The 55,459-nt window shown below is 50.4% G+C and carries 58 protein-coding genes, 3 tRNA genes and 1 CRISPR repeat array (2 of these 62 cut by a window edge); of the genes, 29 read left to right on the forward strand and 32 right to left on the reverse strand.

The window, feature by feature from the left end; all coding sequences use genetic code 11:
- The 6 genes from E3E33_RS09310 to E3E33_RS09335 form a co-directional block, all read left to right on the forward strand.
- Positions 1 to 625: the 3' end of a hypothetical protein gene (locus tag E3E33_RS09310; RefSeq protein ID WP_167710787.1), read on the forward strand. The gene continues 902 nt to the left of window position 1, outside the view; the window shows 625 of its 1,527 coding nt (coding positions 903-1,527); the start codon falls outside the window, past its left edge; the stop codon is at positions 623 to 625.
- A 75-nt stretch (positions 626 to 700) separates the two neighbouring features.
- The gene (locus E3E33_RS09315; protein ID WP_167710788.1) at positions 701 to 1,738 is read left to right on the forward strand and encodes a lysyl aminopeptidase; all 1,038 of its coding nucleotides are present in this window, start codon (positions 701 to 703) and stop codon (positions 1,736 to 1,738) included.
- 139 nt (positions 1,739 to 1,877) lie between these two features.
- Positions 1,878 to 2,267 carry a HepT-like ribonuclease domain-containing protein gene (locus E3E33_RS09320; RefSeq protein WP_167710789.1) on the forward strand — a complete coding sequence of 130 codons (390 nt, stop codon included), beginning with the start codon at positions 1,878 to 1,880 and terminating at the stop codon, positions 2,265 to 2,267.
- Positions 2,264 to 2,818, forward strand: a complete 555-nt coding sequence (locus tag E3E33_RS09325; RefSeq protein WP_012571324.1) for an archaemetzincin family Zn-dependent metalloprotease — start codon at positions 2,264 to 2,266, stop codon at positions 2,816 to 2,818. Before E3E33_RS09320 ends, E3E33_RS09325 begins: the two co-directional genes overlap by 4 nt.
- A complete protein-coding gene (gene cyaB / locus E3E33_RS09330) occupies positions 2,815 to 3,369 on the forward strand; it encodes a class IV adenylate cyclase (RefSeq protein ID WP_167710790.1) in 555 nt (184 codons plus the stop codon). Before E3E33_RS09325 ends, cyaB begins: the two co-directional genes overlap by 4 nt.
- A complete protein-coding gene (locus E3E33_RS09335) occupies positions 3,353 to 4,183 on the forward strand; it encodes a hypothetical protein (protein ID WP_167710791.1) in 831 nt (276 codons plus the stop codon). Before cyaB ends, E3E33_RS09335 begins: the two co-directional genes overlap by 17 nt.
- On the opposite strand, the gene E3E33_RS09340 is transcribed toward E3E33_RS09335, so the two are convergent.
- Together E3E33_RS09340 and E3E33_RS09345 are read right to left on the reverse strand one after the other, a co-directional pair.
- On the reverse strand, positions 4,143 to 4,997 hold the full coding sequence (locus tag E3E33_RS09340; RefSeq protein WP_167710792.1) for an ATP-binding cassette domain-containing protein: 855 nt from the start codon (positions 4,995 to 4,997) through the stop codon (positions 4,143 to 4,145). The genes E3E33_RS09335 and E3E33_RS09340 overlap by 41 nt on opposite strands.
- Complete coding sequence (locus E3E33_RS09345) at positions 4,994 to 6,475, reverse strand: TrkH family potassium uptake protein (protein ID WP_012571320.1); 1,482 nt, start codon at positions 6,473 to 6,475, stop codon at positions 4,994 to 4,996. Before E3E33_RS09345 ends, E3E33_RS09340 begins: the two co-directional genes overlap by 4 nt.
- Before the next feature lie 98 nt (positions 6,476 to 6,573).
- Between E3E33_RS09345 and map the strand changes: the two genes are divergently transcribed.
- Entirely contained in the window at positions 6,574 to 7,461 is an 888-nt protein-coding gene (gene map / locus E3E33_RS09350) for a type II methionyl aminopeptidase (RefSeq protein WP_012571319.1), read from the forward strand.
- A 91-nt stretch (positions 7,462 to 7,552) separates the two neighbouring features.
- Here the strand turns inward: map and E3E33_RS09355 are convergent.
- Positions 7,553 to 7,640, reverse strand: a tRNA-Ser gene (locus E3E33_RS09355).
- A 142-nt stretch (positions 7,641 to 7,782) separates the two neighbouring features.
- On the opposite strand from E3E33_RS09355, the gene E3E33_RS09360 reads away from it, so the two are divergent.
- A complete protein-coding gene (locus tag E3E33_RS09360; RefSeq protein WP_012571318.1) occupies positions 7,783 to 8,958 on the forward strand; it encodes a CBS domain-containing protein in 1,176 nt (391 codons plus the stop codon).
- A gap of 8 nt (positions 8,959 to 8,966) precedes the next feature.
- Here E3E33_RS09360 and E3E33_RS09365 read toward each other — a convergent pair whose 3' ends face one another.
- From E3E33_RS09365 to E3E33_RS09375, 3 genes are read right to left on the reverse strand one after another with little or no spacing between them, the layout of a single operon-like run.
- A complete protein-coding gene (locus tag E3E33_RS09365; RefSeq protein ID WP_342764286.1) occupies positions 8,967 to 10,013 on the reverse strand; it encodes a DUF835 domain-containing protein in 1,047 nt (348 codons plus the stop codon).
- Positions 10,014 to 10,072: 59 nt separating this feature from the next.
- Positions 10,073 to 11,332, reverse strand: coding sequence for a bifunctional sugar-1-phosphate nucleotidylyltransferase/acetyltransferase (glmU, locus tag E3E33_RS09370; protein WP_167710794.1), 1,260 nt, complete (start codon positions 11,330 to 11,332; stop codon positions 10,073 to 10,075).
- The gene (locus tag E3E33_RS09375; protein WP_167710833.1) at positions 11,329 to 12,144 is read right to left on the reverse strand and encodes an undecaprenyl-diphosphate phosphatase; all 816 of its coding nucleotides are present in this window, start codon (positions 12,142 to 12,144) and stop codon (positions 11,329 to 11,331) included. Before E3E33_RS09375 ends, glmU begins: the two co-directional genes overlap by 4 nt.
- A 57-nt stretch (positions 12,145 to 12,201) precedes the next feature.
- Between E3E33_RS09375 and E3E33_RS09380 the strand changes: the two genes are divergently transcribed.
- Positions 12,202 to 13,008 (forward strand): MBL fold metallo-hydrolase, encoded by an 807-nt coding sequence (locus tag E3E33_RS09380; protein WP_167710795.1) that lies wholly within the window; start codon positions 12,202 to 12,204, stop codon positions 13,006 to 13,008.
- Between the two features lie 62 nt (positions 13,009 to 13,070).
- A complete protein-coding gene (locus tag E3E33_RS09385; protein ID WP_167710796.1) occupies positions 13,071 to 14,147 on the forward strand; it encodes an NOG1 family protein in 1,077 nt (358 codons plus the stop codon).
- On the opposite strand, the gene E3E33_RS09390 is transcribed toward E3E33_RS09385, so the two are convergent.
- Together E3E33_RS09390 and E3E33_RS09395 are read right to left on the reverse strand one after the other, a co-directional pair.
- Positions 14,144 to 15,070: a zinc ribbon domain-containing protein gene (locus tag E3E33_RS09390; protein ID WP_167710797.1), complete on the reverse strand. Its 927-nt coding sequence runs from the start codon at positions 15,068 to 15,070 to the stop codon at positions 14,144 to 14,146. The two genes, E3E33_RS09385 and E3E33_RS09390, sit on opposite strands and share 4 nt — an antisense overlap.
- Before the next feature lie 132 nt (positions 15,071 to 15,202).
- On the reverse strand, positions 15,203 to 15,595 hold the full coding sequence (locus tag E3E33_RS09395; RefSeq protein WP_012571311.1) for a 30S ribosomal protein S8e: 393 nt from the start codon (positions 15,593 to 15,595) through the stop codon (positions 15,203 to 15,205).
- A 115-nt stretch (positions 15,596 to 15,710) separates the two neighbouring features.
- Between E3E33_RS09395 and E3E33_RS09400 the strand changes: the two genes are divergently transcribed.
- The gene (locus E3E33_RS09400) at positions 15,711 to 16,601 is read left to right on the forward strand and encodes a membrane protein (RefSeq protein WP_012571310.1); all 891 of its coding nucleotides are present in this window, start codon (positions 15,711 to 15,713) and stop codon (positions 16,599 to 16,601) included.
- On the opposite strand, the gene pyrG is transcribed toward E3E33_RS09400, so the two are convergent.
- Positions 16,598 to 18,199, reverse strand: a complete 1,602-nt coding sequence (pyrG, locus tag E3E33_RS09405; RefSeq protein WP_012571309.1) for a glutamine hydrolyzing CTP synthase — start codon at positions 18,197 to 18,199, stop codon at positions 16,598 to 16,600. The two genes, E3E33_RS09400 and pyrG, sit on opposite strands and share 4 nt — an antisense overlap.
- Before the next feature lie 125 nt (positions 18,200 to 18,324).
- Here pyrG and E3E33_RS09410 point away from each other — a divergent pair, with 125 nt between their 5' ends.
- Positions 18,325 to 19,224: a hypothetical protein gene (locus E3E33_RS09410; RefSeq protein ID WP_167710798.1), complete on the forward strand. Its 900-nt coding sequence runs from the start codon at positions 18,325 to 18,327 to the stop codon at positions 19,222 to 19,224.
- A 6-nt stretch (positions 19,225 to 19,230) separates the two neighbouring features.
- Here the strand turns inward: E3E33_RS09410 and E3E33_RS09415 are convergent, their stop codons facing one another.
- The 4 genes from E3E33_RS09415 to E3E33_RS09430 form a co-directional block, all read right to left on the reverse strand.
- Positions 19,231 to 19,611 carry a DUF555 domain-containing protein gene (locus E3E33_RS09415; protein ID WP_012571307.1) on the reverse strand — a complete coding sequence of 127 codons (381 nt, stop codon included), beginning with the start codon at positions 19,609 to 19,611 and terminating at the stop codon, positions 19,231 to 19,233.
- A gap of 12 nt (positions 19,612 to 19,623) precedes the next feature.
- Positions 19,624 to 19,911, reverse strand: a complete 288-nt coding sequence (locus E3E33_RS09420) for a DUF357 domain-containing protein (RefSeq protein ID WP_012571306.1) — start codon at positions 19,909 to 19,911, stop codon at positions 19,624 to 19,626.
- A gap of 694 nt (positions 19,912 to 20,605) precedes the next feature.
- Positions 20,606 to 20,683, reverse strand: a tRNA-Val gene (locus E3E33_RS09425).
- Positions 20,684 to 20,693: 10 nt separating this feature from the next.
- Positions 20,694 to 20,771: transfer RNA gene (locus tag E3E33_RS09430), tRNA-Ala, on the reverse strand.
- A 115-nt stretch (positions 20,772 to 20,886) separates the two neighbouring features.
- Between E3E33_RS09430 and E3E33_RS09435 the strand changes: the two genes are divergently transcribed.
- Positions 20,887 to 22,035 (forward strand): M20 family metallopeptidase, encoded by a 1,149-nt coding sequence (locus E3E33_RS09435; protein ID WP_167710799.1) that lies wholly within the window; start codon positions 20,887 to 20,889, stop codon positions 22,033 to 22,035.
- Positions 22,036 to 22,062: 27 nt separating this feature from the next.
- On the opposite strand, the gene E3E33_RS09440 is transcribed toward E3E33_RS09435, so the two are convergent.
- The 13 genes from E3E33_RS09440 to hxlAB form a co-directional block, all read right to left on the reverse strand.
- Positions 22,063 to 22,977: a GNAT family N-acetyltransferase gene (locus E3E33_RS09440; RefSeq protein ID WP_240912070.1), complete on the reverse strand. Its 915-nt coding sequence runs from the start codon at positions 22,975 to 22,977 to the stop codon at positions 22,063 to 22,065.
- Between the two features lie 10 nt (positions 22,978 to 22,987).
- On the reverse strand, positions 22,988 to 23,698 hold the full coding sequence (locus tag E3E33_RS09445; RefSeq protein ID WP_167710835.1) for a phosphoglycolate phosphatase: 711 nt from the start codon (positions 23,696 to 23,698) through the stop codon (positions 22,988 to 22,990).
- 64 nt (positions 23,699 to 23,762) lie between these two features.
- On the reverse strand, positions 23,763 to 25,013 hold the full coding sequence (gene truD / locus E3E33_RS09450; protein WP_167710800.1) for a tRNA pseudouridine(13) synthase TruD: 1,251 nt from the start codon (positions 25,011 to 25,013) through the stop codon (positions 23,763 to 23,765).
- A 3-nt stretch (positions 25,014 to 25,016) separates the two neighbouring features.
- Complete coding sequence (gene pth2 / locus E3E33_RS09455; protein ID WP_167710801.1) at positions 25,017 to 25,373, reverse strand: peptidyl-tRNA hydrolase Pth2; 357 nt, start codon at positions 25,371 to 25,373, stop codon at positions 25,017 to 25,019.
- 59 nt (positions 25,374 to 25,432) lie between these two features.
- Positions 25,433 to 27,481: a hypothetical protein gene (locus E3E33_RS09460; RefSeq protein ID WP_167710802.1), complete on the reverse strand. Its 2,049-nt coding sequence runs from the start codon at positions 27,479 to 27,481 to the stop codon at positions 25,433 to 25,435.
- Positions 27,482 to 27,541: 60 nt separating this feature from the next.
- Positions 27,542 to 28,858 carry an aspartate--tRNA(Asn) ligase gene (gene aspS, locus E3E33_RS09465; RefSeq protein ID WP_048055023.1) on the reverse strand — a complete coding sequence of 439 codons (1,317 nt, stop codon included), beginning with the start codon at positions 28,856 to 28,858 and terminating at the stop codon, positions 27,542 to 27,544.
- Between the two features lie 29 nt (positions 28,859 to 28,887).
- A complete protein-coding gene (locus E3E33_RS09470; protein WP_012571299.1) occupies positions 28,888 to 29,400 on the reverse strand; it encodes a KH domain-containing protein in 513 nt (170 codons plus the stop codon).
- 102 nt (positions 29,401 to 29,502) lie between these two features.
- Positions 29,503 to 30,123 carry an HD domain-containing protein gene (locus E3E33_RS09475; RefSeq protein WP_012571298.1) on the reverse strand — a complete coding sequence of 207 codons (621 nt, stop codon included), beginning with the start codon at positions 30,121 to 30,123 and terminating at the stop codon, positions 29,503 to 29,505.
- 8 nt (positions 30,124 to 30,131) lie between these two features.
- Positions 30,132 to 30,938, reverse strand: a complete 807-nt coding sequence (locus E3E33_RS09480; RefSeq protein WP_012571297.1) for a DUF4392 domain-containing protein — start codon at positions 30,936 to 30,938, stop codon at positions 30,132 to 30,134.
- A gap of 3 nt (positions 30,939 to 30,941) precedes the next feature.
- A complete protein-coding gene (locus E3E33_RS09485) occupies positions 30,942 to 31,121 on the reverse strand; it encodes a hypothetical protein (protein WP_167712244.1) in 180 nt (59 codons plus the stop codon).
- Positions 31,118 to 31,762 carry a TIGR02253 family HAD-type hydrolase gene (locus E3E33_RS09490; RefSeq protein WP_167731678.1) on the reverse strand — a complete coding sequence of 215 codons (645 nt, stop codon included), beginning with the start codon at positions 31,760 to 31,762 and terminating at the stop codon, positions 31,118 to 31,120. The genes E3E33_RS09485 and E3E33_RS09490 overlap by 4 nt, the downstream gene beginning before the upstream one ends.
- A 1-nt stretch (position 31,763) precedes the next feature.
- The gene (locus E3E33_RS09495; RefSeq protein WP_167712006.1) at positions 31,764 to 32,519 is read right to left on the reverse strand and encodes a hypothetical protein; all 756 of its coding nucleotides are present in this window, start codon (positions 32,517 to 32,519) and stop codon (positions 31,764 to 31,766) included.
- A 9-nt stretch (positions 32,520 to 32,528) separates the two neighbouring features.
- A complete protein-coding gene (gene hxlAB, locus E3E33_RS09500) occupies positions 32,529 to 33,749 on the reverse strand; it encodes a bifunctional 3-hexulose-6-phosphate synthase/6-phospho-3-hexuloisomerase (protein WP_012571293.1) in 1,221 nt (406 codons plus the stop codon).
- A gap of 138 nt (positions 33,750 to 33,887) precedes the next feature.
- On the opposite strand from hxlAB, the gene E3E33_RS09505 reads away from it, so the two are divergent.
- From E3E33_RS09505 to E3E33_RS09515, 3 genes are read left to right on the forward strand one after another with little or no spacing between them, the layout of a single operon-like run.
- Complete coding sequence (locus E3E33_RS09505; protein ID WP_012571292.1) at positions 33,888 to 34,613, forward strand: arginase family protein; 726 nt, start codon at positions 33,888 to 33,890, stop codon at positions 34,611 to 34,613.
- A gap of 4 nt (positions 34,614 to 34,617) precedes the next feature.
- Positions 34,618 to 34,947, forward strand: a complete 330-nt coding sequence (locus E3E33_RS09510; RefSeq protein WP_012571291.1) for an Sjogren's syndrome/scleroderma autoantigen 1 family protein — start codon at positions 34,618 to 34,620, stop codon at positions 34,945 to 34,947.
- Complete coding sequence (locus tag E3E33_RS09515) at positions 34,944 to 35,156, forward strand: ArsR family transcriptional regulator (RefSeq protein ID WP_012571290.1); 213 nt, start codon at positions 34,944 to 34,946, stop codon at positions 35,154 to 35,156. Before E3E33_RS09510 ends, E3E33_RS09515 begins: the two co-directional genes overlap by 4 nt.
- 75 nt (positions 35,157 to 35,231) lie before the next feature.
- Here the strand turns inward: E3E33_RS09515 and trmBL2 are convergent, their stop codons facing one another.
- The 3 genes from trmBL2 to E3E33_RS09530 form a co-directional block, all read right to left on the reverse strand.
- The gene (trmBL2, locus tag E3E33_RS09520) at positions 35,232 to 36,026 is read right to left on the reverse strand and encodes an HTH-type transcriptional regulator TrmBL2 (RefSeq protein ID WP_167731679.1); all 795 of its coding nucleotides are present in this window, start codon (positions 36,024 to 36,026) and stop codon (positions 35,232 to 35,234) included.
- Between the two features lie 402 nt (positions 36,027 to 36,428).
- Positions 36,429 to 40,094 carry a reverse gyrase gene (gene rgy / locus E3E33_RS09525; protein WP_167712005.1) on the reverse strand — a complete coding sequence of 1,222 codons (3,666 nt, stop codon included), beginning with the start codon at positions 40,092 to 40,094 and terminating at the stop codon, positions 36,429 to 36,431.
- Positions 40,095 to 40,145: 51 nt separating this feature from the next.
- Positions 40,146 to 40,676: an SWIM zinc finger domain-containing protein gene (locus tag E3E33_RS09530; RefSeq protein WP_167712007.1), complete on the reverse strand. Its 531-nt coding sequence runs from the start codon at positions 40,674 to 40,676 to the stop codon at positions 40,146 to 40,148.
- A gap of 96 nt (positions 40,677 to 40,772) precedes the next feature.
- On the opposite strand from E3E33_RS09530, the gene E3E33_RS09535 reads away from it, so the two are divergent.
- Positions 40,773 to 41,006, forward strand: a complete 234-nt coding sequence (locus E3E33_RS09535) for a hypothetical protein (RefSeq protein ID WP_012571286.1) — start codon at positions 40,773 to 40,775, stop codon at positions 41,004 to 41,006.
- Here E3E33_RS09535 and E3E33_RS11155 read toward each other — a convergent pair.
- Positions 41,003 to 41,647, reverse strand: a complete 645-nt coding sequence (locus tag E3E33_RS11155; RefSeq protein ID WP_342764309.1) for a hypothetical protein — start codon at positions 41,645 to 41,647, stop codon at positions 41,003 to 41,005. The two genes, E3E33_RS09535 and E3E33_RS11155, sit on opposite strands and share 4 nt — an antisense overlap.
- A gap of 37 nt (positions 41,648 to 41,684) precedes the next feature.
- Complete coding sequence (locus E3E33_RS11160; protein WP_342764308.1) at positions 41,685 to 42,302, reverse strand: hypothetical protein; 618 nt, start codon at positions 42,300 to 42,302, stop codon at positions 41,685 to 41,687.
- Positions 42,303 to 42,448: 146 nt separating this feature from the next.
- Between E3E33_RS11160 and E3E33_RS09545 the strand changes: the two genes are divergently transcribed.
- From E3E33_RS09545 to E3E33_RS09600, 12 genes are all read left to right on the forward strand, one after another.
- Positions 42,449 to 43,147: an acetate--CoA ligase family protein gene (locus E3E33_RS09545; RefSeq protein WP_012571284.1), complete on the forward strand. Its 699-nt coding sequence runs from the start codon at positions 42,449 to 42,451 to the stop codon at positions 43,145 to 43,147.
- Positions 43,148 to 43,309: 162 nt separating this feature from the next.
- Positions 43,310 to 44,050 (forward strand): CRISPR-associated endoribonuclease Cas6, encoded by a 741-nt coding sequence (gene cas6, locus E3E33_RS09550; protein WP_167712004.1) that lies wholly within the window; start codon positions 43,310 to 43,312, stop codon positions 44,048 to 44,050.
- Positions 44,028 to 45,860, forward strand: a complete 1,833-nt coding sequence (locus E3E33_RS09555; RefSeq protein WP_167712003.1) for a hypothetical protein — start codon at positions 44,028 to 44,030, stop codon at positions 45,858 to 45,860. Before cas6 ends, E3E33_RS09555 begins: the two co-directional genes overlap by 23 nt.
- The gene (locus tag E3E33_RS09560; protein ID WP_167712002.1) at positions 45,811 to 46,170 is read left to right on the forward strand and encodes a hypothetical protein; all 360 of its coding nucleotides are present in this window, start codon (positions 45,811 to 45,813) and stop codon (positions 46,168 to 46,170) included. Before E3E33_RS09555 ends, E3E33_RS09560 begins: the two co-directional genes overlap by 50 nt.
- Positions 46,170 to 47,351, forward strand: a complete 1,182-nt coding sequence (gene cas7i, locus E3E33_RS09565; RefSeq protein ID WP_167712001.1) for a type I-B CRISPR-associated protein Cas7/Cst2/DevR — start codon at positions 46,170 to 46,172, stop codon at positions 47,349 to 47,351. The genes E3E33_RS09560 and cas7i overlap by 1 nt, the downstream gene beginning before the upstream one ends.
- Positions 47,351 to 48,184, forward strand: a complete 834-nt coding sequence (gene cas5b / locus E3E33_RS09570) for a type I-B CRISPR-associated protein Cas5b (protein WP_167712000.1) — start codon at positions 47,351 to 47,353, stop codon at positions 48,182 to 48,184. The genes cas7i and cas5b overlap by 1 nt, the downstream gene beginning before the upstream one ends.
- Entirely contained in the window at positions 48,184 to 50,814 is a 2,631-nt protein-coding gene (gene cas3 / locus E3E33_RS09575; RefSeq protein WP_167711999.1) for a CRISPR-associated helicase Cas3', read from the forward strand. Before cas5b ends, cas3 begins: the two co-directional genes overlap by 1 nt.
- A 106-nt stretch (positions 50,815 to 50,920) precedes the next feature.
- Positions 50,921 to 51,433 (forward strand): CRISPR-associated protein Cas4, encoded by a 513-nt coding sequence (gene cas4, locus E3E33_RS09580; RefSeq protein ID WP_167711998.1) that lies wholly within the window; start codon positions 50,921 to 50,923, stop codon positions 51,431 to 51,433.
- Between the two features lie 60 nt (positions 51,434 to 51,493).
- Complete coding sequence (locus tag E3E33_RS09585) at positions 51,494 to 51,721, forward strand: AbrB/MazE/SpoVT family DNA-binding domain-containing protein (RefSeq protein WP_167711997.1); 228 nt, start codon at positions 51,494 to 51,496, stop codon at positions 51,719 to 51,721.
- Positions 51,709 to 52,125: a PIN domain-containing protein gene (locus E3E33_RS09590; protein ID WP_167711996.1), complete on the forward strand. Its 417-nt coding sequence runs from the start codon at positions 51,709 to 51,711 to the stop codon at positions 52,123 to 52,125. Before E3E33_RS09585 ends, E3E33_RS09590 begins: the two co-directional genes overlap by 13 nt.
- Before the next feature lie 4 nt (positions 52,126 to 52,129).
- A complete protein-coding gene (gene cas1b, locus E3E33_RS09595) occupies positions 52,130 to 53,110 on the forward strand; it encodes a type I-B CRISPR-associated endonuclease Cas1b (RefSeq protein ID WP_167711995.1) in 981 nt (326 codons plus the stop codon).
- A gap of 10 nt (positions 53,111 to 53,120) precedes the next feature.
- Positions 53,121 to 53,789: a nuclease gene (locus tag E3E33_RS09600; protein ID WP_167711994.1), complete on the forward strand. Its 669-nt coding sequence runs from the start codon at positions 53,121 to 53,123 to the stop codon at positions 53,787 to 53,789.
- Here E3E33_RS09600 and cas2 read toward each other — a convergent pair.
- A complete protein-coding gene (gene cas2, locus E3E33_RS09605; protein WP_012571277.1) occupies positions 53,782 to 54,039 on the reverse strand; it encodes a CRISPR-associated endonuclease Cas2 in 258 nt (85 codons plus the stop codon). The genes E3E33_RS09600 and cas2 overlap by 8 nt on opposite strands.
- A 520-nt stretch (positions 54,040 to 54,559) precedes the next feature.
- A CRISPR array of direct repeats spans positions 54,560 to 55,459; the repeat unit is 30 nt; unit sequence GTTGCAATAAGACTCTAGGAGAATTGAAAG; it runs 410 nt beyond the window's last position.

The following is a 55,459-nucleotide window of genomic DNA, read 5'->3' on the forward strand; positions in this document are numbered from 1 at the left end:
AAAAAAGCTCTTCCTGAGCTATTTTCAGAAAAACGGGACACTTCTAGTGAAGGTGGTCGATTCCACTGGGGAGCCAGTTCCAAACATAACAGTTACTGCATCAGGGCCACTCGGCAAGGACTACGCTGTCACGAACTCTTCGGGAATAGCGGTTGTGGACCTTGAGAAAACGGGCTATGGAACCATTATGCTCAAGGCCGAGAGCAGCAGGTACGTGGGAGCCGAGGCCAGTGCCAAGGTCGTCCCACCGGTGACGCCCACACCAACGCCAACCACCACTACCAGCTCGCCCTCGAACACGACCACCACCCCCGTGCAGCCGCCAAAGAATTATGGTCCTCTCGCGGCAATACTCCTCATAGCCGGCGTCCTGCTCGCCGGAACGTCCTACGCAGCGTTCTTCATGCCCATTATCCAGGAGGAGAGGCTCGACCGCTATTACTTCGTTAAAGTTAAGGCCCCCAGACTGAGGAGCATTGACAACTTCCGCTTCGAGAAGGGAGTTACTGCCCTAGGTGCCAGGGCCACGAAGGGAAGCGCGAAAGTGGAGGACAACAGGGTTGTGTGGGAGATAGAGCACCTCGAGCCCGGCGAGGAGGCCTACCTTCAGGTCATCCTGGGCTGACTTCTCTTTTCTCTTCGTAAACCTTATTAAGGAGGCCGAATACCTTCAGAGGGAAATCTAAAGGAGGCGAAAGCCATGGTGAATATTGAACTTTTGAAGAAGGTCGTCGAAGCTCCAGGTGTTTCCGGTTACGAATTTCTTGGAATAAGAGATGTTGTTATTGAGGCTCTGAAGGACTACGTCGATGAAATCTACGTCGACAAGCTCGGCAACGTTATAGCCCACAAGAAGGGTAATGGACCAAAGATAATGATCGCCGCCCACATGGACAAGATAGGCATCATGGTAAACCACATCGACAAGGAAGGCTACCTCCACGTCGTCCCCGTTGGCGGTGTTGACCCGAGGACTCTGGTTGCCCAGAGGATTCGCTTCTTTACCGAGAAGGGCGAGCGCTTTGGAGTGGTCGGCCACATACCGCCGCATCTCCAGAAGCCCGAAGACAGGAAGAAGGCGGCGAACTGGGACACCATTGTTGTGGACGTCGGTGCCGACAGCAAGGAAGAGGCCGAAGAGATGGGCTTCAAGGTTGGAACCATTGGCGAGTTTGCCCCAGCTTTCACCCAGCTCAACGAGAACAGAATTGCAACGCCCTACCTTGACGACCGTGTCTGCCTTTACGCGATGATTGAGACTGCCAGAGCCATCGAGAATCATGAGGCGGACATATACTTCGTGGCCAGCGTTCAGGAAGAGGTCGGCCTCAGGGGTGCGAGGGTTGCCAGCTACGCCATCGATCCGGAGATTGGTATCGCTATGGACGTCACCTTCGCCAAGCAGGTCGGCGACAAGGGCAGGATAGTTCCCAAGCTCGGTGGCGGTCCGGTTATGGACGTTGGGCCAAACATTAACCCCAAGATAAGGACCTTTGCCGATGAGATTGCCAAGAAGTACGAGATACCACTCCAGGTCGAGGCCTCCCCAAGGCCAACCGGAACGGACGCCAACATAATGCAGATAAACCGCGAGGGCGTCGCAACTGCCGTTCTGAGCATACCGATAAGGTACATGCACAGCCAGGTCGAGACCGCTGACCTTAGGGACATCGACCTCACGGTAAAGCTCGCCAAGTACATGCTTGAGGAGCTCAGACCAATGGACCTCACTCCATGATACCACGTTCGTGGCGCAACTTCCTCCGGGATAGAACCCGGCATCCAGCCCTTTCCTTTGATTATTTCAGCTCTCTTCTCCGTCCCCCTCTGGGAAAAGTTTATTTCATTGTCTTCCCAGCCTATTATAGGTGTGGGAAGTGAACGTTGAATACATCGTTGAGAGCATCGAGCTGATAAAGGAGGCAATGCCAGATTCCCTTGAGGAGTTCAAGTTGATGGGCCTAGCAAAGGATGGAATATACAAGAGGCTCGAGTTCGCCATACAAGCCCTCCTTGAGGGCCTCTCGGAACTCGGTCGGAAAAGGGAAATAATAGCCCTTTCGTACTCTGATCTTATCAGGTCCCTTGAAGAGAAGGGAATCCTGCCAAAAGAGACTGCCGAAAAAGCGGAATTCCTCGCCCAGCTGAGGGAGGTACTCATCTACGATTACGACCTCATGAACGATGAGATAGCCTTCAGGAACATGGAGGAATACATCGAGTACGTTAAGGAGCTCCTTGAATTCCTCAGGGGTGTTGAGGGGTGATACTCATCGTGCCTATCGGCACCGTTGATGGAATGGTGACCGAGGAGATAGCGAAGTTCGTAGGCTCGTATTATCCACATTTCGGCCTCACTGTTGAGATATCCGACGCTATCCCTCCAGAACCGTTTTTGAAGGCATACAATTCCTTAAGGAGGCAGTTTCTTGGGAGAGCTTTTCTGATAACACTCTCGGAGCTTGGGAGGATGAGGAATGCAAGAGCAGTCCTCGGGATTACATCGCTCGACCTCTATGAGGAGGGATTGAACTTCATCTTCGGTCTGGCCAATTCGAGGCTCGGGGCGGCGGTTATTTCCACATTCCGTCTCAGGCCGGAGTTCTATGGGAAGCTGCCTAACAGGAGGCTCTTCGTTGAACGAGCAATCAAAGAGGCCATGCACGAGCTCGGGCACGTCTTTGGTCTTCCCCACTGCCCGAAGGGAGAATGCGTCATGCATTTCTCAAACTCGATAATTGATACAGACATTAAGGGGCCGCTCTACTGTCCCACCTGCCTGAGGAAGCTTGAGAAGAACTTGGGGGTTGGAAGATGATAGAGATAGAGGTTAAGGGCTATGCAGACGACGAAGTGTTTGAGAGGGTGAGAGAGAACTTCAAGCTGATAAGAAGGGAGTACCACGAGGACACCTACTTTCAGCATCCCTGTCGGGACTTTGCCAAGACAGACGAAGCTTTAAGGATCAGGATAAGACGTTTCAACGGGCACTTTGAGGCCATTATGACCTATAAAGGGCCGAAAATCGATCCCAATTCGAAGACGAGAAAGGAGATAGAGGTTCCCCTGAGCGATCCGGACAAGCATACAGAAATCCTTGAGAGTCTAGGATTCAAAGAGGTGCTGATCGTCGAGAAAACCAGGGAAAAGTACTACGTTGATAAGGGCATTGTCATAGCACTCGACGAGGTTGAAGGCCTCGGAAAGTTCATCGAGATAGAAGCGCTGGCTGAGAGCGAGGAGGTCGTGGAGGAGACCGTTAGAGTACTGAGTAAGATACTGGCCTCCCTCGGGGTCAAGAAGTTTGAGAGGCGTTCCTACCTCGAGCTGATGCTTGAGAAGGAGGTAGGTCATGGGGAAGCTGGATGATTTTTTCAAATCCATCATAGGCGGAAAGGAAAAGAAGTCCGAGCTCGAAATCCTAGAAGAAATTGAGGAATACCTCAAAATGAAAGAGATAGACAAGGCTCTAGAACAGATAAAGAACCTTGAGAAGGAGCACAACATCTTCCTGGCCCTGAGAATGGTAATACGCTCCATCGTGGAGCAACTGGACAAGGAGGAGCAAACCGGCACACTAAACGAGGAAGATGTCAGCAGAACGCGGGAGAGAATAAAGGAGATGATACCCGCAGTCAACGCCCTCTTCAATCCTCGGTATCGGGCACTGCTGATGGCTGATCTGGCAATCCTATTCTACCGGCTCGATGACGAACTCAACGGAGACCTAGCCCTTCGCACGGCCATTAACTTGGCAGAAAACCACGATGATATAATCAGGGAGATACTGATGAACCTGATAAGACTAGGCCTCCTGGACAAGGCAGGCTATGCCATGAAGATGGTCCGCGATCCAGAGAAGCTCGATGTTGTCCTCGTACATCTGGCGGAGATGTTCTACCGCGCAGGGGAGGTGGAGAAGGCAAAGCTGATAATTAAACACATTGCCAGCCCCTTCCACAAGGCTATGGCCCTATACTACATAGCCTCCATAGAGGGAACACAGAACAGAGAGGAAGCTCTCAGAATACTTGAAGGGGCCTTTAAACTGGCGGAGGAAGTGGAAGACCCCGACGCCAGGTTCGAGCTCATGCTCAAGCTATACGATCTGAAACACTCACTCCTTGGTGAAGCATTAAACCTCAGAGAGATCTTATCCCGGAGAGAAGTTCCTCCTCAGTGAGAGCCAGCCGGCTTATTAAACCCCTCTTTTTAAGTTCGTAAGATATCTCAAGGCTTGGGGGAAGATTTATACCGAGTCTCCTAAGAGTTTCGGCTTCCTCCGCTATCTCCTGCGGCTTCCCCTCGAGTACTATCGATCCTTTATCCATGACTATTATCCTGTCTGCGAAGCGGAGTATGTAATCCGTATGATGTTCCACCAAGACGACTGTGATTCCATGCTCCTTCCTGAGGAGCAAAACAAGTCCTAAAACCTCATTTCTCCCCAAGGGATCGAGCTGGGAGGTTGGCTCATCGAGAACCAGGACTGAAGGCTTCATTGCTAGGACAGCTGCTATCGCCAAGCGCTGCTTCTGGCCACCGCTCAGGTTGGGGGGGAACTCCTTCTCAAGACCTTTAAGACCAGAAACCTCAAGCACCCAGCGAAGACGCCTCATTATCTCGTTCCGGTCCAGGCCAAGATTTTCCAGGCCAAATGCTATCTCCTCCTCGACTGTCATGCTGAAGAGCTGGCTCTCGGGGTTCTGGAGAACTAGTCCGACAACGGTTGAAAGCTTCGCAACTGGGGTTTCTATGGTGTTATACTCCTCTCCAGTTCCAGGATCTCGGACGATGACTTCTCCAGAAAAGTCACCCCTTATCGAGTGGGGAATTATACCGTTAAGCGTCAGACAGAGCGTCGACTTCCCGCTCCCGCTCGGGCCAATTATTCCAAGTAGCTCACCTCTCCTGACTTCAAAGCTGACATCCCTCAAGGAATACTCCTTTGCCCTTCTGTACCTGAAGCTGAGGTTCTCAACGGTTATCACGTTCATCTTTTGCCCACCACCCTGGGGGCGAGGAAGAAGACGCTTATTATGAACACCAGCGTTGAGAATATCTCCAGCCTGCCTATCCACATGTGGAGGATGAGGAGAATCTTCATGTCAACGGGAAGACTTGGAGACGTGATGCCCACACTGAGACCGACGTTTCCTTGGGCAGAAGCCACCTCAAAGAAGGAATCAACGAGACTCGTCCCAAGGCGAACCATAGTGTAGACAGTTCCGATGAGAAGGAATGCAAAGTACGTCATGGTGAAGCTCATGACCTCCTGAACATCTTCGTCGCTGAATATATAGTTCCCAACCTTCCTCTTGATTATCGCACCCCTAGGCAGTATCGCACCTTGAATCGTCCACTTGAGGCTTTCGTACATCAACGTAACTCGGATGAGCTTTATACCGCCTGCAGTGCTTCCAGCACCGCCTCCTATGACCATGAGTATTCCTATCATGAACTTGGCCAGCTCGGGATACTTGCTGAGATCCGCTATCCCGAATCCGGTACAGGTTATGGCAGAAACCGCATGGAAGACCGCCTGTCTGAGGGCATCACCAATGGTATCGCCGATCTGGGCGAGACTGAAGGCCATTACCGCTATTGTCGGGAAGAGGAACACGAACATGTAGCGAACCTGAACGTCCTCAAAGAATGGCTTCAGGTGTTTGTCCCGAAATATCCTGTAGTGAACCGTGAAGTTAACGGCACCCATTATCATGAGGAAAATCGTGACTGCCTCTATTGCGGTGCTGTTGAAGTAGCCTATGCTCAGGTCGTGGCTACTCATACCACCCGTGCCAAGACCCGTCATGGAGTGTATGACGGCATCAAAAAGCGGCATGCCGTTGAGATAGTAGAGATAGACACCCACCAGAGTAAGGACGAAGTATATCTCGAAGATAACCTTCGATGTGTTGACAAGATTCGGCAGGATTCTCTCACTCCTAGCTTCAGCTCTGTAAAGCCTCGCCGCCGCGACTCCCGGACGGATGAGTATAGTAAGGGCGACAAGGACGATACCAATTCCCCCCAGCCACTGCATCCAAGAGCGCCAGAAGATGAGAATGTGGGGGTAGCTCTCGAGGTTGCTCATCATGGTGAGTCCAGTCCCAGTCCAGGCAGACATGCTCTCGAAGTAAGAATCAACGAACGACATTCCTCCAATAGCCATAAAGGGGACGACGCTTATGAAAGATGCAAAGAGCCATGTAAAAGCTGCTGAGACCATCGCCTGTCTCAAATTGACGTCCTCAATCTTCCCCATGTGTCTCGCGAGCCATGCGCCAAGGAGGATACTAAATATCCCAGGAATTGCAAAGTAGATTACGTAGTCGATTTCATCGGGATAAAACCAGGCTAGCAGTATCGGGAAGAGATAGGCAAGGCCGACGCCCTGGAGGATTGCACCTATCAGGTTTTTGACTACGAAGAGATCGTCTGATATATTGATGTACTTGCCAAGCTCGAGCATGGGCCCACCGTAGAGGTAGGGTCTGCACCAAATAAAAGGTTTTTCCTGGGTGGAAAGGTTTAAGGGCGGGGACTGCTTTCTTATCCTGGTGATAGAACGTGGATGAAAGGGAGGCCCTCATAAAAGCTGGGGAGATAGCCAGACAGGTTAAGAAAGAAGTAATTAGCCTAATAAAGCCAGGGACAAAGCTTTATGATATAGCCGAGTTCGTGGAGAGAAGAATAATCGAGCTCGGCGGAAAGCCTGCCTTTCCGTGCAACCTTTCGATAAACGAGATAGCGGCACACTACACGCCCTACAAGGGCGACGAGACCGTTCTAAAGGAGGGCGACTACCTAAAGGTTGACATTGGGGTTCACGTTGATGGTTATATAGCCGACACCGCCCTGACCTTCCGGGTCGGAATGGAAGAGGACGACCTAGTGACGGCTGCGAGAGAGGCTCTCGAGAACGCTATAAAAGTCATCCGCGCCGGAATCAAGATAAACGAGATTGGAAAGGCCATAGAAGAAACCATTAGAGGATACGGCTTCAACCCGATAGTGAACCTCAGCGGTCACAAGATAGAGAGGTATAAACTCCACGCCGGCATCTCAATCCCCAACATCTACCGTCCAGCGGACAGCTACGTGCTGAAGGAGGGTGACGTGATAGCAATAGAACCCTTCGCCACAACTGGGGCAGGACAGGTCATTGAGGTTCCGCCGGCACTGATTTTTATGTATCTCAGAGACAGGCCAGTGAGGATGGCCCAGGCAAGAAGAGTGCTTATGCACATAAAGAGGGAGTACAACGGCCTTCCCTTCGCATACCGGTGGCTCCAGGGGTTTATGCCCGAAGGCCAGCTTAAGCTAGCCCTAGCCCAGCTCGATAGAGTGGGGGCGATATACAGCTACCCGATACTGAGGGAAGTCCGCGGCGGTCTCGTTGCTCAGTTCGAGCACACTGTCATAGTCGAGAAGGAGGGGGCTTACATAACCACCTGACTGAAAGCCTCTTTTCTACCCTTTAATCTCCCCAAGAATAGCTTTGGAAGGAAGTGTAAGGAAGGAAAAGACTCCCAACGGGCTCGGCAGATGGCGCCGGGGCAGGGATTTGAACCCTGGTGGGCTCGACGCCCACGGGATCTCGAGTCCCGCGCCTTCCCAGGCTAGGCTACCCCGGCGCGGTTTGGAGTTCTCGTGCGAGTTTTATAAACCTTTCCGCGAAACATTTATTAACCTAACTTAACTAAAATCTATCGAGTCAGGATTGCAAAGGTTTAAATTATTGGGCGCCCTAATAATAAAATGAAGGAGGTGGCAGAAATGGTCGGTATTCTTGTGCAAGAGGTTATGACCGACAGGTTCCAGAAGATAGACATCAACGCCCCACTTTCTGAGGCGATTGGTATCTTTGAGAAGGAAGACCCTGACCTTATTCTGGTCTTTGACGGAGACGTATACAAGGGTGTCCTTACTCAAGACCTTATTATACACTCCCACCTCAAGTGGGATCCCACCAAGGCTAAGGTTAAGGATGTTTATAAGACCGCTCCAGTTATCAAACCGGATGAGGATCTAAGCAAAGCCGCCAAACTTATGATCGAGGTTGACCTGCGTTCCCTTCCAGTTGGGGAGAGCAAAGCTGAAATAATTGGAGTCATAAGCGATTTAATGCTCCTGGACAGGATCGCTAAGGAAGAGTTCGGAAAGAGAAAGGTAGAGGAGTTCATGACGAAGGACGTCATCACTCTCAAGCCAGACGACACGGTTGCCAAAGCCTTAGCGGCGATGCGCGATCACTCTATATCCAGGATACCCATCGTAAACGAAGAGGGTAAGCTTGATGGCCTCGTTACGCTCCATGACCTTATAGTCAGGTTTATAAAGCCGCGCTTCAGGGCTCAGACAGGTGAACTCGTTGGTGAGAAGATACCACCATTCTCGACCCAGCTTAGGGAGGTCATGATAAGGGGCGTCATTACCATACAACCCGATGCCACTGTCCAAGAAGCCGTTGCAAAAATGATAGACAACAACATCGATGGCCTTATCATTGTAGATGAGAACGAGAAAGTTAAAGGTATCCTTACCATCAAGGATTTGCTCCTGCCGATTTCAAGGATGGTCGAGAAGGAGGCAAGATTCTACCTCCAGCTCGGAGGAGACGCCGCCCTACTGAGCGACTTCACCAGAGAGAGAATTATAGATGACATCAAACGCTTCGTGGACGGCTATGAAGATCTGCTAGGCAATGAGGGTATAATATACCTCCACATCCGGCGCTTCAGCGAGAAGTTCAGGGGAGTCTACCTCTATCAGGCAAGGATGAGAGTAGTTACCGACAGAGGCATCTTCATCGCGACCGGAGAAACCTGGGGAGCAATACAGGCTGTTCACGATGCCCTGAGGGCAATAGAGAGACAGCTCCTCCAGAAGGCCGAGCTCGAGAAGGACACTCACTACTACAAGCGCTTCCTTGAAAAGATGGGACTGGATTGAAGGGGGACTCAATCCCCCAAAAATTCTCTTTCCAGCATTTTTCTGTGGAACGTTTCCAAGGCATTGGGATCCACTACCAGTATCATTGTCCCCCCTCTAGTCAGTACTCTGTCTTTTATGTTCAGGAGGAACTTAAAGACGTTCTCAAAGCCATTCTCTAGAATGAGGTACTCAATGGCGTCTATATAGATGATACTGTAGCCTTCTTGCAATGCCTTGGCTATGAAATCCATAAGTATATCTATCTTAGTTGGGCTTATGGCATAGATCGCAGGAGAGTCATGCAGCCTGCCTTCCCTGGCCCTTGTAATCCAAAACACTGTAGCGTCGGGACTTATCCGCTGTTTGAGCGTGTTGACATCCTCGCGTGTTATCATAACCAGTCCTGACTTGCTTTCCCACTTGCCAAACTTCCCAGAGACGTCATCTTTTGTATAATAAAGAAAGGCTCCCGATGGAATATCCTGCTTACCTGAAACTTCAATATGGGGAAAAGGGTTGAACACAAATTTGATTGCCCCCACAGCGGCTATGAGCCTGAAAAGAGCGCCAAGAGAAAACCCTACTGGAACGAACTGATCGAGATTCCTAGTAAATGGATACGTGAGGTTCAGAGCTCCGAGGAGTATCAAGCCCCATGGAAACAGTGCATCTACACCATGGCCCGAAATCTTATGGCGTTTCAGCACCAAGCCGAAGTATATAAGGGCTCCGCCATAGGCAAAGGATGGAAAGAGGGAGCTCAGGATAAAGTTATCCCCAAAGACATTAGTGGCTAAGAGAAGCAACCATACATACGAAGCAACCAAAAATACCGAGAGATACACAACGTGCTTTAACATGGTCGTCTCATACTTTAAATGAATCGCTCCCCAGATAAGTAGAATAGCTATGAAGAAGTTGGGGATCTTGGAGACGATTCTGTAGATCTCAGCGCTTAGTTCAATACCGAGAGGGCCAAAGATGTAGCTCTCAACATCGAGGGCATTAATGAAAAAGGCGGCACTCAACAGCGCCCAGCCCTTTTCCTTGGTTTGATACGTCTTGTACGCCACGGCAAAAAACAGCAACCATCTCGAAAGAAAGTTAATATGTGGGATAATATCTCCCCAAATCATCTTTCCATCACCACCTTCTCCTGTCTCACTACCACGAGGCTGTTGCTTGGTATGTTCTTATCCACAACAACCCCAGGTCCGACGAAGGAGTTGCTGCCTATCTTCCTGCCAGGGTAAATGGTCACGTTTATGCCCACCTTGACATTGTGGCCTATTATCGCCCCAAGCTTTCTCCTTCCAGAGTCCTCGAGTTTGCCCTTTATCTCGACTTTTATGTTGCCTTTATCATGTCTGAGGTTTGCAGTGATCGTTCCAGCGCCAAGATTTGTGTTTTCTCCAATTATCGAGTCTCCCACATAGTTGAGGTGAGGAGCGTTGCTGTGATCCATGATTATGGAATTCTTAACTTCGACGGCGTTGCCTATGTGGCAGTTGTCACCTATACTTGTGTATGGCCTTATGAAGCAGTTTGGGCCGATACGAGAGTTCCTTCCAATTTTCACTGGGCCGATGATATAGGCACCGCTCCTAATGATGGTCCCCTCACCAATCTCAACAGGGGGAACGAGAGTCGCACCTTCCTCCACTATGCCCTTAATCTCGTGCCTCAGCTTATTCTTTAAGAGGTACTCGTTGAGCTCGATGAGGTTCCACGGTCTTCCAACGTCGTTCCAGTAGCCGGAATAGGCCGCGTAGGTCACCTTTTTTCCGGCTTTTATCATGAGGTTTAGTGTGTCGGTTATCTCGTACTCCCCTCTCTTGCTCAGCGGCGTTTTTGAGATGAATTCAAAAACATCGGGCTTGAAGATATAGACACCGAGATTAGCATAACCGGAGACCTTTCCAGGCTTTTCTAGCACAGCCTTGACGAGGTTTCCATCCACCTCTATCTTTCCGAAGTGACTCAGATCCTCGAACTCTTTAACCAGCACTGCAGCATCTGCCTTTTCCTTCTTGAATGCCTGGATAAGCTCCTTAATGCCATCTATCTCGAAGTAGATATCGCCGTTGGCAACTATGAACTCTTCTCCTTCAATATAATCCTTAGCTGACTCTATAGCCTTGGCAGTTCCCTCCCCTTCAAGCTGGTCAACGTAGGTTATCGGCTTTCCGTTGAACTCATCTCCGAGAGTTTCAATCAGCTTCTCTTTCTGGTATCTAACTATCAAGATGAACTCGTCCACAAACGGGTCAAGGTTTTCGAGAACGTACTCGACTATCGGCCTGTTGGCAACCTTGAGTACAACTTTCGGCCTGTCGTCTGTGAGAGGCCTCAGCCTTTCACCTTTTCCAGCGGCGAGCACTACAGCCTTCAAAAGATCACCCCCAGGATGTAGACAATCACCGCGATTGAACCGAAGAGTATAAGGAAGGTCCTCCTATTCAAGGACTCCGCGAGCCTGAGAAGGAGGTTCATCGTGAGAATGCTTGTAGCGAAAGATGCGAGGAATGCGGTAAAGAGAAGGGCCACCGGGAGGTCTGGATCCCAGCTCTCTATAAACGCAAGCCGCATAACGAGGTACACCGGGGTGACGAGAAAGCTCAGCTCAAGGGCGCGTTTTACACTCGCCCCCGTGCTCAGGAGGATCGTTAAAGTGAGTCCGCTCCTCGATATGCCCCCAATAAGAGAAATTCCCTGGGCCAAACCGACAACCAGGGAGTCGATGAGCGTGGGTTCATCTTCATGCTCTCGGAGACGATCATCAACGCCCCTCAGAGGGACGCTAATGCGTCTGGCCATTAAAAGTCCCGCGGTAATTATGATCAGGCCAAGAATGGCGTTAATTATGTCCGCAGTCTTTGGGCTGAGGATTTCCGGAAGTCCCACAACCACAGGATACCCGATGAGAACTGTAAACAGCGAGGAATAAAAGACAAACTTCCCATCCGGGTCAATGCTCATCCTGATAGCCTTTTGGGCACCCATAGCTATTTTCTCTCGAAAATGGAACAAGATAGCGAACAGAATCCCCAGATAAGCGGGGACAAGGTAGCTTTCGTACAGTGGGTCCATACTCTGGAACATTAGCGTTACGGAATATCCTTCAGGGCTGATTGGAAGCCACGAGGACAGTGCAACGATGATACCCGAAATCAAGGGGAGAGAGTAGTCATTCAAATATACCATGGTGACCACATGAAAGGTTTTAACTCTATGGGAACATAAACTTTTCGAGGGAGTGATATGAAACTGACGGTTCTCTGCGAAAATAACTCGGGTTTTAAAAAGGGTCCCCTCGGGGCTCATGGCTTCTCTGCCCTGGTGGAACACCGGGGAGTTAGGGTTCTCGTTGATACTGGAACGGACGGGAGGATCCTTCTCAACAACATGGAGGAGTTCAGAGTAAAACCAAGAAAAATCAATTACATATTCATCACCCACGGTCACTACGACCACACGGGCGGGCTTAAAGTGTTCCTCGAAGCGAGGGGAAAACCTATCAAGGTGATAGCTCATCCAGAGATATTCCGGAGAAGAATAGCACTTAAGCCACACAGGCGCGATATAGGGATTCCGTTCACGAGGGAAGAGCTTGAAGCTCTTGGAGCCGAGTTTATTTTAAGCGAGAAGCCCCTCGAGTTCGCGCCCGGCTTCATCAGCTCCGGCGAAATCGAGAGAAGAACCTGGGACAGGGCGGTAGGCTATCTCGAAGAGAAAGGGGAGCTCATCAAAGACCCCGTTAGGGACGACATGGCTCTCATAGTCGACCTGGGAGAGAGCGCTGCAGTTATCACCGGTTGCGGACACTCAGGCGTTCTCAACATAGCCTGGCACGCCGAAGACGTTTTGGGGAAGCCCGTTAAAGCCCTAATCGGAGGGCTGCATCTCCTCGGTGCGAGCAAAGAGCTCCTTGATGACGTAGTTGAGAAAATTGACGCCGAAAAGCTCTACGCAGGCCACTGTACGGGCATAGACTCCTACGCCTATCTGAAGGCGAGACTTGGGGATAGAATAGAACCCCTCCACGTGGGCAAAACGGTAGAGCTCTAGCGAACCTTTAAATACCCCGCCGAAAAGCTAACCACCGCGAGAGAAAAAGAGAGGTGAGAGAGATGAAGAACCCATTCGAGAAGATGCCAACTGTCCTTACTGCTGACGAGCTCATCGATAAAGCCTTCCGAAGGGCTGAAAAAGCCGCCTCAGCATTTACCCCCAAGGGCAACCGGGTAATGAAAGCTCGGCAGAGGGAGGAGCTCAGGGTTAGAACGGTCTCCAATGTTGTGAGGGACAATCTCAGAAAGATACTCGACAGAACGCCGGGCGTTTCGACGCTTCCGAAGTTCTACCAGGACCTGGTTGATACGCTCGTTGACCGGGACCAGTTCCACCGCTCGCTGGCCCACGTCAACTGGGCGATAAAGACCATAAGGAACCTTGAGCAGAGATACGTTGAAAAGATACGCTACTCCAGAGAACCTGAAGAAATAGCCAAGCTTAGAAGGCAGTTCTACGGAAGAGTTGCAGACGTTATTAAAGAGATAGGAGACGACCTTGAGTACCTCAACCAGGCAAGGAACGTTCTCAAAGATTTACCGGTCGTTGATCTGGAACTTCCAACCGTTGTCATAGCCGGCCACCCAAACGTTGGCAAGAGTACTCTGCTGAGGGCCCTGACTAACGCGAAGCCTGAAGTTGCCAGCTACCCGTTCACCACAAAGGGCATAAATGTCGGCCAGTTCGAGGAACACTACCTCAAGTACCAGGTCATTGATACCCCAGGACTGCTCGACAGGCCGCTGAGCGAGAGGAACGAAATCGAGAGGCAGGCAATTCTCGCTTTGAAGCACCTTGGGAGAGTGATAGTCTATATCTTCGACCCGTCAGAGTACTGCGGCTTCCCCATTGAGGAGCAGATGCACCTCTTCGAGGAAATCTACGAGGAGTTCAAAGACTTCCCGTTTATAGTTGTCCTCAACAAGATGGATATCGCCGACGAGGAGAAGATTAGGCAGGTCGAGGAGTTCGTTAAGAGTAAAGGCCTTAAGCCGCTGAGAATTTCAGCGCTGAACGGCGAGGGGCTGAACGAGCTCAAGAGGCGCGTCATAGAGCTGGTACAGCCAATGGTCGAGGAGCAGGCGCGGAAAATAATGGAGAATGAACTGAGGAAGTTCAGGGAAGAAGAATTCTAGCCCTCTTCTCCCATCTTCTCAACCTTGACGCCGCAGTAGGGGCAGAACTCCAGATAGAGCGGTCTCATGGCCCCACAGTTCTCGCACTTTTCCTTCAGCTTTGCCCCGCAGTTGGGGCAGTAGAGGTAGTCATCCTTAACCGGAAATCCGCAGCGGTAGCACCTGTTCTGTCCTATCCTGCGCTTGTAAACCCTCCCAGGCTTGAAGTACTCCTTCCTCAGGTAGTAGAGCGCCGCAGCTGAAGCTCCTGCTCCGAAGAGACTCAGCCCTATCATCTGGATAGTGCTCCATATCGCTGAGAGGATTAGGTAGATGAGCAGCAGTGAAGAGTAGGCTATTAAAGAGGTTGTGTAGATGTTCCTGCGCTTTCTGAAGAGCAGGAACGAGATTATGAAAATCGGCAGAGCGAAGAGGAGCTTTAGCGCCAGAACTTTGAGTCTGTAAATCTGATACTCCCGATTGTACTCGTCCCAGGTTTTTGCACTCAATTCGCCTATACGCGCATTAAGCTCCACCAGCTGCTGGTGAACATCCTCATAAGCCCCTTTAGCCGCCAGATACCTCGCGTATGCCCTTTCGTAGTTCTCCTTTGCCTGAAGGTATTCCTGCCTCAGCTCCTCCGTGACATTGCCACTCTCAATGGCCAGGCGGTACTCCTCGCGCTTGAAGAGGTAAACCCTCTCCGCCTCAGTCAGGTTGTCCTCGGTCGCTTGATACGTTTTGAATAGCTCCCGTTCCAGGGTAAGTAGCCTGCTCTGATTGTCGAGGAGCTCGTCTAGTCCATACTTGGCCTGGTAATCAGAATAGTCTGGCTCCGCGGGAATACGTTCAAGCTCTCGAAGAAAGTTGATGCTCGCCAGAAGGAGGAAAATGACAAAAAGGGTTGCAAGTATCTTCTCAGCTCGGGAATATTCATTCTCCATAGGATACCATCACTGTAAATTAGTCGCCATACCATATAAGGGTTTGGAACTCATAAAAAGTTGACATAAAGACGTCAGAACCGAACATCTAAAGGAAAGCTAAAAGGACACATCCAGAGGAAGAAGGAAAAATCAGGCGTTTTCCTCCTTGATGAGGACGGCGTTAACGACGCCGTGCTGGCCGGGCCTGCTGGTAACGATGGCCCTGCCGATCTCAGTCTCGATGATGGCACCCTTGGTGATGATGTTCCTCCTGACGTACTGCCTGTTGGCCGGGTTCTCAACGACTCTGAGTACCTTAACCTTCTTGCCCTTGCCACCGTCGAAGACGTTGGCGTAGAGGGCCTCAATGAGCCTGACCTTCCTGTTGCCGCCGTAGGTTCTGATTATCTTCTTCTTTTCCCTGCCCTCGGCAACTTTCGTGAAAGCGGGCTCCCTTCCAAGCTCCCTCTTCCTCTTCTTCCTAGCGAGGATAATCCTTCCACCTGAAGGCTTCCTGAGTGACCTTCCCTGCCAGATAGCCATTTATCTCACCTCATGAGCTTAATCTTTAACCTATCGCCACTTTGGGCGGTTCGTTTATAAGCTTTTCTGGAAGAATTTTTAAAGCCTTGTCCCCATTACTCCATCGGGTGGTGGTATGGGAGCGATAGATGCTTTTACAAAGACCTTCTCGATAGTTCTCGCCAACAAAAGGCTTTACCTACTCGTCCTGGCAATGGCGCTCATCCTAGCCCTGCTGTCAATATACCTCATACCAAGTGACTTTGAGTACACATACAATCAGACCTCCATCCAAAAGGGCAATGTCATAGTTGAGGAATACGGGACGCCGATAACGGAAGATGAGATGGACATATTGATTGAGTTTTTCAAAGGCCTGATGATTTACCTCATCATAACCATCGTTCTAAGTTCAATCGTTGAGTACGGGATAACAAAGGGTATTTTCACGTACCTTAACGATGAGGACTACAGCCTCAGCGAACTGCTTGCGGATGGACTCAAACATTTTCCGGGAGTGCTGGTGATAAACATAATCTATAGCCTCATAATGCTCGTTTTCATAAGCGTCGCGACCATTCCAATGGTTGTGGGGGCACTGTTCCTCCCGGCTGGAGCCGTGCTCATACTGATTGGCGTGGTTCTTTTGTTCTTGGTTCTGGCCTTCACTTTGGGACTCTCATCTATGGCAATCCCCCTCTACGCGGACAAGGGCACCATAGGGGCCGCCTTCGAGGCATTCGGCTTAGGGTTCAGGAACGTCCTCTCAACCGTTGGATTCGGCGCCCTGCTGGGTGTCGCAGCCATAGGCATCGCCATCATAGCCAGCCCTCTGGCCTTCATAATCCAGCTCACGCTTCCGGAGAACCTGGCTCCCTACGTTTCAGCCTTCGTGCAGGCACCCTTAGACGCCCTGCTATACTTCTTCCTCTGGGCCGGCGGGGTTGCCTTCTACAGGGAGCTCCAGAGAATGGAAGAGCTGAAAAAAGTTGATGAAGAGCTGGTAGGGCTGGGAATAGAAATTTAATCCCCAAACTTCTTTTCTTTTGCTGCTTTTACGAGCCCCCTGAAGACAGGCGCCGGGTTCATCGGCCTCGACTTGAACTCGGGATGGAACTGCGTTGCTATGAAGTAGCGCTTTTCCGGAAGCTCGAGTATCTCCATCCTCCTCTCGTCGTCTCCCGCTACGCCGCTGAAGACGAGGCCAGCTTTCTCGAAGCGCTCGATGAACTCGGGATTGACCTCCCACCTGTGTCTGTGGCGCTCGTAGATGAGCTCCCTGCCATAGAGCTCCCTTGCGAGGGTGTTTGGCTTTATCTTGACCGGATAAGCACCAAGGCGCATGGTGCCGCCGAGCTTGTCGAGGCCCCTCTGTTCCGGCATGAGGTCAACGACGGGATAGGGTGTCTGCGGGTCGATCTCCGTCGAGTGTGCCCCTTTGAGGCCGAGAACGTTCCTCGCAAACTCGACAACCGTCAGCTGGAAGCCGAAGCATATGCCGAGGAACGGGATGTCGTTCTCCCTCGCGTATCTTATCGCCATCATCTTGCCCTCGGTTCCCCTTGCTCCAAAGCCCCCAGGCACTATTATGCCATCCACACCCTCAAGGAGCTTAACCCCATGTTTCTCAACGTCTTCTGCCTCTACCCAGCGGATCTTGACCTTGACGCCGTTGGCCACGCCAGAGTGCTTCAGGGCTTCCTTTATGCTGAGATACGAGTCGGAGAGCTTGACGTATTTACCAACGATGGCTATCTCGACGGTGTCAGTGAGGGACTTGTACCTCTCCACCATCTCGCGCCAAGCATCTAGCTCGGGCTCCCTCTCAGGGAGACCGAGCCTCTTGGTGATGTATCTTGCAAGACCCTCCTTTTCAAGCATGAGTGGAACCTCGTAAGTGTCCTCGACGTCGTAGGCGCTTATAACGGCCTCCGGTGGAACGTTTGTGAAAAGGCTTATCTTCCTCCTTGCACTCTCCTCGAGTGGGTCTTCGGAACGGGCAACTATGGCATCGGGCTGGATTCCTAAGCTTCTGAGCTCCTTGACGCTGTGCTGGGTCGGCTTGGTCTTCTGCTCACCGACAACGCGGAGCTTGGGGACGTAGGTTACATGCACGAAGGCAACGTTATCCCTGCCTTCCTCAAGCTGCATCTGCCTTGCCGCCTCAAGGAACGGCATGCTCTCAATATCGCCAACGGTTCCGCCTATTTCAACGACGACGACATCGTAGTCCCTCGCTATCTCCCTTATGCGCTCCTTTATCTCGTTGGTGATGTGCGGTATGACCTGAACGGTGGCGCCGAGGTAATCCCCTCTTCTTTCCTTCTCAATGACGGCCGAGTAAATCTTGCCGGTGGTGATGTTGTGGTCGAAGGTAAGGCTCGTGTCCAAGAAGCGCTCGTAGTTGCCGAGGTCGAGGTCAACCTCTCCGCCATCGTCAAGGACGAAGACCTCACCATGCTGATAGGGATTCATAGTTCCAGCGTCGTAGTTTAGGTAAGGGTCGATTTTAATGTTCGTCGTCTTGAAACCCCTGGCCTTCATGAGCATGCCAAGAGAAGCACTGGTTATACCCTTTCCAAGACCGCTAACCACACCGCCGGTTACGAATATGAACTTGGCCATGGCAAAACCTCCATCGGTTATGTCGTTGGTTGATTAATGAGTGCTTAAAAGCTTTGTTGAGATCCGATGAGGTTTGACACCAGAAATTTTAAGAAGGGTTCAATGTACTTTTATCAGATGTAACTATGCCAATTTCAACTAACGGTCTAATTAGAACTCTCAATAGTTGGAAGTTCTGGGCAGTCCTGCTGCTGGCCATTCTCGTGACCTATGTCTTGTTCTTCCCTATCTTCAAGCCCCTTATGGAAGATTACAGCGAGCTGAAGTCCTTTGAGATGCAAATGGTGAAGGAGCACGATGCAATGGTCTGCCACCAGATATACTCAATGAATTCCGGCATCTTTGAGAGAATCAATGCGACCTGTGATAACGAATACTACCGTCCCAACATCTCGACAACAACATACAAAGGTTTGGTGGTTTACAGGGACACATACGAGAAGTTTCAAGATGCTAGGAGAAGAACACTGGATGATCTTCACAAGGTGATTCCACTTCTTCCCCTCCTGGCGGTTCTGATGCTGTACTTCAACTACGTTCTCGTTGACACGGAATACCTCCTCATGAAGGGCACAGAGCCGGCCCTTAGAGATGCCCTCTTGAAGGGACTCAACTCAATTCCTGGGCTTATTATAGCGGAGTTGACGACCCTGCTGGCGGTGTTTCTAATCGGCGTCATCCTCGCAGTATCTTTAGCAGCGATTTTCGGCGAGCTTGGAATAATGCTGGTGGCTTTCATGATAATGCCCGCACTCTCACTGGTGACCCCCACCTACCACTTCACGCGCCTTGTTATCCCTATAGAGGAGATTCTAAGAACCGCCAAAAGATGCCCCGGTGGATACACCGTACTTGGCCTTCTAATTATGATCGTCGGCTGGCTGTTCGAGGCGGCTTATACTCATTACCTAGGCATTTGGAGCGCGGCAATTCTGGCGCTGCTTGGTCTCGTGAAGTACATGTTGGACAGTCTTGCGGCTCTCGTTGTTTATCTCGGCGGAACTGAGGAAGAAAAGACAGGATAGCCGCAATCACTCCTCAAACTCCACTCCTTCACCCTCTTCCTCTTCGGTCAGCTCCCTAATTTCATAAACCTTGAGCGGAACCTTCTTGAGGGCCTTCCCGATGACGGCCTTCGCTATCCTCTCGGCGTGCTCTATGGTCTGGGCATTGTAAACCTTAATCGTGAGGTACATGCCTACGAGTCCGACCGAACCGATCACGAAAGCGCTCTCGAAGTGGGCGCCGCAGACCGGGCACTGGGAGTAGCCAATCTCCACCCTCACGAAGTCGAGCTTTTCCTTGTTGAGCGCTTTGGCAACCTTCGAGACAGCAACGTTTATGGCATCCTCACTCGTTTCAACGTCCCTGACTATAATCGGCGCCTCCAAAACGACTACGTAATCTCCCATCGCTCTCACCTCTCAGCCAAAAGCAAATAGCCTATCGTCTTCTCCCCTAAAGACTCCGAGCCTTACCCCGGCATCGATAAAGCCGTGGGCGTAGTTGAGCGCGGCGAAAGCCGTTACATAGTCGCCTTTCTTGTAGTAGTATTTAGCGTCTTCAAAATAGCTCCTCGCCATAGTGAGGAAGTCCTCCGCAACGCTCCTCAAAAGACTCTTTTCGTGGACAGCTATCTCAAGCGTCCTAAGCGCCTCCTCAGTGATTCTAAAGTACTTCTGGAGCTTTTCCTCGGTTATCTCTCGCTCCACCGGTCTCGCCTCACGGTTGGTAAGGAAGGAATCTTATAAACCTTATCCCATTAGCCCTTGCCTTCGGCAAGCGCTGGCGGAAAGTTTTTACTGCTCATATAACATAAAATCAGAACGGCATGCAACTCTAATATGGCACCCTCCAACGAGTTTATCAATATAAACGGCAGCTTGTGGGGTTTCATTTTTATTCTGACGTCCTTCGGGCGCCGTATTGAAGTGAAATACTGCAAAATGGCCATTGATTGTAGAAACCACTCCTAAGAATTAGCAATCCAAAAGCGACATACTAGCTTTGATGAAACTCTACGAGACTATCGTCCCTCGCGTCGAGCTTTGCTCGACGTCGCGCAGGCGAACAAGCTTTTAGAAAAAGCTTGACCAAAGAAACTTTGCAGAGCAAAGTTTCATCAAAGTTTGTGGTTCTTCTCCCCAAAGGTGCAGTTGAAAGGGTTTGCACTACCAAACTGCTATTTTAAGCTGGAATTCGCATTTCACAAGCCTCAAAACGCGGGTTTAAACCATTAAAGCGCTCCAAAGAAGCGCGGAAGAAAACCCACGTCAAATAAAGCAACTTCAAAAAAGGAATCCTTCACCAAAAACCACACTCAAAAAGGCAAATCCTCTCAAAGAAACACCTCAAAAAAGAATCACCAACCTTGATCAAACTTCACGCAGGCGAAGTTTGTAGAACTGGTGGGCCCGCGGGGATTCGAACCCCGGACCTCCACCTTGTCAGGGTGGCGTCATAACCAGTCTAGACCACGGGCCCAACCCAAGGATGGTGGACCGGCCGGGATTTGAACCCGGGGCCTCCGCCTTGCCAAGGCGGCGCTCATACCAGGCTGAGCTACCGGCCCACTTCCCATCGACGCCGTAATCACCTACCAGGGTGGATTTATAAATTTTTTGGTCTCTTTAGATGGGCATCGAAAAGCTAATATGGGTGTTTGTCGAGGTTAATGCGGTGATACCATGAACCCCATTGAAGAGGCCCTGAAAATTAAGGATGAGATAATAGCATGGAGAAGGGACTTTCACATGCATCCAGAGCTAAAATACGAAGAGGAGCGGACTTCCAGAGTCGTCGAGGAGCACCTGCGTGAGTGGGGATACAAAATAAAGCGCGTCGGCACCGGAATAATAGCGGACATCGGCGATGGAGAGAAGACCATAGCCCTCCGCGCCGACATGGACGCTCTCGCTGTTCAGGAGGAGAACGACGTTCCCTACAGGTCGAAGATTCCCGGAAAGATGCACGCTTGCGGCCACGACGCTCACACTGCTATGCTCCTCGGGGCGGCGAAGATAATAGCAGAGCATGCGGACGAGCTGGGTGGAAAGGTTCGCCTAATCTTCCAGCCGGCAGAGGAAGGTGGCAACGGGGCACTGAAGATGATAGAGGGAGGAGCTCTAGATGGAGTCGATGCCATCTTTGGCTTCCACGTCTGGATGGATCTGCCCAGCGGAATAATAGGCATCAGAGACGGACCGTTTTTGGCAGGAGCTGGCTTTTTCGAAGCGAAGGTAATCGGAAAGGGCGGACATGGTGCTTCTCCCCACGAGGCAATTGACCCCATACCAATAGCCGCTGAAACCGTTCTGGCCCTTCAGACGATAGTGAGCAGGAACGTTAACCCAATCGAGACGGGAGTTGTTAGCGTTACGGCCATAAACGGCGGGACAACCTTCAACGTTATTCCCGAGGAAGTTACCCTAAAAGGAACCTTCCGCTACTACAAGCCAGAGGTTGGAGAGATGATAAAGAAAAGGATGGCCGAGATAATAGAAGGCGTTGCCAAAACCCATGGCGCACGAGCCGAGTTCAGCATCAACGACCTCGTTCCGCCAACGATAAACGACAAGGCAATGGCGGACTTCGCGAGAAAGGTGGCCGAGAAGTACCGCCTCAGGCACGGCGATGTCGCGATGTCGATGGGCGCAGAAGACTTTGCCTACTATCTCCAGAGGGTTCCGGGGGCTTTCTTGGCGCTTGGAATAAGGAACGAGGGGAAGGGAATAGTTCATCCCCACCACCATCCGAAGTTCGACGTTGATGAGGACGTCCTTCACCTCGGAACAGCGATGGAGGTTGCCCTCGCCTTTGAGTTTCTGAGGGCGTGACCTTCCTCTTTTTTGTAGCCCCACCTATCAAAGACGCTTGCCAAGTATCAAATTCTCCCCTATGACCCCGGGCTTTAACTTAAAGGAGTTCGTTCTATCCACGACCGTGAGAACCTTTCTGAACCCAAGCTTTTTAGCCCGCCCCAGCGCGAGTGGAATATCATCTCTCCTGCCCCACATGAACAGAATGGATTCATGTTCTTTCCCTGAGAGTCCTTTCAGCACGTAGTAGGACTTTCCAAGCCTGCCGCTTTCGAACGGCGGCTTATCATCGACACCGGCTATTCTGTCCACAAAGGAGACAAACCATTGGTGGTAGGAGGTCTGAAACCTTCCTGCGGCCATTTCCATGTTCTTTATGTCGTCCCACGAAAACTCAAAGAGTTCTGGCTCTTCCGGCGTCGGGAAGCTAGAGGTCTCAAACTTCACGAGATAGCCCCTGTAGAGAACCTCCGAAACGCCGATCTTCTGGTAGAACCCCACAGCGTCCGGGTCGGGGTTTGTGGTGAGAAGGGTACATCCCATATCACTGGCCAGTTCTTCTAAGAACTCTACAATCACCCGCCCGATTCCGCGCCCCCTGAATTCCCTGTGAACTTCGATAACATCCAGGTGCGCTATTTTGGTAATCTCCCCATGCACTGGTTCTTCGCTTATCAGAAGCTCGGCCTCTCCGACTATTCTCCCGTCTATCTCGGCGACCACGGGGAGATGTCCATTGAGAAGGAGGTTGTTGAGATGAACCGCACAGCTCTCGATACTCATCCAGGGGCCGCCGTGGAGATAGCGCTCCCTTATGCTCAGCTCCTCATAGCTAGCCTCCCTAACCCTTCCGTCTTCTCGTTTAAGCCACCGCTCAACTCCGGATCGGTGAACGTCCACTATTCCAGCCGCGTCTTCAAGCGACGCAATCCGCACGTTCAGGGTCGAGACCATAGCCATAAGCTTCCCCCTATTCCTTCGCGAGGTACCCAAACTTCCGTAGGACGTGCATTATCCCCTCGGCCCCTCCCTCCCCGTAGGTCGTCTGCGTCACGTAGTCGGCTTCAGCTTTCAGTGTCTCTGGGGCCTGCCCGACGGCCACGCGATAACCAACCACGCGGAACGCATCGAGGTCGTTCTCGCCGTCGCCAACGTGAGCAACTTCTTTCGGACTTATGCCGAGAATCTCGCAGGCCTTCTCTATGCCCGCCCCCTTGTTTATCCAGGGCTTCTTGATGTGTATCGCGAAGCCAGAATCCACTGCTATGAGGTTGAGTCCAAGCTCCTCAATGAGTGCCCTAACAGCCTCAACTGGAATCGTACGCAGTACGACGAGACCCGCCTTTCTTTCGGGCATTGAGAAGCTGAGAACCGCCTCGGGATAGCGCCTCTTTATCTCGCTCCAGAGGATCCACTCCTCGTCCATCGTTGTGAGGTATATCCTCTTTCTCAAGCGGCCGTCCTTTACCGAGAGGGCACCGCCATCCTCGGCCACGACCGGTCCTGTGATTCCTATCATTATTGCCATTGCCTCAGCAAACGGCACGGAATTGCCCGTGACAAGCATGACCGGGACACCGAGGCTCTCGGCGAGCCTTATGGCCTTTAGAGCATCCTCGTGAAGCCGCCTGTCGGGATAGGTGATGGTGCCATCAATGTCTAGGGATATGGCTTTAATCATTCTCCTCACCCTGAGGCCACTCAACGGCCACCGATAAAAGGGTTTCTTCTCATTCTTGTGGTGGCTAATGATCTTTCATTATCTCCCTCAGAACGCTCGTGGCGTAAACCCCCTTAGGCAGGAAAAAGCGGAAGCACATCCCTACGCTCGGAACATAGCCGTAAGTCAGGCCGAGGGGCCTTATGAGGAGCTCCCTCCTCCCACCGGGCTCAGCCATTGGCTTCGGGAGTCTCTTGAAGTCTTTTAGTGAGAGGTTTTCCTCAGCGAGGAGCTCCTCTTCAAGCCTTCCGGGGATGCCCCTGGCTCGTCTCATCGAGAAGCCAAAAAGCGGTCCCGAAACCATGGCTTCGCCCTTGCGGATTTTTTCCTTCACAAAGTCGATGTTCGTCTCTGTGACGCGGTAGGTTCTGTCGCGGTAGGGGATACCCCCTTTAATCTGGACGACGATGTCTCCAACCAGAGCCTCATTCAAGGGGAGTCCCTCTTCGATTCTCCGGGAGATGTAGAGATTAAAGAGGTATGACTGATAGGCGTGGATGAAGATACGCATTATGGGCAGCGGAAGCGAGAGGAAGGCTTTCCGCCAGCTCCCGGTTTCCTTGTACTTGTAGAGCATCGCCCTCTCGTAGCGGAGGAATCCGGGAAATTCTTCAAGGGCCCTGTTCACATCCCCGGTCTCCCAGAAGTTCTTTCTGGCCTCATCCCCTTCCATTCCCCCTCCATGGGCGCCAAGAAAGAGCCTTGCGGCACCTTCAAAGTCTCCCTTCAGAAGGAGCTTTCCAATCAGATGGTTGGTAACACGTCTCTCACCGAAGCGCTGATAACCAAAGTAGTTGGGGAAGCCTCCCTTCGAGCGGAGCTCTCTCACTATTTCCTTCGTTCTCTCGAAGGCGCTCTCGTCAACGTCGCGAACGATGATTTTAAAGCGGTTCCCAAGTAGGTGGCCAAGTTTGAGAGCTCTCCCATAGGAAACAAAGCGGAGTTCGATGTCTTTGATTCGAACAGCCTCAACTTTTTCCTTCGCATCTCGCGGCACGCTGATGTACTGATAAGTCACGGCATGTCTGTCTTTCGTTCCCGCGAAGCCGATGTCCTTATAAGAGATTCCAGCACGTTTGGCTATCTCCTTCACTGCCGCCATCGTATCCCAGTTGCGCTTTTTGAGGAGGAAAATCGCATATTTTTTGCCATCAAAGGCACTCCTCAGAGGCTCTTCCATAACGATGAAGTCCTCCGGCTGGGCTTTTATTCTCCCACCTATCCCGGGCTTTTCACTCAAATACTTGAACTGGGAGAAGAACTCACGGTAGTCCATGCCTCACACCAGCTTTAAATGCCCAGTAACCTTATCAACGAGCTCCTCTGGAGCGGGCCCTACCGCCAAACAGGTTATTGTTCCCGGGGGAATCTCCGTCAGCCCCGCGTCCCTGATAAGTGCCGTTGGTATGCCCAGCTTTTCCGCATGGGCCTTCAGTTCGAAGAGCTCCCTCTCGTTCTCAGCCTTGACCACGACCTTCTTCTGTCCCTCATGGAACCATGCCTTGAACCACTCTGGCTTCTCCTTCTGGGCTTTTAGAGCAGCCGTCACCGCACCATGGGCGACTTGAACCGCCATCTTGCCCTTGCTGAGCTTCAGATCCTTCCTAATGACCATGACCTGCTTGTACCTGAACATCTCTCATCCCGTGGAGAGTGAGAAAAGGGACTTATAAATTTAAGGAGAAGGAAAAAAGCTCAGAGCTCAACCATTTCAGAGCTTTCCCGCTCTTCTTCCTCGGCCTTCTTAGGGAGTCCGCCTGGGCGCCTGTGCTTCTTCCTCTCGAGCTTTTCTCTGAGCTTCTCGGACTCGTCCCAGTACTTGTAGGTCAAACCTCCGAAGACCAGTGCGAGTATCAGGAAGAGTATTCCCAGAACCTTCCAGTAGTTGGTCGTTGGGTTGTACTTCTCGACGACTGCACTTATCTCCTTGGCAACTGGGGCTGGATCGCTCATGTTGGCAAGGGTCTGGTTGATGTACTTTGGAAGCTCCTCCGGGCCCGGATAGACCGGAACTTCTTTAACGATGACCCTCGGTGGGATGCTGTTTATGGTGACGAGATTGCCGAGCTCAAGCTGGTGTTCATTTCCGAGCGGGTCTGCATAAACAAGTACCGCCTTGACGTTGGTGAGGTTCTCCTTAAGGACCTTGAAGTCAACCTTGACGGTCTTCGTTTCGCCTGCCTTTATGGTGCCCACCTCAACGGCAGTGGGGCCATCAACGCTGTTGGGCAGGTCGAGGAGGAGTGTGGCGTTCTGGACGAACTCGTAGTCCGGATTTCCATCAGCGGCCGTGAGGATGAACCTGACGGTGACATTATCGCCCACATTTGCGGTGACATAGCTTCCCCACGTTCCGTTGTAGGCCTGGGCTGTGACGTCAATGGCAGGTATACCGTATACCTTGATCCCAGTGAGAGGCTGGGAGTATATCACCCGCTCTTGGCCAGTTTCAAGGCTCTTATCGTCGTAGAAGGTGACTATTACCTTACCAATGTCAAATTCCCCAACCTTGGTTGGCTTGAGGACGTAGATAAGGGCAGGCATTTTGGTAAACGCAGGAAGTGTTTCAAACGCCCATGTTTTTGTCATGCTGACCAGCTCGAAGTCGTTTGGTATTGGAGCTGCAACGCTGACATCGTAAGCATCGCCCTTGCCAAGGTTCTCGACATTTATGGCCACAACGAGGTTGTCGCCAAGCATTATCTCCTTAGGAACGGCATCTATCATGGCAATAACATTGGCCTGCCTAAGGATTGGAGTTACTTGAGCACCAATGGGAGCGTAAACCCTGATGATAGCCCTCTTATAGTCGGGCTCAGCACTCTGAACAGACAGCTTGAGGGGAGCGTTCGGAACGTCTTTGGGAAAATCACCTATCTCAAGGATCATTGATCCAAGGCTCTGATCACCTTTGAAGACTTCAACAGTAATTGCACCTCTAGTAGCTGATATGAGCTTGACGTAGTAGGTAACATTGTCAACGGTTATCGGGAGCTTCTCGTTGACGTAAAGGAGGTCATTGTAAACGAGAACTGTCTCAACGGTTGTCGTTGGAGCGGTTTCTTCCTCGCCTTCCCTCACTATCTTGAAGTCGGTCGAGGCGACCTTGGGGACATAGATGTCAACTGTCGCCGGACCATCGCTTGTGGTGTTTAAGAGGTGAATGTAAACGTAATTGGAGTAGGAGTAAACATCACCGAGCTTATACCTAACGCTTCCACCAGAGCCCTCGGTTATCACGAGGGTCTGGGTCTCGCCGTACGGGAGAGTCACAAGGAAGGTAGCCTGTGTGTCCGAGGTTGAGGTGAGTTTAATGCTTATCTGTGGGAAGCCCTCGGGGAGGTTTATTGTGTCACCCACGTTGAGCTTCTGGCCAGAGAGTAACTTCTGGAGAGGGGACTGTATCTCGATGAGGGCGGTCTTGGTATCAGATCTGATCCAGGTCAGAGTAATGTTGAGGTACTGGTTGTCGGCCGCGGGATAAACAAACGACTCGCCTTGCCCCACAACGTAGAGCTTTGGACCATCCGGTCCGTTGACCTGGAAGCTCAGCCTGCTCCAGTACATATCAACGTCGATGAACTGCACCTCAAAGGGACCCAGAACAGCCTTGTCTTTTAGTCCAAGCGAGATTCCCGTTATGCTGGCGTACTCGGGCACCGTTGCGGATTTTACTAGGTGTGCCATAGGTGCAAATGAGAAAATCATCAGACCCAAGAGGATTAAAGCGGCAGCCTTTTTCATATCTCCAGCCTCCAAAGAGTAGTCAACTAATCACCAAAAGGAAAAGGTGGTATAAAGGCATTACGGTGTGAGTCTTCTCCTGTCCCTCGGGAAGAGTACGACTTCCCTGATGTTGTTGAGGTTGAGCATCTGTTTGAGGAGTCTCTCCGCCCCGAGACCGAAGCCACCATGAGGAGGCATGCCGTAGCGGAAAGCCTTGAGATAGAACTCGAAGCTCTCCGGGTTGAGGCCCTTCTCCTTAATCTGCTCGACGAGGACATCAACGCGGTGCTCCCTCTGGCCGCCTGAGGTTATCTCTACTCCCCTGTATTCAAGGTCAAAGGCGCGGCATATCTCCGGCTTGTCGTCGTACTTCATGATGTAGAAGGGTTTGGCCTCGCTCGGATAGCGGTAGAGGAAGTAGAGTGGTGCGTTCTCGTTCTCCATCATGTACTTTCCAAGAAGTCTCTCGCCCTCTGTGTCTATGTCCTCGCCCCAAGGAATCTCCTTGCCAAGGTCGGCGAGGATCTCAAGTGCTTTGTCATAGGCCAGCCTTGGGAACGGCAGTTTCGGCTCCTCAAGCTCGAAGTTCAGCGTTTCAAGCTCCTTTTCGTTGTGCTCGCGGACGTGATTGATGGTGTAAGCGATGAGCCTCTCAAGGAGCTCCATTACTTCCTCCTCGTTTTCTATGAAGGCCATCTCCGCATCTATGCTCCATGCCTCGTTGAGATGCCTGGTGGTGTTGTGCTCCTCTGCCCTGAATATGGGGGCGACTTCATAAACACGGTCGAGGCCGCTCGCCATCATTATCTGCTTGTATAGCTGCGGACTCTGGGCAAGGAAGGCGTCCTTCTCGAAGTACTTCATAGGGAAGAGCTCGGTTCCACCTTCGGTTGCGGTGGCGATTATCTTTGGCGTGTGAACCTCTATGAAACCCTCGCCGTGGAAGAAGTCGTGAACCGCTTTGAAAACGCTGGAACGGATTTTGAATATCGCCGTTACCTCGGGCTTTCTGACGTCCATGAAGCGGTTGTCGAGCCTCGTGTCAAGCTCGGCCTTGACTTTTCCCGTCGGATCAAGGGGAAGGGGTGTTTGGGCCCTGCTGAGAACTTCGAGCTTCTCGGGGAGGATTTCAAAGCCGAGCTTTGCCTTGGGTGTGAAGTTGACTATTCCCTCGACGGCTATGACGTCTTCTGAGTTGAGCTTCGGGATGAGTTTGAATATTTCCGGGTCAACCTTCTTCTTCGGTGCGGTTATCTGAACTATGCCTTCCCTGTCCCTTATCCAGAGGAACTTTATTCCTCCGAGGTCCTTAACTTCCCAGACCCAGCCAGCAACCTTGACGCGCTGGCCGTTTAGGTCTTCCGTAATCTGACTCGAGTAGTGCGTCCGGTACATCTCTACAACCTCCATTAAGAAAAAAGAAGTCAAATGAAGTTTATTTTAACTTCCTGGCCGACTATCTGGGAGAGTATGCTCTCCAGAACCTCCGCCTTCTCCGGGAGCTTCTTCCTATCCCTGCTGAGAACGAGAACCTTGTAGTAGGTTCCTCCGCCCGGCTTGTAAACGATGTTCACGCCAAAGACTCCGGCAGGGTAGAGCAGGTCAGTGGCGAGCTTCTTGACGTCGTCAGTGCCTTTCACTTCAACGCTCTCAATGACCCTTATCCTCTTACCGAGCTCCCTCATAAGGGCCTTTATGTTCTTGCCACCCTTTCCGATGGTTATAGGAACGTCGCCCTCGCCAACCATGATTATTACGAGGTCGCCAGCTTCAACGGCCTTCTTGAATTCAACGTCAGCGTCGCCAATGAGCTTGTATAGGAGTCTCGCGACTTTAACATCCAGCTCGGAGATAATCCCTTCTTGAAGCTTTTTCTCATCAGCCGGGCACAGAATGTCGTCGGTCTTTAAACACACCTCACAGATTGGCGCCTTCATCTCCTCACCTCCCTCAGCCTGAAGAATGACCTTAAAGGGCTAACCCTTAATTCTGGAAGTCCTTTAAAAACCTTATTATGGAAGAAAAGGCCAAAGGGGAGTTCAGATTTCTCCCCCTATCTCGCGCCTTATACGCTCTATGAACTCCTCTGTAAAGCGGTGGCGTTCTTCGGCCATCTTTTTAGCGGTTTCCGTGTACATGAGGTCTTTGAGCTTAAGTATCTTCTCCTCAAAGTGTCTTAGAGAAGCCTCTATGTCCCTGCCGTGCTCGCCTGAGTACATGAAGACCCTCGCAATGCCTATCGCCCCTATCGCATCGAGCTTGTCGGCGTCGCTGAGTATCTTCGCCTCAAGAGTGGCCGGCTCCGGACCGCGCGAGAAGCGGTGAGCCTCTATCGCGTGAGCAACGGCCTCGACTTTCTCTTCTGGATAGCCTAAGCTTCTCAGGTACTGCCTGGCTATCCGCGCCCCTTCAGCGGCGTGGTCTTCCACCTTTCCGACGCTCTCAAGAGGTCTGGCAACATCGTGGAGAAGCGCCGCTAAAGCTAGGATTTCTAGATCCGCACCCTCTTCTCTGCCTATGTGCATACATAGGTTGAAAACGCGCTCCACATGGCTGAAGCCGTGGGTCCCCTCGCGTTCAAAGAAGCTCATAGCAAATTCTCTGGCACGTTCTATCAATTTGAGAGTTTTCTTATCAGTTATGAACGCGTCCAGCTCCATTCAACCACCTAAATGGCTTCATCGACTACTGCCTTTAAAAGCTCAACGATTCCTTCGTGAACCATTAAACGTATCCCGTCCACGCTCGGAGCCAAGGTCTTTGAGACGCCGTCTATTAACCCAGCGCTGGAGATGGCCTCAATAACTCTTCTCTCGTCCCACCCCTCGAGGAGATTTCTTCCAACTTCAATCGATGCTTGAGCAACCAAGCCGTAGGCCCCCCAATTGGAGACGGCGGAAACTATGAGCTCGTCCGTCTCGACAACACTCGCTATCTTCTCTCCGTGTGGAACGTGACCCACAACCAGCTCCCGGATTTTTCCCATGCCAATCTCGTTGCCTCCGTCGCCTACCCCTATCGTGGGAATTCCAAGGGCTCTCGCTTTGAGAAAGATGCCATCCAGGGGATCTCTCTTTATCTCCAGGGCACTCATGGAGTAGTATCTACCGTCGGCAGCCCTACCCGGGGTCTCGACGCTGATTATCAGGGAGTAATCCTCTGGCTCAGGAGTCCTGGCAAGGGAAACGCCGAAGGGTTCGAGAGCCTTTTCGACCTCTGAATACGTCAGGATTTCAGCCTTTCCTCCAAGCATCTCAACGGCGCGATAAATGGCCAGTGCTCCCGGTGGCCCGTCAGTTTCGGCCACCATCATTGGTGGAATGGGAAAGCCCGTAACTATGAGAACCCGCTCGAGATTGTCTAAGAACATCTTTGTAGAATTATGTAAAAAATTAAAGTTCTTCCTCCGGTAGTCGAGGTAAACCTTCAGCACTCCTCTGTTCCCGATATCGGTGTTTATTAGATGCGCTATCATAGCTCATTCCTCGATCTCATAGACAATGATTCTAACCTTCTTGCCCTTCACAGCTTCCTTCAGCTTCCACCAGAGCTCCGTCGGTTCCTCGCTCCTGTGGGTCAGCTCGTCGCCGTTCTCGAGCTTCACCTTCTTTTCAGTATACTTAACAAAAAGGCCCTTAGCATTGAATATTTCCTTCATCTTTCACCACCTAAAACCTTTCTAAGCTCGTAAAGGGTTCTAATCTCGTAATCAGCCATGTTGTAGCCCCTATCACCATTACGGTTTATCCACACGGCGGTCATACCGACGCTCTTGGCGCCATAAACGTCTTGGCTGAGGGAGTCGCCGACCATAACAGCTTCACCGGGCTCGACTCCGAGCCTTTCAATGGTGTAGAGGAAGATTTTAGGCTCGGGTTTTATGGCGTTGACGTCGTCCCGTGTAATGACGACGTCGAAGTAATCCAGAAGACCGGTGAGCTTAAGCTTGAGCCTCTGATATTTCGGTCCGCTCGTCACAATACCAAGCTTATAGCCGGTATCCCTCAGCCATTCCAGGGTAGGAATAGTGTCCGGATAAACCTGAAGTTTGTGGGGATACCTCTCGAGAAGCTCCTCATATTTCAAATCGAGGTCAAACAGTTTGAAAAAGAAGTTCCAATCGTGCCAGTCGTAACTGTCCCTCCTGCCGAGTATCTCTGAGAGGAATCTCTCCCTTGCCTCGTCCTTGCTGATTCCAAGCTTTCTAGAGAGCTTATCGTAGACCTGCGGAAGGAAGAGCATTATCAGAGGCTCCTCAGTTAGTATCGTTCCATCGATATCGAAGAGAACAGCCTTCATTCTACCACCTCTTAACGAGCAATGCCAGTATCTCAACATCTCTCGTCAGATCATCCTCCATAATGACTCCCCATATTATGTCTTTCTCCTTAAGTATATCTTGAAAGCGACCGAGTATCCCGTGAGCGTCCTTGAGCGGGAACTCCTTTCCAACAAGAATTCCAATTAGGCCCCGGTCCCAGATGCCCCAGTGCCAGTTGAAGTCTACTCGGTCAAGGAGGCGCAGGATCCCAACGTTTCCCCCACGTATCATGTTGAATAAATCGGCATAGTCTATGTTGACCAGCATCTGAGTCTCAAGGTAGTAGTAGAGCCTAGAGAACATCTCCGCTATGTTTTTGGAGGCTCCCTGAAAGGCCAGTGATAACGAAATATTGCCGTCGGTAAGAAAGTCCCAGAGGGAGTCGTAAAAGACCGTCTCGAAATCATTGGCCCAGTCCGGCTTTTTCTCAGTCACCAGCTCCTTTTTGGGAGTCAGCACATAAGCAAGTTTTATGGTGTCTCTCGGAGCGCTGCTGACGATTATTTCTCGAAGTTCGTGGTTTACCTCCTTGTCATCGAAAACTAGCCACAGGAAAGTGCTCTCCGGAAGGCTGGAGAAGAAGTTCCTGAGGCGCTCCTCGTACTTATCGGAGCGAGGAAGGAGGTAATAGGCTGGATTGACAGTTACCTTTACGATTCCATCTGCGCGTATACTGTTGACTATCCTCGCTCCCGTGCTCCCTATTCCTACAAAAAGATGGGTAAAAGACGGCATGGCGACCCCTTACTCAAGGGTCGCATGCTTCTTCTTCATATCCTTTTCGGTCTTCTGGAAGGTGGCCATTAGGAGAGCTATTATGCCGTCAAGGAATATCATGGTAGAGTCCTCAAAGAGGGTGCCCATCGGCGCTATCCACTTGTACTTGGTAAGCATCTGCCTGGCAATATAGTCCGTCGGTATGTCAGCTTTTGTTCTTCCGGGTATCTCAACGACAACATCGGAGAGTTTTCCAAGGGTTGAGTTGGCATAGGAAGTTATTGCCACAACCTTCCCGCCCTGTCTCTTGGCTATCTCAGCAGCGTCAACGATGCTCTTGGTCTCGCCGGAACCGCTGATGGCTATGAGCAGGTCCCCCGGCTCGAAGGCAGGAGTTATTGTCTCACCGACGACATAGACGTTGAAGTCGAGGTGCATGAGCCTCATTGCGAAGGCCTTTCCGACCAAACCACTCCTTCCTGCACCGTAGATGAATATCTTATTGGCTCCGATCATGGCATCGACAAAGCCCCTGACCTGCTCGAGCTTGATGCTCTCAGCAACTTGGTTGATGTGCTCCAGGATATCAGTCATGGCCTTCCTGATGGTCATCATGTACTCGCCCCAGAAGAGATCGATTATCTTCCTAGTGACGTCCTCAGGGTCCTTCGCCTTGGTTATGGCTCCGCCAACTATGATTATCGTCGCACCGAGCTCTATGACCTTCGGGATGGTCTCGAGGTTCAAGCCGCCGGCAACAGCCACAGGAACGCTGACGGCCTTGACGACTTTCTCAAGATCCTCCATTGGGCTCTTGCCCTGGACCTGCTCGTCTATGCCCGTGTGGACAAGGATGTAGTGAACGCCCATCTTCTCAAGTTCCTTGGCGCGCTTGACCTTGTCCTTAACGCCGATTAAATCCACCATGATCCGGATTCCATATCTCCTGGCGACGTCGACAGCGTCCTTGATGGTCTTGTCGTCGGCTACGCCAAGAATAGAAACAACATCAGCACCGTGCCTGGCTGCCATCTCGACTTCCAGGGCACCGGTGTCCATGGTCTTTAGGTCCGCGACGATCTTCCTGTCCGGAAAGCGCCTCTTGAGAAGCTCGACGGCGCGCATGCCTTCCTTCTTAATGAGGGGAGTTCCAACCTCAAGCCAGTGAGCGCCACCTTTAGCGGCCTTCTCAGCGATAGAAATTGCCTGCTCAATGTCAGTTAAGTCAAGGGCAACCTGGAGTATCATCTCCTCGCCTCCAAGGAGTTTTCGTTTTAATCTCAGAGGTCTACTTTTTAAAGTTTGGCGTCAAAATTTAACATGATTTTGTCGAAAGACCTTACCAAGGTTTAAAAGGGAGGAGGCCAACTCTCGAGGGGTGGAATCATGGTAACGTTCATCCCCTTCGGCGAGAAGCCTAACCGCGACGGTGTTCTCTACGTTCTGCAACTTCTTAGAAGGAACAAGCTCATAGAGGATTACATGATAGTCGAATCGAGCAGAGTCGAACTTCTGGCTGAAAGGATTCCCCAAGACAAGGCTTACATAATAGGGGATCATCTTGCCACATATGGCATTGTGGAGAAACTCAAGCCGGGCTCTCTGATAAGTCTCGACGCTCATACCGATCTGATGCACGACTACCTTGACCACGGCTCGTGGCTCGCTTATGCCCTCGAGGAGCACATCCTTAACCGGGCCGTTGTTCTTGCCCCAGTTTTGATGATCCCGACAACGGAGAGAACCCAGCTCTGGACAAGAAGGGTTAAAATCTTCCCGGCTTTGCTAAGGAGCAGGAAGGTCCGCGGGAAGTGGAGGGCATACAAAAACCTACAGACTAACTCACTCGACGAGATACTGGCTGAGACTAAGAAATATCTCGGCGATGAGATTTACCTGACCATTGACATGGACGTCCTGAAGCCGGAGTACAAGATAGCCCGCTTCCAACACGGGGAACTGAGCCTCGAGGAACTCTTGGAAATCCTTGAGGAAATAAAAAGGAGATTCAAGATAGTTGCTTTCGACATAGCCGAGGTGTCTGACAGAATAAGGCGTTCTCGCCTCGGAAAAAAAGCCTTCATTGAGGTCTTCCAGCTGCTAATGGGGTGATTGGATGGTATTGAAAGGGCCCACTGAGGAAGAAATGAGAACCGTTCTTATGCCACTGATGCTTTCCGGGGCAAAGATGCTCGACAGACACTGCTCCAAGTGTGGCTCTCCGCTCTTTGAAAAGGATGGAAGGGTTTTCTGCCCGATATGCGAACACAGGGCAAAGCAGAGGAAGGCTGAGATGGAAGGCATCGAGGAGAGGCTCATGGAGAAACTTAACGAGCTGGCAAATTCCATGCCCGAAGATCTTATCGAACTTGAAAAACACTTAAGAGTTATGGAGAAGATAATCGAACTGTTAGAGAGATACCGGAAACTGGGGGGAGGAGAATGAAGAACGTCAGGGTTATGAAGGCTCTTGAGGACGGGCCTAAAACCATCGAGGAGATAGCAGAGATCACCAAGCTCCCAAAAATGGAAGTGAGACGATATCTGCTCCGCTTCCTCGAGCAAGGTAAGGTCGAGAGTTACCAGAAAAACGGAAAACTCTTCTGGAAGATTAAAGAGAAGGACGAAAAAGAGGAAGAGTTCAAGTACGTCTGAGCCCTTCTTTTCTCTTCTGACGCAGAAAATTAACACTGGGTTGATCAGGAAAACATAGAGAAAAGAGAAAAGATATCAGGCCTTCTTGGCCTTCTCCCAGTACTCGTTGAACTTGTTCTCGAAGAGGGCCTTGACGCGGAAGTCCTTGATCCAGATCTGGGTCTCGTAGTTGAAGTACCTAGCAGCCATATCCTCAAGGGCGAAGAAGACCTCGTCGTCGCAGATGAGCATCGGAAGCTCAAGCTTGTCGATGACCTTGAGCTCAAGCTTGCCGGCCTTGTAGTAGTCGAGTATCTTTGAAGTGCTAAGCCTGTGATAGATGTTCTCGGTGACGATTATCTTGGCCTTGGCGCCGTTGTCGATGGCCTTGAGGATGTCGCTCTCGAGGTTGATGGCGATGTAGCCGTCGTCAGCCAGAAGGATCTGCTCCTTGACTTCCTCAAACATCTCCTTGGTCTTGAGGGTGGCGTTCCTTATACCCCTAACGACCCAGACCTTCTCGACGCCGTACTTAGGAATCTCGGTCTCAATAAGCGGGCTCATGAGCTCGAGGAGCTCCTCCTTCGCCTTCTTCTTGGCCTCAAGCTCCTCAGCGACGCGCTCCTGCCACTCCTCGATGAACTTCTCGAGAATGTTCTGGGGGTGAACCGGCCTGTACTTGTTGACCTTACCGGGCTGGCTTATGGCAAAACCCTTCTTCTCGAGGCTCCTGAGAACGTCATAGGTTCTTGGAGCCGGGACCTCTGAAACGCTGGCCAGCTCAGCTGAGGTAAGAACACCGAAGCCAACCAGTGCCACGTACGCTCTGGCCTCGTAGAGGTTCAACTCAAAGTGCTCCTGAAGGAGCTCAACCATCCTATCCTTAACCATCTTTACCACCACCATTTTTCCTATTTTATTGTTTGGGTTTGGCCCCATATAAATTTTTTCCACATTCTGTTAGTGCTCCCAGTTTGCACCGAAAATTATTCGGCAATGACTTCACTGGATATTATGGCCGTTGCATGTACATGCAAATCTATTACTACAAAGAGATTTTAAAATTTTTGGTTTTACTAAAGAGCAAATCTACAGCCAATAATTGAGTATCAAATGTGACAACTATAGTCAAAAATATATCATAATGTAATATTTTTGTAGAATCTACAATAATTCGTATATACATCAACCTAGAATATATTGGATTTCAAAATTTAAACCATGATTAGAAAATAGGTACAAAAATAAAACCTATAAAACGGGAGGAAAAGTTTGGTATTATCTAATGCAGACTCATTTCAAGTACTCCCGTATCTCACTGTATAGTCCCCTGAGCACTTCCTGATAGTCTGTCTTGTTCTCCTCTATCATGTCCATTATCTCCTCCAGTTCCCTTGTCTTCTCCTCGCCGACTAATTCCTTATATTTACTTATGAGATAGTGATAGACCTTGATACCCTGATCGGTTGGTACGAGCTTCTTTCTTCCACGGGTTTCTATGACGTAGTAGCGCTGGAGGAGTGTCTGAACGATTTTGGCGTAAGTCGAAGGCCTACCAATCTTGCGCTCCTTCATGAGGGCTATTATGTCTCCCTGGGTGTAGAGTGGAACCTTAGGTGCCTTCCACTTCTTTGCCTCAACGACCTTGAGACTGACTCCCTTTTCAAGTCTCGGGAGCTGCCTCATGGGAGGACTTCTGAGCTTGGTCCAGCCGTCCTCAATTACTTCCACATAACCTTCGATCTCGGCCTTTCCAACTTTTGCATCGATTATTGCCTTCTCATAGAGAACTTTTGCCGACTTCATCTGGCTTGTCATGAAGCGCTTGAATATCATGTCGTAGAGCCGGTAATGGTTCCTGGTGAGGTTCTTGGAGAGCTGGATTATGCCGTCGCGGATGAGTTGCATCAAGCGACCTGTGTCTATCGGCCGCGTTGGCCTTATGGCCTCGTGGGTTCCCTCCTCCCCCCACGGTCTCGGCCTGAAGTACTCCTCGCCAACTTCCTGGGTGATGTATTCCTTGGCAACCTCAATTCCCGTGTTGCTGACGTGGGTTGAGTCTGTTCTGTGGTATGTGATAAGACCGAGCTCGAAGAGATCCTGAGCGAGGCGCATCGTCTCAGAGGCAGAGAGCTTGAGGAATGTTGACGCATCCTTGAGCATGGCATCGGTTGTGTACGGTGGAGCAGGATTCAGCTCGCGCTCCTCGAGGCTTACATCTTCAACGAGAACCTCTTCCGGCGGTTCAACTTCTTTTGCATCTTTGCCGAGTTCGATTGTTACACTGAGCTCGTTCTCGAGGGTCAAACCAAGGAAGTAAGTTTCGCTTTCCGTGAACTCCTTATAACGCTCGATTATCCACCCAAGAACAGGAGTCTGAACCCTTCCGGCAGAGAGGTTGCGGTTCTCGAAGACCCTCTGGAGTTCCTGGCTCAGCTCGAAGCCTATCCACCTGTCCTCTATGCGTCTCACAAGCTGGGCATTGACGCGGCCCTCGTTTACCTCGCGCGCCTCTTCAATTGCCCTAAGTATGGCTGGCCTCGTAACCTCGTGGAACTCTATGCGCTTGATATTGGGTGTATAGGGCGAGAGAACGTTCCTGATATCCCAGGCTATTTTCTCTCCCTCGGTATCTGGGTCCGTGGCGATTAGTATCTCGTCAACCTCCTGGGCAATCTCGCGCATCGCCTTCACATTCTCCAGGGCATCGCGGACGTTGGTCGAGCCGCAGCGAGGACAGATGCCTTTCTCCTCCCAGTCAACGAACTGATGTCCACAGTCGCGGCAGCGCTTGATGGTGTCGTAAACCGGGATGAACTTGAGCATGTCATCTTTTTCCTCAATCAGAACGCCGTGGTAGCCTTCGTTCGTAACGAGGTCGAACATGTGCCCACCGCTGGCCAGAATGGTGAGCATTCTGTTGCCTATGCTCACCTCGTAGGCCACCAAATCTCCAATGCGCCTCTTACTGGGCTGGCCGAAGAAGTTGGCTATCGTCCTTGCCTTGTTAGGACTCTCGACAATCATGAGGGCCGACTTAACGAGGTCTTTAACCTTGGCGCTTATCTTGCCCTCCATGACGAGCCTGACCTTCTCCCTGTCCTCGTCTATCTGCCTGAGGATTTCATCGAGGTTCAGCTCCTCAAAGGGAGTCATCTTGAACTCCGTGAAGCGCCAGCGCATCTGCCTCACTAAGCCGTTGAAGACTTTCTCGTTGTCCACTATGAGGACGCTGAGACCCTTGGTAATTCCACCCGCAAAGAGTCTGCTGGTCCTTCCAGTTGCCTGTATGTAAGTTCTCACGTCGGGAATCTCGATGTACCACTTCCCACCCTCTTCCTTCAGGCTTATGAACGGATCTTCGGCAAGCTTCCTGAGAACTTCTTCGTCGCGAAGAACCTTCCTCAGAAACTCCACCAGCTCGCGGAAGACGTTGAGAACGTGGTTGTGGAAGGAGTTGTCTATCGGAAGGCCTTCGGCCAAAGCTTCCTCAATCTTGAGGAGCTCGAACTGAGGGATGTTCCTTATGAGCCTTCTAAGTCTCGCGTGGAGCTTTTCTGCTTCTCTCCTCTGCTCGTCATTCAGAAAGTCCATCACCTCTGTCAGCAGACCAAGCGCACGGTAGATGGTCGGCCTCTCAAGGTCTATTGAGAAGCGGAACTTCGGAACGCCTGTGAAAACCGCGTAACGTATGAGATGTGGCATATCAAGACCCCTAACGAGGGAGCCGTAGTATGTGGCCGAGCCGATGAGGTAGTCAGCCTCGCCTTTCTCAAACCTCTCTATCGCCTTCTTGTTCTTTGAAGAGACCAGCTCGATGCGGAAGCCCTTCCCCCTTAGATAGTTCACCAGCTCCTCGGCGTAGGCCAGTCCCTGGTCAATGGGTGTGAAAATGATTCCACCCTTTCCGAGCCGGGTTAGGAGTTCCTCAACGTGTTCCTTGATGTCCTTGGTAGGCATCAGATAACTATCCACAACATTTCTCAAAGCTGAACGGCCGCTTCCGACCTCAAAGCCGAGCAGCTCGCGGTAGAGCTTTATTCTATCACCGCGGGCGCTTCCGGTGGCTGATGCTATGATCATTATGCCGACGCCGTTCTTCTCTTTAAACTCCTCGATCTCGCGCTGGAGCTTTTCAATCTCCCTATTGAGCTCCTTCAAGCGTTCGTCTCTATCCTCAGCACGGCCGTTGATGTATTTGGCCATGCTCTTCTTGAGTCTTATTATCTCCCAAGCCTTGTTAATTACCTCCTCCGTGAAGCCCAGAAGGAGGAGCGAGCGGTCTATGTTCTTGCTCGCCTTTAGGAAGGCATCGACGTCGTCAACGAATATGAAGTCGAAGCGCCTGCCTTTGAGCTTCTCGTCGAAGTTCCTTGCAAGCCATTGAGCGCTTGTTACGAGTATCTGGTAGTCCTCATTCTCGATTTTAGCCAGCATTTCTTCCTTTTCCTTCTTCCGTAGGTTGCCGTGATAGTAGGCGAGGTTGATTTGGACGCCTGATTTCTCAGCTATTGCCTGGATTTTCTTGACAGTCTGGATGACGAGCGGGGTAGTCGGAACCACTATGTAGCTCTTCTTGCCCCTGGTGGCGTGCCAGAGGGCCATGAAAGCGCCAAAGGTGCTCTTGCCCATTCCAGTCGGAGCTATTATCGAGAAGCTCCTTCCTTTGAGGAGCCTCTTGACCCACGTCCTTTGGGCGCTCCAGAAGGTGAAGCCGGTTGCATTCTCGAAGAATGCTTCGACTTCCCTCACACCACTTTCAAGTTCGTATATTCTCTCCCACTCCTTAAGCGTGCCCTTCAGCTGAAGGGCATTTCTTACGGCAGTTATGAGCTCAAAATAAGAGTCAGCGTGAGCGGTTTCGTCGAGACACTCATTACAGGGATTCTTCAGACAGAGCCTCTCGTCCGAGATTCTACCGAGGCAGTTTGGGCACATCTCCCGATAAACGGCCTTCATTTTCCCACCCTCTAAGTCTCTATTTGGTGTTTGGGGGATTTATAAGGCTTTTTAGAGACCGGCCTCAAGCTCCCTCAGCTCATCCTCCAGCTTTAAAGCGAGTTCATAATCGCTGAAGATGTGCCTGTACTCGTCGAGAACCTCCTCGAGGACGTGAAGGGCTTCGGCCCGTTTGGTAATTCCTACGAGCTTCAGTGCCCTCCGGAAGAGCCTTGCCACCTCACTGCCGCTCTCATCGGTGCTCATGGCGAAGCGGAGCTCCTTCAAAGTAACGTCGAGGGCCAGCTCGGGGACTTCGGCGAGGAACTCCATCGCCACCGCCTCGGGGTAGAGTTCGGCGTGCTTTTCCAGGGCTTCAAAGTAGAAGCCGTTCTCATAGGCCTTCAGCGTGGCAGCGACGTGTTTGCAGTCCCCTCCGAGAGGGCAGGTGCAACGGTTTTCGCCGGTTGAGAGGGTGAGTTCAGCGTAATAGGGATAAGTACCGAGAACCTTGGAGAAGAGAGTATCCCCCTGTTTAACCACCCAGAGAACCTTTCCAGCTTTGTAATATCGCTCCCCTTTCTTAAGGGTCTTTTCTTCCATGTTCACCACTTCTTAATGTGGTAATTGTTGGCAGTTTTAAGCCTTTCGACCGCAACTGTTTTATCCCTTCGCGAGGAGTAAATATGGTGGTGAGTTATGGACGTTTTTGAACTTGCAAGGAAGTATCACGACGAGCTGGGCATAAAAGATCCCAGTATGGCCACAATGGCTGCGGAGCTGTTCGATGAGCTTGGACTGAAGATGGTGGAGTTCCTCAAGGAGGAAGGCTACGCCCTCGTTGGGACTAAGTTCATAGACTACGACAAGGGCCTCGTGCTGGACGTGACAAAAGGAGAAAAGAGGTTCGAGATAACGCTGAGGAAGTCCTAATAGCGGCTCTCATAGTCAAAGGTTATCTCTTTCCTTTCTCCCGGCTTCAGCGTAACCTTGAACTCGACGTAGTTGGCCCTTTCGCTTATCGGCTCGATGCTCGAGCTGATTATCTTGCCCCACTTGTAGTGCCTAGCTATTATGGTTTTCGTCTTTTCCCCGAAGTTCTCGAGCGTGACCTTCACCTTGTAATAGTAGTAGCTCTCTGCGTGCCTCTCCTCGAGGAGAACGGTGCTTCCCTTCAGGTTGTAGTCCCTGCCGATCCCTATTCTGAGCATGTCGCCCTCAGGCGTGTGCTCTATCATTCTCTCACCTATCAAGAGCGTCCCGTCTTCGGTCTCCCTGTAAATCTCAACGACTCCAGCCGGAAGAACGTCATCCGTCTTAAAGGAGATTGACCCGTAAACTGCACTCTTTCCACCGTAGGTGTAGCTCTCGTAGAGGTACTCCCTCTCAAAGGGGGCCTCGAAGCTGATGTACGGGAAGACCATTTTGCTCGAAGGGCTCAGGTCGACTATACCGAGCTTGTACAGATAAAATGCCTCTATCTTCTCCGGTTCGCCCGGCTCTACAACACCAATCTCAGCCTTTTCGTAGAGAACCCTCGGCTGCAGGAAGGGCCTGCTGATAAAGCTGAACATCACCGGCAACGAGGAGAACCCTCGCACCCTCAAAAGCCTAGGCAGTGGGGTTGTCTATCACGATATAGCCGTAGAGCTTGGCGGTATCCCCAATGTAGAGCTTGTAGCGAGAGGACCAGCTAATGTTTGTCACACGGTATATTACGTCGAAGCGGTACTTGCCGGCTGCATCAGCCTGAATAGCAGCATAAACGCTCAAGGCCCCCCAGGTCTCAGCTTTGAAGTAAACCACCTCGTTCGGGTTAATAAGGTAGTATGCATCGCCCTGAATGGCAAGCTTGCCGTTCTTGATGCCAAGGAACTTTCCGGTAACGGTATCGCCGCTCCCCAGCTTGACCTCAACATCGCTTCCAACGTTGGCGCTGTAAACGTCTCCAGTGGAGCTCTTACTGAAAATCCCTAGGACTCTAACTCCCTCGTCGAGAGGCCTTATCGTGACCTCTGCTATGTTCAGCCCGGCCGGTTCCTCAAGGGGAACATCGTTAATCCCCTCATTCAGGTCGAGCTCAATGGTCTCTTCAATAACCCCAATCCGGACAGAATTGTAGAGGACAACCGTGGTGTTGGCATCCATGGCCTTCTCCCCCTGAAACGAGAAAACCGCCAGAATCAGAATTAAAATTCCTCCGAGTCCAGCGATCATTTTTCTATTCATCGCAATCACCTATATCCCTTTCGGCAGCATAGTATTTATACCCCGGTTATCGCTTCAAACCGAGCCGATAACGAAAGGTTGGCAAATGGAAACCCTTTTAACTCTCCCGAGAGATTCACAACTGTCAAGCTGATGAGGTGATTGGTATGGACAGGATTGCAAAGGCTAGGGAGATAATCGAGAAGGCGAAGGCTGAAAACAGGCAGCTCGTCGAGCCGGAAGCCAAGGAGATACTCAAGCTCTACGGTGTCCCCGTTCCGGACTTCAAAGTCGCCACCAACGAGGAGGAGGCCGTTCAGTTCGCAAGGGAAATCGGCTATCCGGTCGTTATGAAGATCGTTTCTCCGCAGATCATCCACAAGAGCGACGCGGGTGGAGTTAAGGTCAACATCAAGAACGATGAGGAGGCCAGACAGGCCTTCAGAACCATCATGGAGAACGCTAAGAACTACAAGCCGGACGCCGACCTCTGGGGCGTCATCGTCTACAAGATGCTCCCGCTCGGCAAGGAGGTCATCGTCGGTATGATCCGCGACCCACAGTTCGGTCCGGCCATCATGTTCGGTCTCGGTGGAATTTTTGTTGAGATCCTTAAGGATGTCAGCTTCCGTGTTGCCCCGATAACCAAGGAGGAAGCCCTCGACATGATAAAGGAGATCAAGGCTTACCCGATCCTCGCCGGAGCCCGTGGTGAGAAGCCGGTGGACATCGATACTCTCGCGGACATAATCGTCAAGGTCGGCGAGCTCGCCCTTGAGCTTCCGGAGATCAAGGAGCTCGACATCAACCCGATCTTCGCCTACGAGGACAGCGCGGTTGCCGTTGACGCGAGGATGCTTCTCTGAGCTTTCGGCCCTTTTCCTCTATTACTCATGTTTTGTTTGAGTGGAAGAGTTTTCGGTGAACTTCTCTTTGTACTCCAAACCGTGAGAAAAAGTTATAAGGTTTGAAGTCGTATCTTTCCGTGCGTCTGTATATTTTATTGTACCAATGGATGAGGTGATACCGTGCGCTTTGCAATAAGACTCCGCCCGGAGAATGAACCGTTCCGAATACCCTTCAACCACCAGCACAAGCTCCAAGGTTTGATATACAGGCGCATCCAGCGCGTAAACCCTGACCTCAGCCTACGTCTCCACGCCCCCAAGGTTCCGAAGCTGTTCACGTATTCTCTCTTCATGGCAGAAAGGCGCGAGCTGGCTGAGGACAAGAGCTCTCTGCTGGGCTACAAGCGTGGCTTTTTCTACTTCTCGACGCCCATCGCCGAGATTGCTGAAGCCTTCATCGGCGGCCTGCTCCAGAATCCTGAGGTAGAACTCTGGGGCGAGAAGTTCACGGTCGAGGAAGTCCAAGCTCTCGCCGAGCCGCGAAAGCTGAGTGGAAAGAAGTTCGTAACCCTCTCACCGATAGCCGTGACAACCAAGAGGATCCAGTTCGGGAAGCCGAGGAGCTATGACCTCAGTCCAGCAGAGCCAGAGTTCTACGAGCGAATCAAAGAGAACCTGCGCGAGAAGTATGTTCTCCTTCACGGCGGTAGGCCACCGGAAGAGTTCGAGATGAAGGTCCTCAACGCCAAGCCCAAGCGCTTCGAGGTCAAGCCAGGCATCTTCCAGATCGCGTGGCATCTCGTCTTCAGGGCCTACGGCGACGAGGGTCTGCTGAGGGTTGGCTACCAGGCCGGCTTCGGAGAGAAGAACTCGATCGGATTTGGGATGGTGAAGGTTGATGGAAAGCGGGGAGGAGCTTAAGTTTACAGGTAACTGGTTCATTGATGCGGGGATTTTGGGTTTTGTTAATCTGATGGAGGAAGTCTATGGGTGGGACTTGGAAGAACTTCAGAGAAGGATTAAGGAAGAGCCGGAGAAGGTATACTATGGATATTTTCCGCTGGCTTATTTTTACAAGCTGTCCGGATCCAAGAAAAGAGATGTGAGGATAAAAGCCCTCCAAGCAATAGAACAATCAGCGGAACAGGGCAAGGAATTATTAGAAAAGGTTTGGTGGAACTTTATTGTTGAAGCATTCAAAGACAAATGGGTAACGTGGAAGCTAGGAAAGATGCATGAAAAGGAAATCTTGGACGACAAAAAAGGAAAACTAAAGCCAGAGTACAATGACGAAAAGTATAGAGAACTCATCAGGAGACGAGAGGAAGCCCTTAATAAACTCAAGGAATGTGAGGGTTTCATCCAATCAATTCTTGGAAAGCGAAAGAAATTTTTTGAAAAAGGTAAGCACAAGTTTACACTTGAAGACCTCGAATCCACAGGGGATACAATATTACAATACCGCGAAAAACCCGATGATTGCCTGAGATTGATAGAGGAAGTTCTAAAGATACACAAAGAACTCAAAGAGTATCTTGAAAGCCTTTGGGAGAGCGTTAGAGTTAATCAAGGTGTTCCAGCAGATAAATCTCGGTTCTTTAGAATTCCTGTAGACAGTGGATTCTATAAAAATTATCTATTTTTCAATTATAGCAGGGGAATATTAGAGCAGCTTGAAGACACATGGAATCTCATTAAGGGAAACGCTGAATATTCAGAGTACTTATCTAAGATTGACAAAACACTCAGTAAGTTTTTACCGTCGGATTCAGAGTTCCCAAATATCTCCTATACTCCATTAAGAGTAGTACCTCTACTGGAGCATCTTCCACATCTATTCGTTTACCTACTTAACTTTCTAAATGCATTCACCTTTGTGCCCTCTGTTGGATACGTCTTTTTCTATAGTGGAGATCTTGAGTTTACGTACTATGTCAACAAAAAGCTCAAGACGTTTGTAGAACAAGCCTCAAAAGAAGATAACAAAAACATCAATATGTTCAAGGTAACATGGCAAGTTGTTATTGATGTTCTTGTGGACTATAAATCAAAATGGGCTCTGGAGAATATGTACCTTGTCCAGTATCGTAAGGTTCAGCAACAGGACTTAATTGGAGTCAAATACATAGGCATCCCTAAGCTTCATGCTTCCATACTCCTTGACGACCAAATCCGAGAAGCTCTCAATACTTCGCTATCAGTTAATGGCTCCAAGGTCTGGCCTTTAGAAGAATTCTTGAGGCAAAGACCACTTTATCCAGTTATAACAAAGCACGTGTGGAATGGCATAAAGAACAATGGTTCTATTAGGTGGAGGGCCAGTCTCTACGCTCTCGCTATAGACGCAAAACTCAAGAGTATTGGCAATGACTCCGGGATCTTCGGTGATTTCTTCTTCAAGCGCCCAACTAGAGCAGTTGTGGAAGTGAAAGAATATTACCAAGACATGAGCCAAAGTGCATGGAGCATTCGTAAGGCTATCAGCGAAAAGAACATTATTCACCCTCTATTTTCAGCATTAAGAAGACACAACAGAAATGCCTTTGTGAATATCCTGCTAAAGGCACTCCTTCAGGCAAATGATAAAAAGAGTGCATCATGGGTTAACAGCTATATTTTCAGACGCATCCTCAATAACGACTCGTCTTGGGAAGACTTCGCTTTAGCTCTTGTTGTTGGCCTTGCTGGAGGCGGTGAGGATGTCAGTTCCGGTGGAGAACCCGAAGAATGAGGAAGTTAGGAAATTGAGTCCCTCAAAGCTAAAGAAAATCCGGGAGTTAAGCTCGAAAACTCTGGGCAAAGCCGGCTCAGATAACTACCGTCAGAAGCTCGTTTTCGATTTGCTTAACGCGGTGAAGGCAAAGGATCAGGACAGGTTCCTCTGGATCCTTCTGAGAGCCCTTAATGCCCACATCAAAGACAACCCAGAAGCCAAAAGGCTTGCCAGCCTGCTCGGAGAAGCCTTTCTTTCTTCGGAGGCGGATTTTGAGAAGGTTGCGTACTCCGTTATACTCGGCATAATGTCCGGAGGTGAAAACTAATGGGAAGGTTCCTCGTTATGGACGTGGTCTTTTATGGAAGCTCCCTCAACTACGACCAGGGAAGCGGGAACTATCAAGAGCTCAAGAAAATAACCCGCTGGGATGGGAGGCAGTACACGCTTGTGAGCAGGTACGCACTTAGGTACAGCCTACTTGAAACCGGGAAAAAGCTCGGTCTCTGGGAGGTGGCCGGAGGAGAGAAGCTCCACTGGGCAGGTAGCGGAGACAACACCGTGATACAGCCTGCTACTGACTTACTCCTCACAGGAGAGATACTCCTCTACCCGGAGTTTGATCTCTTTGGATACCTCATAACATCTACAACACCCCAGAACTTCAGGGGTGCTCCTGCTAAGCTAAGCCATGCTATCTCGATGACTCCCTTTAACTACGATACTCTCTTCAATGCAAACCTCGGAATGGCCAACAGAATGAGAAAAATACACGGGGAAATGAAGCCGAATCCGTTCACGGCAGAAGAGCACGAGACGTTCTACCTCTACTCCCTGGTTGTTGACATAGACGAAGTAGGAAAGCTTGACGTCTTCATAACTCTGGGGAGTGATGTCACGCTTGGCAGGGACGACAATGGAAAGGAGATCAAAGCAAAAATCGAAGACGTTGTGTCCGAAGACAACAGGGTTAAGTTCATCCTCAAGGTTGGAAAGTCCAAAAAAGAACTCGTCCAGGATGAGAGAGTAAAGCTTGAGGCCTTTGAAAAAATCAACAACAAACTCGTCCACATCAGGTACTCGCTACCTCCAGAAGAGAAGAGAAAGCGCGTAGAGAAGCTCATCAAGGGAGTGCTAAGTTTAAAACGTTCAATCAAGGGCAGAGAAGAAGACCTTAGGCCAAGACTCCTTGTTCTTGGGATTTATAAGGATACCCCATATCAGACGTTCAAGGACAGAATCCAGCTTCTCGACGAGTACAGCGAGGAAGAGTACGACGAAATCGAGGAACGCGAGGAGAATGGGAAGAAGGTAGTCAGGATAAAGCACGTAGTCTCAAAGAGCAAGAAGCCAATGTTCCAGATAGTGGGTCTTCCAAAGGATATTAATGTAGCTGAACTCAATGAGTCTGGGGTCCTGTCGGCGATTGAAAAGCTCCTCCAAAACGGAGAAAAGCTCTCAGAGGTGAAGGTTTTCAAAGACCCGAGCATAGAAGTAAGGCTCAAGTGATGGCCATGGCCGAGAAAACGCTGTTCATAGAGTTATTCCAGCCCTTCGCTCAGTATCGCAACCCCTTTACCTTTTATTATGCCCAGACTTACCCGTTGCCACCAAAGTCAACGATAATCGGCATGCTCCAAAACGCTCTTAACGACTGGTATGGTCTTGAGCACGGCCTTGAAACTTGGTGGGATCTAAAGGTCAGCGTTCACGGCGGTTTTGAGAGCGTTTTTTGGAACTACCAGCAACTGATAAAGGCAACAAAAACAGGAATATCACTCGTCCGCTTCAGGGGAAAACCCACACTGTGGAACCAAAACCTCCCCCTCTACGGCTTCTCCATAACCTCTCAGAGAAGTCCCGTTTTGCAGCAGGAGCTCTTCAACGGCTGGATTTACCTCCTTCTAAAGGGAGAAGAGAGCTTACTGAACGAGATAAAAGAAGCCCTTAAGCAGCCAAGGAAGGTGTTGTCCCTCGGCAGGAGCGAGGACGTTGTCTTCATAAGAAACGTTAAGTTCGTTGAAGGAAAAGAAAAACGGGCGAGAGAAGTCGCCTTTAAGATTCCAACGTACGTTGCTACTCCAATAGAACATTTGCAGAAGAAAGAGTATCCAACATATTCAATCCCCATTAAGGTTGTTTTCAAGAACGGGGACAGGCCTGTAAAGCACAAGGCAGAGATAAACACCAATACATTCAGAGACGTTGAGTTCAAATCTGTAATCTACGTTGGTGCCTGGACGTTCCTGAAGTTCAAAGAGAAAGTAAAGCTTGAAGAGTATTCAATCGAAGGAAAGACACTCAAGGTTGTTACCGATGGGAGTGCGAGCGGGTGGTTGTGATGTCTCAGGTTACAATAGACGAGTTTCTCAAGAGAGAAAATAAAAATCTGGAAGAAAATGCTACCACTAAGCTGTTCCGTCTTCTCAAGGCAAAAAGTGGCGATAAAGATGCTCTCTTGATTGACCATGTGAACACCGCATTGAGAAGATGTGCCGAGCTGTATAAATTCATTGAACGTCTTGGAAGTGCGATAACCTATGAACCTCTCAGAGATACAGAAAAAAGGAACGTGTTCTTCAAAGGGCTCGCAAAGGCAATAATCCTCCATGACCTCGGCAAGATAAACCTTGACTTCCAGAGGAGAGTCTACGGAAAAGAGTTTCCAGAAGAACTTAAGGAACTTCTCGAGGGAAGTGGAAACATAAAAGCTCGACATGAGATTCTCTCCATTCTTTGGAGTGCAGGGCTTCTTGGGGGCATAGATGAGGAAGCAAAGATAAGGGCGGCAGTTCTTATCCATCACTACAACGAGTTCTTCTTCGGTGACAAGGAGTTCTCGCACATAGTCGAACTTTACCCTGAGGACGTTGAGAAGTATCTTGACTTTTTGACATCGAAGCGTAAAGAGCTTGAGAGATTTTTGCAGGACTACCTCACAGCCATAAAGCAGCAATTTGACGAAGACTTCATCCAGGAGGCAGTAGCTGAGATAAAACCCGATTTCTCTCACATAGAGGCACTAAAGGAGAAAGTGGAAACGTGGGATGATGACCTTTCAGAGAGCGTTCCAATCTACAATCCTGAGGGACTTGACATTGACTTCCTCGTTTTCCTCGGCATGCTTAGGAGATGCGACTATTCTGCGAGCGGGGACTTTCCTATTGAGACCGTGCTCGACATTTCAAAGGTCTTTGAGGACGTTGAGGAGAGGATCAGGGAAAGAATTGAGAAGAAGCTGAGGAAGACAGGACTCACTCTCGAAGAACTCTGGCAGAAGAAGCTGCTCAATAGAAAGGATTCGGACTACCTCGTCGTCGTTGCACCCACAGGATCTGGAAAGACCGAACTTGGCGTTCTCTGGGCAAAGAGCAGAGGCAAGCTCGTTTACACGCTCCCGCTCAGGGTTGCACTCAACGACCTCTACAAGAGGCTTTCAGAGGAGTACTTTGATGATGAATCTGTGGGCTTGCTTCACTCGACGGCATTCATGGAATACGTCGAAGGTGCCGGAAACGACATCGAGGTTGAGAAGAAGGTGAACTCCGCTGGGCTTTTGGCAATGCCTGTGATGCTCTCGACGCCCGATCAGGTGTTCCTGACTTCCCTAAATTACTACGGCTCCGATAAGGTTGTCTCAGTTTATCCTGAATCAGCCATAGTCGTGGATGAGGTTCAAACTTACACTCCAGAAATGGCGGCGATCTTTCTGAAGACACTTCAACTCATAAAAGAAGCTAAGGGAAAAGTGCTTGTAATTACCGCAACGCTGCCACCACACATAGGACATTTTCTCGAAAAAGAGGGCTTTGAAATCGTCGATGTCCTTGAAGAGGCAAGAAAACACGGGCTTAACGTCAAGAATCTCCATCTGAAAAGGCATTGCGTCAAACTCGTTGAGGGGAGTCTCTTCCGCTACTCCAAAGAGGGTGTTAGCTTTGATGGTTTTCAGGAGGTTCTCTTGGCTATCAAGGATTTTGAAGAACATGAGTTTAGAAGCGTCCTGATAGTACTTAACAACGTCAAAAAGGCAGTAGAAGCCTACAGGGAGCTCTCTGAGAAACTGAACGGGTGGAGTGTACACCTTCTCCACTCCCGCCTGCCGGAGAAGAGGAAGTCCGAAGTAATTCTCGAACTCAAATCGAGGCTCAATGCCGGAGAAAGGATCATCCTAGTGGCAACTCAAGTCGTTGAGGCATCGGTGGACTTGGACTTTGATGCCATGATAACCGAAATCTCGCCGATAGACAGCCAAGTGCAGAGATGGGGAAGGGTTTACAGAAATAGGGATACTGACTATGCCATAAACTCACCCAATATTATTGTATTCTCTGGCGTTGATAGAGGGACAAGTGCAGTTTACGGCCAGGGAATCGGCAGAGAAGTCTTACAAAAAACCGCGAAGATAATCAAATCGCTCGAAGGAAAAACCATTAACTACGAAGCCGAGAGGAACGCGATAAACGAGGTTTACAGTGGAGGAATCCTTGATGAGTATACAAGGCAAATTAAAGAGCTCCTTGGAAAGCTCGACTACTTTACACTCGAAAAGAAGACTGAGGCTCAGAGGGTCTTCCGTCAGATGGGCGGCATTTACTTTGTAATTCCGCAGCTGATGGTATGGTACGGCAAGAAATACGGCGATGAAACTGCAAAGGTTTTTGGTGAGGTTCTCTCAGAATCTCGCAACTGGAGCAAGAGTTGGGCAGAGATTCGAGATCTTATTTCAAAAGAACTCAACGGCCAAAAACCTAACAAATGGGAACTCAGGAAACTCCTCCAAGAGTTCTCCGTAAGTGTTCCGGTGTGGACAGTGCTCAAAAACGCTCGCCTTTTGAACGCCATTAAAGGCAGAAGCTTCAAGGGGTTCCCAGTTCTCAGAAACCTGGATGAGGGACAACTCGAAATCCTCTGGGAACATGGAATAGACGCGGTTTTCGGAGAGGACATGGATGCTGAGGACATCTTGTAAGCTTGTTTTTACACCTTTTTGTGTAGCAAAATTACACCAAAAACAGACTCATCAAAAAGTGTAGCGGGCGTTACACCTGTGGGTTTAGTTCTTTGGAGGCCGTCCTATGCCCCCTGAATATCCCCACGACGAACTCCTCATCCGCGGCACCGAGATAAACTACCTCTTCATCTGCCCCACCAAGCTCTGGTACTTCGCTAAGGGCATCACGATGGAGCAGGAGAGTGAGTGGGTTGACCTTGGTAAATTCCTCCACGAGCGGCGCTATGGCAGCGAGGAGAAGGAAGTTCAGATTGGGAGCATAAAGATAGACTTCATCCGCAGGGGCAACATCATAGAAGTCCATGAGGTCAAAAAAAGCAAATCCATGGAGAAAGCTCACGAGATGCAGGCGCTGTACTACCTTTATTACCTCAAGCAGCACGGCATCAAAGCGAAGGCGGTTCTCCACTACCCGCAACTTAGGGAGACGAAGGAGGTAACACTCGAGGGCCGCGAGAAAGAAGTCGAGGGGGCAATCAGGGAAGTTGAGAGGATAAAATCACTTCCGAGACCTCCAGAGCCAGCGAAGACCAGGAAGTGCAAGAAGTGCGCGTATTATGAGCTGTGCTGGGTCTGAGGCGATAGTAGAAACTCTAATATAGTAGGATATTAAAAGTACTACTGGAGGAGTGATACTATGCCGGTGACTAAAGTGACCCGAAACTACCAGATAACGCTTCCCGCGGAGATTAGGAAGGCGCTTGGGATTAAGGAGGGGGAGTTGCTTGAGGTGGAGCTCGAAGGAGAGAGGATAGTGATAAAACGCTTCAAAAGAGAACGCCCGACCCTCAAACTCGGCAGACCGATCACCCCAGAGGAAATCGAAAAAGCCATCGAGGAGGGCATGGAGGAATGCATGCAGTGATTGATACCAACGTTTTGATTTATGATACCTTCTCGGATAATCCCTTTCATGAGAATGCCCGAGGACTTCTGGAGTCGCTTGACAGATGGTACATTCCCGCGCTTGTACTCCAAGAGTATCTCTGGTTCTTCAAGAAGGAGAAGAAGCCCCTTCAGACCGCCAAGGAAATGATCGAATGGTACGTTTCTGACCCGAGATTCCGGGGCCTGGAGATGAGCCACGAAATCATAATGCAAGCCCTCAAGATACTTTGGGACTACAACCGCTCCTTAAGCCACATCAACGATGCTATAATTCTTTCCCATGCTGTTTTAAAGGAGTTTCCACTCGCCACTTTTGATATCAAACTAAGAAAGCTGGCCCAAAAGGTTGGTGTCAAAGTTTTACCTGCAGACAAAGGGTGATCCCATGAGAAAGCGCTCCATCACCCTGCTCTCCGATGGGACCCTCTTCCGGAAGGAGAACACCCTATACTTTGAGAGCGGGGGCGAGAAAAAGCCCTTCGCCGTTGAGGGCATCTACGACATCTACATCTACGGCCACGTGAACATAACATCCCAGGCTCTGCATTTCCTCGCTCAGAAAGGAATAGCCGTCCACTTCTTCAACCACTACGGCTACTACGACGGGAGCTTTTACCCGAAGGAGAAGCTTCACTCGGGCGACCTGGTTATCAGGCAGGCAGAGCACTACCTCGACGAGGAGAAGAGGCTTAAGCTGGCAAAGCTCTTCGTCATCGGTAGTGCCAGGAACATGGAGCGCAACCTGAAGCGCTGGAAGGTCGGGGGAGACTTCCCCAAGTTGCTGTCTGAACTCTTGGAGGAGCTGGAAGAGGCCAGGAAGATAACCGACGTCATGAACGTCGAGGCGAGGATAAGGCAGGAGTACTACGCCCGCTGGGACGAACACCTGCCCGATGGCTTCAAAATAGTGAAGCGCACGAGGAGGCCGCCTCAGAACGAGATGAACGCACTGATAAACTTCCTGAACTCAAGGCTCTACGCGACTATAGTGAGCGAGCTCTATAACACCCAGTTAGTTCCAACCGTGAGCTACCTCCATGAACCGGGAGAGCGCCGCTTCTCACTGGCACTCGATCTGAGCGAGATATTCAAGCCGGCGATAGTTGACAGGATAGCCAACCGTCTCATCAAGCAGGGAATCATCAGGAAGGAACACTTCCGGGAGGGGCTGAACGGCATCCTGCTCACCAAGGAGGGCATGAGGAAGGTCGTGGAGGTTTACAACAAGGAGATGAGAACCAGCGTGAAGCATCCGAAGCTGAAGAAGAACGTAACAAAGCAGCGTTTGATCAGGCTCGAGGCTTACAAGCTGATAAGACATCTCGTGGGCATTGCTGAATACGAGCCGCTGGTAGCGTGGTTCTGAGGTGGATGAGATGGGGTATCCCGAAGAGATTGAGGAGTTTAACGAGAGGATTCGGAACGCGATAGTGGGAAAGACCCCTGAGCGGAAGATATGGGTGACATCTCTAAGCTACTGCCTGAGAAAGGCTGCACTTTCCATCTACCTGGGCACATTCAAGTACGAGAGGACGGGCGAAATGCTCGTGGGGAGTGTTCTCCATGAATGGCTCGGCAATGCGCTCAGTAGCGAAGACATAGAGTTTGAGGTTACCGTTGAGTATCCCCTAGAGGACGGATGGAAGCTCGTAGGCAGGGTGGACGCAGTAAAGGGGAATTATCCACTTGAGTTCAAGTTCAAAGGATTCAACGGAGAGGACGAGAGCAGTCCAAAGACACCGGACGAGATGAACGAACCCCCAAAGCTTGCAAAGGAGCAGCTCAACGCATATCTTAACATGATGGACAAGAAACTGGGCTACATCTATGTCTTTGACCGAAATGGTCTAAGCTTCAAGCCGTTCCCCGTAGAAAGGGACAAAAAGGCCTTTCAAAGGATACTCAGAAGGGCCAAGGCGGTTATTGAAGGTGTGAGGCAGCTCGAATCCGGCAGTTTCCCAGAGTGGATAAAGCCCCGCTACGGAAAGCGGGAATGTGGAGGATGCCTCTTTAGACCCATATGTGAGGCCGTTGAGTCTAAATGATGTCCTCCAGAGGGTTCTTTTCCATTCCCAGCACTTCCCTTTTTGGCATCGAACGGAGCTTGTAAATGACCACGGAGTCTTCGTCTTCATCAATCAGATCGAGCAGACCGGCTTTTATGCGCTCGAACTCGGCGAGGGTTACCTCACCCTCGAAGACGCTGTTCTGAACCCAGTGGAGATGCCGGCGTAGGAACTTCTTGACTTTGTTCACCCGTTCAACGGCCACATCGTAGACGATGACCACGTACATGGGCCCACCTAAAAGAAATACTGAATAAGGTCTTTTAGGGATTTTGGAAGGCAGTATCAAGTTTGGAGGGGCACATTTTGGAACTGGCGTACTCTGAGGATTTAAAAGGAAAAACATGGCACTGTCGTCGGATGGGAAGTCTTTAGTAACATAAAGTAATTATAAAACTTAATGTTGCATCAAAGACATTTGATGTAACGAAATTTTTTCTAAAAGTTAAGATGAAACTTCATGGGCCTCCAAAAAGTCAGCAACCTGTTTAAACTCGGCGTTTTTATAACCCAAAGGGTCGAATTGCTCGTTAAGTCAATCACAGCGATCTCTATCCTCTGGAACTTACAATGATTACTACACACAACACCAGAAAGACGTCTTGGAGCTTTCTATTCTCCAATTGATCATTTTAATCCGGAGATTTCCACGGCCATATAGATACGCATTAGCAGACCTCCGGAGAAAGGCTTATAAAAACTAAGCTCTCATAATCTTTTGTTAGGCAGAAGAAGGAAAAAGCCGCCCTGTTGCAATAAGACTCTAGGAGAATTGAAAGAAAGCATATCTTCCATACCCATAGTGCCGACCTCCTGTTGCAATAAGACTCTAGGAGAATTGAAAGAGCCCGTACTGTCTTTTTGGCTGGTCTATGAAGCGAGCGTTGCAATAAGACTCTAGGAGAATTGAAAGTGCTGCCAAGCAAGCAGAGGGTCGACCCTCTCCTCCTACGTTGCAATAAGACTCTAGGAGAATTGAAAGAGGCCTTGGAAAGGTACTTCAAGGTCAAGGAAGGTCCGTTGCAATAAGACTCTAGGAGAATTGAAAGATAGCGCTTTTTATCAACAAAAATCTGTGTTGTGCTCGTTGCAATAAGACTCTAGGAGAATTGAAAGAGGTAACCAAAGAGCAACGTGAGCGCTAGGCCGATGTGTTGCAATAAGACTCTAGGAGAATTGAAAGACGCTTCTGTTCCTTATCATAGTCTCCGAAATACATGTTGCAATAAGACTCTAGGAGAATTGAAAGCTAACAGGGCAATCGTCGTGCTGAATTTAGTCATTGTTGGTTGCAATAAGACTCTAGGAGAATTGAAAGCGAACAGGCCGCGCAGGGCGCCGCGCAGGCGAGCGGCGGTTGCAATAAGACTCTAGGAGAATTGAAAGTAGTTTATACTGTAAGGCAAAGCCCAGAAAGCGTTGATGTTGCAATAAGACTCTAGGAGAATTGAAAGTTTTTTCCCTTTCCCCATCACTCAACCCTCCTTAGCTGTTGCAATAAGACTCTAGGAGAATTGAAAGTGAAGTCAAACGTGCTGACGGCTCCGCCCGTGTTCTCGGTTGCAATAAGACTCTAGGAGAATTGAAAGGGACGGAAGTTATGCGGGCGGCGAACTATGGGCGTTATGTTGCAATAAGACTCTAGGAGA

The organism is Thermococcus sp. GR5 (assembly GCF_012027535.1).
Lineage (GTDB): Archaea > Methanobacteriota_B > Thermococci > Thermococcales > Thermococcaceae > Thermococcus > Thermococcus onnurineus.

Bases quoted from the DNA above. Each gene is read 5' to 3' on its own strand.
- E3E33_RS09400 (WP_012571310.1), top strand. From the start codon at position 15,711: ATGGGAGCGATAGATGCTTTTACAAAGACCTTCTCGATAGTTCTCGCC.
- pth2 (WP_167710801.1), bottom strand. From the start codon at position 25,373: ATGTTCAGGTACAAGCAGGTCATGGTCATTAGGAAGGATCTGAAGCTC.
- trmBL2 (WP_167731679.1), bottom strand. From the start codon at position 36,026: ATGGTTAAGGATAGGATGGTTGAGCTCCTTCAGGAGCACTTTGAGTTG.
- E3E33_RS09360 (WP_012571318.1), top strand. From the start codon at position 7,783: ATGGTCGGTATTCTTGTGCAAGAGGTTATGACCGACAGGTTCCAGAAG.
- E3E33_RS11160 (WP_342764308.1), bottom strand. From the start codon at position 42,302: ATGAATAGAAAAATGATCGCTGGACTCGGAGGAATTTTAATTCTGATT.
- E3E33_RS09460 (WP_167710802.1), bottom strand. From the start codon at position 27,481: ATGAAAAAGGCTGCCGCTTTAATCCTCTTGGGTCTGATGATTTTCTCA.
- E3E33_RS09545 (WP_012571284.1), top strand. From the start codon at position 42,449: ATGGACAGGATTGCAAAGGCTAGGGAGATAATCGAGAAGGCGAAGGCT.
- E3E33_RS09390 (WP_167710797.1), bottom strand. From the start codon at position 15,070: ATGGAGAATGAATATTCCCGAGCTGAGAAGATACTTGCAACCCTTTTT.
- hxlAB (WP_012571293.1), bottom strand. From the start codon at position 33,749: ATGATACTCCAGGTTGCCCTTGACTTAACTGACATTGAGCAGGCAATT.
- E3E33_RS09535 (WP_012571286.1), top strand. From the start codon at position 40,773: ATGGACGTTTTTGAACTTGCAAGGAAGTATCACGACGAGCTGGGCATA.
- cas4 (WP_167711998.1), top strand. From the start codon at position 50,921: ATGCCCCCTGAATATCCCCACGACGAACTCCTCATCCGCGGCACCGAG.
- E3E33_RS09445 (WP_167710835.1), bottom strand. From the start codon at position 23,698: ATGATTAAAGCCATATCCCTAGACATTGATGGCACCATCACCTATCCC.
- cas1b (WP_167711995.1), top strand. From the start codon at position 52,130: ATGAGAAAGCGCTCCATCACCCTGCTCTCCGATGGGACCCTCTTCCGG.
- cas2 (WP_012571277.1), bottom strand. From the start codon at position 54,039: ATGTACGTGGTCATCGTCTACGATGTGGCCGTTGAACGGGTGAACAAA.
- E3E33_RS09345 (WP_012571320.1), bottom strand. From the start codon at position 6,475: ATGCTCGAGCTTGGCAAGTACATCAATATATCAGACGATCTCTTCGTA.
- E3E33_RS09440 (WP_240912070.1), bottom strand. From the start codon at position 22,977: ATGGCTATGGTCTCGACCCTGAACGTGCGGATTGCGTCGCTTGAAGAC.
- E3E33_RS09555 (WP_167712003.1), top strand. From the start codon at position 44,028: ATGGAAAGCGGGGAGGAGCTTAAGTTTACAGGTAACTGGTTCATTGAT.
- E3E33_RS09510 (WP_012571291.1), top strand. From the start codon at position 34,618: ATGGTATTGAAAGGGCCCACTGAGGAAGAAATGAGAACCGTTCTTATG.
- E3E33_RS09585 (WP_167711997.1), top strand. From the start codon at position 51,494: ATGCCGGTGACTAAAGTGACCCGAAACTACCAGATAACGCTTCCCGCG.
- E3E33_RS09315 (WP_167710788.1), top strand. From the start codon at position 701: ATGGTGAATATTGAACTTTTGAAGAAGGTCGTCGAAGCTCCAGGTGTT.
- E3E33_RS09415 (WP_012571307.1), bottom strand. From the start codon at position 19,611: ATGGGAGATTACGTAGTCGTTTTGGAGGCGCCGATTATAGTCAGGGAC.
- E3E33_RS09470 (WP_012571299.1), bottom strand. From the start codon at position 29,400: ATGAAGGCGCCAATCTGTGAGGTGTGTTTAAAGACCGACGACATTCTG.
- rgy (WP_167712005.1), bottom strand. From the start codon at position 40,094: ATGAAGGCCGTTTATCGGGAGATGTGCCCAAACTGCCTCGGTAGAATC.
- E3E33_RS09530 (WP_167712007.1), bottom strand. From the start codon at position 40,676: ATGGAAGAAAAGACCCTTAAGAAAGGGGAGCGATATTACAAAGCTGGA.
- aspS (WP_048055023.1), bottom strand. From the start codon at position 28,858: ATGTACCGGACGCACTACTCGAGTCAGATTACGGAAGACCTAAACGGC.
- E3E33_RS09410 (WP_167710798.1), top strand. From the start codon at position 18,325: ATGCCAATTTCAACTAACGGTCTAATTAGAACTCTCAATAGTTGGAAG.
- E3E33_RS09495 (WP_167712006.1), bottom strand. From the start codon at position 32,519: ATGCCGTCTTTTACCCATCTTTTTGTAGGAATAGGGAGCACGGGAGCG.
- E3E33_RS09505 (WP_012571292.1), top strand. From the start codon at position 33,888: ATGGTAACGTTCATCCCCTTCGGCGAGAAGCCTAACCGCGACGGTGTT.
- cas3 (WP_167711999.1), top strand. From the start codon at position 48,184: ATGTCTCAGGTTACAATAGACGAGTTTCTCAAGAGAGAAAATAAAAAT.
- cyaB (WP_167710790.1), top strand. From the start codon at position 2,815: ATGATAGAGATAGAGGTTAAGGGCTATGCAGACGACGAAGTGTTTGAG.
- E3E33_RS09380 (WP_167710795.1), top strand. From the start codon at position 12,202: ATGAAACTGACGGTTCTCTGCGAAAATAACTCGGGTTTTAAAAAGGGT.
- E3E33_RS09480 (WP_012571297.1), bottom strand. From the start codon at position 30,938: ATGATAGCGCATCTAATAAACACCGATATCGGGAACAGAGGAGTGCTG.
- E3E33_RS09375 (WP_167710833.1), bottom strand. From the start codon at position 12,144: ATGGTATATTTGAATGACTACTCTCTCCCCTTGATTTCGGGTATCATC.
- pyrG (WP_012571309.1), bottom strand. From the start codon at position 18,199: ATGGCCAAGTTCATATTCGTAACCGGCGGTGTGGTTAGCGGTCTTGGA.
- cas7i (WP_167712001.1), top strand. From the start codon at position 46,170: ATGGGAAGGTTCCTCGTTATGGACGTGGTCTTTTATGGAAGCTCCCTC.
- E3E33_RS09600 (WP_167711994.1), top strand. From the start codon at position 53,121: ATGGGGTATCCCGAAGAGATTGAGGAGTTTAACGAGAGGATTCGGAAC.
- cas5b (WP_167712000.1), top strand. From the start codon at position 47,351: ATGGCCATGGCCGAGAAAACGCTGTTCATAGAGTTATTCCAGCCCTTC.
- E3E33_RS11155 (WP_342764309.1), bottom strand. From the start codon at position 41,647: ATGTTCAGCTTTATCAGCAGGCCCTTCCTGCAGCCGAGGGTTCTCTAC.
- E3E33_RS09485 (WP_167712244.1), bottom strand. From the start codon at position 31,121: ATGAAGGAAATATTCAATGCTAAGGGCCTTTTTGTTAAGTATACTGAA.
- E3E33_RS09475 (WP_012571298.1), bottom strand. From the start codon at position 30,123: ATGGAGCTGGACGCGTTCATAACTGATAAGAAAACTCTCAAATTGATA.
- truD (WP_167710800.1), bottom strand. From the start codon at position 25,013: ATGGACTACCGTGAGTTCTTCTCCCAGTTCAAGTATTTGAGTGAAAAG.
- E3E33_RS09590 (WP_167711996.1), top strand. From the start codon at position 51,709: ATGCATGCAGTGATTGATACCAACGTTTTGATTTATGATACCTTCTCG.
- E3E33_RS09385 (WP_167710796.1), top strand. From the start codon at position 13,071: ATGAAGAACCCATTCGAGAAGATGCCAACTGTCCTTACTGCTGACGAG.
- E3E33_RS09515 (WP_012571290.1), top strand. From the start codon at position 34,944: ATGAAGAACGTCAGGGTTATGAAGGCTCTTGAGGACGGGCCTAAAACC.
- E3E33_RS09340 (WP_167710792.1), bottom strand. From the start codon at position 4,997: ATGAACGTGATAACCGTTGAGAACCTCAGCTTCAGGTACAGAAGGGCA.
- E3E33_RS09435 (WP_167710799.1), top strand. From the start codon at position 20,887: ATGAACCCCATTGAAGAGGCCCTGAAAATTAAGGATGAGATAATAGCA.
- E3E33_RS09490 (WP_167731678.1), bottom strand. From the start codon at position 31,762: ATGAAGGCTGTTCTCTTCGATATCGATGGAACGATACTAACTGAGGAG.
- E3E33_RS09395 (WP_012571311.1), bottom strand. From the start codon at position 15,595: ATGGCTATCTGGCAGGGAAGGTCACTCAGGAAGCCTTCAGGTGGAAGG.
- E3E33_RS09335 (WP_167710791.1), top strand. From the start codon at position 3,353: ATGGGGAAGCTGGATGATTTTTTCAAATCCATCATAGGCGGAAAGGAA.